The organism is Streptomyces sp. NPDC091287, assembly GCF_044768525.1.
In the GTDB taxonomy this organism is placed as follows: Bacteria; Actinomycetota; Actinomycetes; order Streptomycetales; family Streptomycetaceae; genus Streptomyces.
The window spans coordinates 386,482-444,152 of the sequence record NZ_JBIVUV010000001.1 but is presented as its reverse complement, the minus strand read 5'-3'; the positions used below and the strand labels follow the sequence as shown (position 1 = coordinate 444,152).

Here is a 57,671-nt window from a genome sequence, read left to right as displayed (position 1 = left end):
CGACTCGGCCGCGCACGAGGCTCTCCAGAGGCTGAGTGCGCTGCCTCCGGGCCGGAAGCGGGACAAGCTGCGCGGTGATCTGGTCTGGGCGTGGCTGCCGATGGCTCACCGGACAGCGTCACGGTTCCGCGACCGGGGGGAGGCGATGGGCGACCTTCGGCAAGTGGCCGCCATGGGCCTCGTCAAGGCGGTGGACCGCTACGACCCGCTCCGCGGCAAGGCGTTCGAGACGTACGCGGTTCCGACCATCACGGGCGAGCTGAAGCGGCACTTCCGCGATCACACCTGGGATGTCCACGTACCGCGCCGCGTCCAGGATCTGCGCAACCGGGTCAGGACGGTCCGGCGTGATCTGAGCCAGACCGCGGGTGGGCGCGCGCCGACCAGCGCCCAGATCGCCTCCGCCACCGGGCTCAGTGAGGAGGACGTGCTGCTGGGCATGGAGGCGCTGAAGAGCTACAGCGCCCTCTCCCTGGACGCCGAACCGGCAGGCGTGGAAGGCGGCAGCCCGCTGTCCGAACGACTGGGGTCCACCGATCGGGCCCTGGACGTCGCCGTCGACCGGGAAGCCGTGAAGCCGGGCCTGCGCAAGCTGCCGGAGCGGGAGCGCGCGATCCTCTACCTCCGCTTCTTCCGCGACATGACGCAGGTGACCATCGCCGCACGCCTCGGCATCTCCCAGATGCACGTCTCACGCCTGCTCAGCCAGTCCTGCGAGCGGCTGCGCGACGACGCCCTCCAGGGAGCGGCATGACCGCCCCCACGCTGCTTGCACGCCGGCCGGGCGACCGGCGGCCGGTTGTCCCCCTCAAGCCCACCGCGCTGGTAAGCAGGCCATGAGGACGACGCTCGCCCGCGTGACACCGCGCCTGCACCGGCCCGACACGTACCAGGTGACGCAGTCCCTGAAGGCGGCCGCCGCGGCCATCATCGCCTGGGCGCTGACCGGCTGGTGGCTGACGGCGCCGATGGCGCTGATGGCTCCCTGGGCGGCTGTGGCACTGGTGCTGGGGACCGTCTACCGGTCCGTGCGCACCGCGACCCAGCTCCTCCTGATGATCACGGCCGGAACCCTGCTCGCCGCCGGCGCCGCCGCCCTCACGGGAAACACGATGGCCGCCATGGTCATCGCCCTCCCCCTCACCGTGTTGCTCGGCAACTTGGCGCCCGTCGGCGGCCAGGGCCTGTACGCGCCGACCACCGCCCTCTTCGTGCTGGCCTACGGTTCGTACTCGTTGCCGGCCGTCGGGCACCGGCTGCTGGAGACAGCCGTGGGAGCCGCCGTGGGCATCGCGGTGAACGCCGTGATCCTGCCGCCCGTGCACTCGCTCCACGTCAGCAGGCTGGCGTGTGCGCTGCCGCGCGACTGCGCCGAGCTGCTGCACGACATGGGCGACGGCATGCGGGACTACGACGCCCAGCGGGCGGAGTCTTGGCACCGGAGCGCGCACGACCTGCTGGCCGCGCTGTCCGAGCTCCACGTGGCCCGGGGGTGGGACTCCGAGAGCTTCCGGCTCAACCCCGGCCACCGCCTGCGCCGCCGGACGCCCGCTCCACCCACGGCGTGGGACATCGTCTGGGCCCGGGTCACGAATCGGCTGCTCGCCCTCACCCTGACGCTGTGGGAGGCCGCCTCCGAGCAGCGTGGCCTGCCCCTGCCGCCGCGCCGCGCCCTGGCCGATGTCGGCCGGCTCCTGTCGGCCGCGGCGGAGGTCTGCTCTGCCGACGAACCCATCATGGCGCACGGCGCGGACGAGGAGCGGTGCGGCCGGAGGAACGACGCTCTGGCAGCTGCCCACCGAGCCCTAGCAGACCTGAAGGAACACCTGCACGGTCAGAGCCCCGAGGTCGGGGCCGCGCTCGGCAGCCTGACGGCCGGCTGCCAGGCGCTGCTCGACGACCTCGCACCCGACGGAGCGGACGCGGACGTTCTACCCGCCCGTGCACGACGAGGAGAGGGACCCTTCTGATGCCGTCGCCCCGCGGCACACGGTTGGACGACCTGCTCCGGCCCCGCGGCGGAACGGGGCGTGTCCTCGTCACCGGCTGGCTTGACCGGGCGGTCCTCACGTTTGGCTCCGGGCGACGGTGGTACCCGCCCGACGCCCGGAGCGGGAGCGGGCCCCGCCCCTCCCCGACACCGCCCATGGAGGAGACATGACCGACGACAGTGTCCCGGTCGCCCTGGTGACCGGGGCGGACTCCGGCATCGGCAGAGCGGTCGCCGTCCGGCTCGCGCGGCAGGGGATGGACGTGGGCATCACCTACCACCGCGATCGTCGGGGCGGCGAGGACACCGCCGCCGAAGTCCGCGCCGCCGGCCGGCGTGCCGCGATCGCGCGGCTGGATCTCACCGAGCCGCCGGTCGCCGCCGATGTGGTGGATGCCCTGGCGGACGAGCTGGGCCGGATCGACGTACTGGTCAACTGCGCGGGCACCGGAACATCCACCCGGTTCCTCGACCTGGACCACGCGACGGTGCGGCAGGTGATCGACGTGGACCTCATCGGCCCCTTCCTGTGCTCGCAACGTGCGGCCCGCCGCATGATCGCCCAGGGGGACGGCGGGCGCATCGTGAACATCACCTCGGTGCACGAGCACCAGCCTCGGGTCGGCGCCGCCCCCTACTGTGCCGCGAAGGGTGGGCTCGGCCTTTTGACGCAGGTGATGGCCCTGGAGCTCGCCGAGTACGGCATCACGGTGAACGCGGTGGCCCCCGGGGAGATCGCGACACCGATGACAGGCCAGGAGGACACCGAGGTGGAGGGCGTGGACCGGCCGGGGATCCCGCTGGGGCGTCCCGGCGACGCCCGGGAGGTCGCCGCCGTGGTCGCCTTCCTCGCTGGACCTGAGTCGTCCTACACCACCGGAGCCTCCTGGGCGGTGGACGGCGGAATGCTGCGCATGGGGCCTCAGGCAGGATCCCACCTGCGCTCCGACGACTGGCGCCGCCCCTGACGCGTCCGCTCCCACCAGCTCCCGCCCGCGCGCACCACGGAGGAACCATGGTCGACAGCACTCTCCCGCTCCTTCTCCAGGGTTACGCCTGGCTTCCCGACCGCAGGCGCCGCAGCGGCGGAGCCCCTGTACGGACACGCCTCCTGGGCAAGAAGGCCATTGCCCTGCACGGCCCGGCGGCGGTGCGGTTCTTCTACGACGAGAAGCACATCCGCCGCCACGACGCGCTGCCGCAACCGGTGATCGACACGCTTTTCGGCCGGGGCGCGGTCCACACGCTGGACGGCGAGCGCCACCGGGTGCGCAAGGCGCTGTTCACCGGCCTGCTCAAGGACCCGGCGGCGGTGCGGAACCTATCGGAACAGGTGGGCGGGGAGCTGGAACGGGCACGGGCGGAATGGTCGCGGAAGGACCGCGTCGTGCTCTTCGACGAGTTGGCGAAGGTGCTCACCCGCGCCGTGCACACCTGGGCCGGTGTCCCCCTGGACGAGGACGCGCTGACGCGCACGTCGCGCGACCTGATCGCCATGGTCGACGGCTTCGCCGCCGTCGGCCCCCGCCATCTCGCGGCACGACGGGCCCGCGGGCGCCAGGAGGAACGGCTGGCATCCCTGGTGGAGGCCGCTCGTGCTGACGCCGGTCCTGGCGGCGGACCCGGCCCCACGGTGTTCCGGACGATCGCGGCACACCGGAACGCGGACGGGTCGCCGCTCACGTCGCGCACCGCCGCGGTCGAATTGCTCAATGTGCTGCGGCCGACGGTGGCCATCACCTGGTTCGCCGTGTTCGCCGCGCATGCGCTGCACCGTCACCCCGAACACCGGGAGCCCCTGGCAGGCGAGGACGGCCCCGAGTTCGCGTGGGCGTTCGCCGAGGAGGTGCGCCGGTTCTACCCGTTCGCCCCCTTCGTGGGAGGCCTGGCCGCCGAGCGGCTGGAGTGGGCCGGACGGACGATCACCCCCGGCACGATGGTGCTGCTGGACCTGTACGGCCTGGATCACGACCCGGATCTGTGGCCCGAGCCCTACCGCTTCGACCCGTCGCGTTTCCTGGCGGGCCCTGCCCCGGCCGACGCGTTGGTCCCCCAGGGCGGTGGCCCGGTGGACGGCCACCGTTGCCCGGGCGAGGACGTGACCGTCGCCGTCCTCGCGACGGTCGCCCGTTTCCTGGCGCGGCTGCCGTACGTCGTCACCGAGCAGGAGCTTCGGATTCCGCTGCGAAGGATCCCGACGGCTCCCCGCAGCGGGTTCGTCATCAGCGATGTCGCGGCACCATCCGCCGAAGTCCTTACGGAAAGGGCGAGCCGCACCTGACCCGCACGGCGTGACCCCCTCCGTACGGCTGTATCAGCTCTGCGCGAGCATGCCCTTGCGGAGCTTGGTGGCCAGGAGGCGGTTGAGGAGCCGCGAGACATGCAGTTGGGAAAGCGACAGACGCTCACCTGTCTGAGCCTGGGTCATTTCCTGGCCGAAGCGCATGCGGGCGATCGGGTAAGTGACGGTCTCGGCGCCGGCCCCACGGTCCGGTCGCCCTGCGAGGTGGACGTGTGCTCCGGCGGCAGGACGCGCAGGGCCCGCCTGCTCCCGGCCTGCGGCGGATGCGAGGAACAGACGGCCCGTAGGAATTCGGGGGCAGTGGCTTCAGTCGGTGGAAAGCGCCTCGATGAGGTCTCCCACCTGGGGGTCGGGCAGGGCGCGGGCGACGTCCGCGGTGGCTACCATGCCGACCAGGGTGTGGCCGTCGATGACCGGCAGCCTGCGGACCTTGTGCGAGGTCATCGTGCGCAGTATCTCCTCGGCGGGGTCGTCGGCGCCGATGGTCACCGCCTCCCCCTGGGCCAGCTCGCCGGCCGTGCAGTCCGCCGGGTCCTTGCCCGCGCCGAGCACCTTGATCACGATGTCGCGGTCGGTCAGGACGCCCTTTAGCTTGTTGTCGGTGCCGCAGATCGGGATTGCGCCGACGCCGAGGTCCTTCATCTTCTTCGCGGCGTCCAGGATGTTCTCCTTCTCCCCGACGCACTCCGTGCCGCTGGTCATGATCTCGCGTGCGGTAGTCATGGTTCTCGTTCCCTTCCTGGGATCGTGCGGATCGCCCGTGGCGCGGCGGGTTCCCCACTGGAGAGGTTCCTAACGCCCGGTTCCTCCGTCCGGGCGTATGCGACACGCGGAGCGTTACGGGCGGGTGCCGCCGCGTCGACGGCTCGGCGGCCCTGTGGCCCTATGGCCCTATGGCCCTGCGGCCCTGCGGCCCTGCGGCCCTGCGGCCCGGAACGAAGCACGCTCGCCGCTGATCGCCATCATCACGGTCACTGTGATGGTGGCTGCGTTCTTCCTTGTCTACGCCCTGCTCCTGTGACCACCGCGGCGCCCGCTTCCACGGGAAGCTCCCACCGACAACGGCTTTTCAGCCCTCGACGCCGGTGGCGCGGTGCGGCGCGCCGACCGGCTTGGATTCCGGGGAACCACGCTGGCGCAGGTAGACCGACAGGATGGCCATGGAGGCCACCGCGAGAAGTTCGGACTGCCAGTTCTGGAGCGTTCGGCTCCAGAAGTCGGCCGACAGAATGTATCCGCTCCAGTCGACGGGCGGCTGAAGGTTCCGAAGCCGCTGTTCGTTGTAGGCCGCCGTGCCCGCGACGGACTGAGCCAGCCACGACAGGAGGAAAAGCGCTGCCATGACCAGGCCCAAAGAGCGCGAGAACAGTTTCTGGCGGATCCCCTCGGCCGCCGCCCAGCGGGGGGAGTCGTCACGGGCGTGGGCTCCGACCCGCTGCGTCTCGTCGTCCTCCGGTCCCGCCCTGTCCATCTCCTTCGACTCGGGGGAGCCGCGCTGGAGCAGCCAGACGGTGCCGAAGATGTAGAGGAAGAACTGCAGGTATTCCGACTGCCAGTTCTCGGTCACATCGACGGCGAAGTCGGACGACATCAGGTAAGCGGTCAGGGATACCGGTGCCAGGGAGTCGACGAGCAGCCCGTTGTTGAACTCGGTGTGGCCCACGAGGGCCTGTCCGGCGAGGGTCAGCAGGAAGGCCGCGGCGAAAGCCAGAGTGAGCGAGTTGTCCCGCAGGAATCTACGCACCGGACGCGGCCTTCCCTGTTGCATGTCCTCGTCGCCGAGGCGGCACTCCCCTCACCTGTGCATCAGACCTAGCGCGGTGAAATAGGCGAGCCCGCAGACGACGACGGTGAGACAGAGCACGAACAGCGCTTTCGTCACGGTCACCCGCCTTCGACGACACAGGTGTACGGCCGCCCCGGGTCCGGCGTACAGCCGGCGGCCACGACCTTCCACCCGTCGGGGAAGCGTGACAGGAACAGCGTGTCACCGTCGAAAACGGTACGGCCCTGGTTCCCGTACACATCAACGCCGCGGACCGGGCCGGCCACCGGCAGCTCTTCGCCCGCGATGACCGTGACGCACGGCTTTCCTTCGGCGGATTCGAGCGTGTCGCGGGTCGCGGGGGCCAGCAACGCGCACGTCGCCGCCGCATCCTTGGTGCGCAGCCCTTCTCGGAAGGCCACGGACGCGTCCCGCACCTCGGCCGTGCGGGCGCCCGCCCCGCCGCACCCCGTCAGCAGGAGCGTCGCCGCGAGCAGTGGAGCCAGTAGCGGAGCCGGAAATGCTCCCGGGGAGCATTGATACGCCATCGTGTCTCCGTCCACCGACCGGCCCTCCGGGGACATCATGGGTGTGTGAGGCCGCCCGCCACCCTCCCGACACGCCTCGGCGCGGAATCCCGGGCCGACTCCTGGCAGCAGCGCGGCCGACGGCCCCCGGCTCGGGGCCGGGGGCCGTCGACGGGCACTGCGGGCGGCGGGTCATCAGGAGGCCGCCGTCAACTCCTCGGGGAACACGCGGGACGGCGCTGCTCGAGCAGCGCCGTCCCGCCGTGCGTGTTGGCGTCGCTCACGGGTGATCCGGCCGCTCCTCGGGCGGGACCCCGCCACCGGGGCCTCCGCCCTTGCCGCCCTTGTCCGTTCCGTGCGCGTGCGCTCCGCCACCGCGGGGCGTTCCAGGCTCTCGCGCCTTCCTTTCGGAGCTGTCCTGCGGCGTTGCCCCACCCTTGTCGCTGCGCCGCTGTTCCGGTTGCTGCGGGTTCGACATCGCGATCGCTCTCTCCGCGTAGATCGGTGTGCCACCCGAGTCCCCGAGTGGCTTCCGGTCAAACATGTCGCTGCCCTGATCGAGGAGGACACACGCGACTTCCCCGACCGCGTCCGGCCCCGCTACCGCGTTTGGCCGCTGACGACGGTGGTACCCGGCGACAGCAGGGCCACTCGACGCGCACCACGTCGCGCGCGCCACTCATGGTGAGCTACCGCGCAGACGCCTCCGCGGAGCCGCGACCGATCTGGGGAGATGACGTCATGACCGACCCCCGCCCCTTCTCCGGGCAGGACGAGTCCTACTGGATGGATACGACGGATGCTCCGCCCTACCCGCGCCTGACCGAGGACATCTCCGTGGACGTCGCCGTGGTGGGCGGCGGCATCGCCGGTCTGAGCACGGCGTGGGAGCTGGCCCGGGCAGGCCGGAGGGTCGCGGTGCTGGAGGCGGACCGCATCGCGTCCGGCGTCACCGGCTACACCACGGCCAAGGTGTCGGCGCTGCACTCGCTCGTGTACGACCGGCTGCGGCGGGCCCATGGCGCCGAGGCCGCCCGGCTGTACGCCGGCTCGCAACTGGACGCGGTGGAGCGGCTGGCGGCGATCGTCGACGAGGTGGGCATCGCCTGTGATCTGGAGCGGGTGAGCGCCTACTCCTACGCGGCCGGGCCCGCCTCCCGCGCGGCCGTCGAGGCTGAAGCCCGTGCCGCTGCCGAAGCGGGTCTCGAGGTCTCGTACGTCACCGAGACGGAGCTGCCCTTCCCGGTCGGCGGCGCGGTCCGCCTGGACGGACAGGCGCAGTTCCACCCGCGCGCCTACCTCCTGGCTCTGGCCGAGGACCTGCTGGGCCTCGGGGGCCTCGTCTTCGAACGGACCCGGGTCACCGGACTTTCGGAAGGGCAGCCGTGTCGTCTGACCACTGAGGACCAGTGGGTGGTGGCGGCCCGGGACGTGGTGGTCGCCACCCATTACCCGGTCTTCGACCGTGCGATGCTCTTCGCGAGGCTGTCGCCCCGGCGGGAGTTGGTGGTCGCCGCGCCGGTGGCCACCAACCGGGCCCCGAAGGGGACGCACATCACCGAAGACGAGGGAAAGCGGTCGGTGCGTTCAGCGCCGCTCGACGAGAGCCGTCGTCTGTTGATCGTCACCGGGGAGAGCTTCACGCCGGGAACGGGCGATCCGCGGGAGGGCTTCCGCCGTCTCGACTCCTGGATGCACGAACGCTTTCCGGTGGGCACCACCACATATCGGTGGGCGGCACAGGACAACGACCCCAGCGATACGGTGCCGCTCATCGGTCCCCTCCATATCGGGGCTCGTCATACCTACGTGGCGACCGGCTTCGGTGGCTGGGGAATGACAGGCGGCGTCCTGGCGGGCCGGCTGCTGACCTCTCTGATCACCGAGTCCGAAGCTCGGCCGACCTGGGCGGAGCTGTACGATCCGCGACGTATCGCGGGTGTACTGCGAGAGGGCGCGGCACTGCTGAAGCAACAAGCCGATGTGGCCAAGCACTTCGCCGGCGACCGGCTGCGGGTGACCCACGTCGACTCGGTGGGTGACATCGCGCCGGGCACGGGCGCTGTCGTGCGGGTGAAGGGGCGGCGCTGCGCCGTTTACCGGCAACAGGACGGCACGGTGCGGGCCGTCTCCGCCCGATGCACCCACCTCGGCTGCCTGGTGTCCTTCAACGACGCGGAAGCCACCTGGGAGTGTCCGTGTCATGGATCCCGGTTCGGCACCGACGGCACCGTGCTCCAAGGGCCGGCGACACGCCCCCTGGAAAGGCTGGAGGTCCCCGGCGAGGCGGAGTGAGCCCAGTCGGGGGCGCCGGCTAGGACCGTGGTCCTGGTCGACGACGGCCTCGCCACTGGGCTCACCGCACATGTCGCCCTGCGTCACGTGCGCCGTCAGGCTCCGGGCCGACTGACTCTCGCCGTACCCGTCGGCGCTCCCGGCAGCCGAGACCGCCTGAGCAGTGATGCGGACGATGTCCTCTGCCTGCATCAGCCGCCGGGCCTTCGATCCGTGGGTGAGTGGTACGACGACTTCGACCAGGTGACGGACGGGAAAGTCCTCGCCCTCCTGCGCGGCCGCAGAGAGCCTCGGCCGTCCTCGGCGCCTTCACTCCAGTGAACGCGAACAGCTCGGCGGGCGTGCCCCTTTCTCCCTGGCGCGGCCTATGGGGCTCGTACGGGAAACGCGGGTGGGCGTCCGCCAGGTATGTCTCTGAGGCAAGGGGACGGAGAAAGGGCACGTCCATGCCCGCTGAATCCGGTTCGAAGCGTGAACGCCAGCACGAACACATCGAGGAAAGCCAAGAATGAAGAAGGGTCGTCGATCTCCGGCCCCCCGGGCGCGACGACGGCCGGTGGGCCGCGCGTGACGGCTCGTCCCGTGGCTGCCTCGTCGACGACGGCGCGCTCCTGCGCCGCGGAAGCGAGGGGTCGCACTCTCGACTGACGCACAGGTGCCCCCTGCCGGCGGGGCCTGCCGGAAGGGGCCCGTTGCCCGGCCCGTGCGCCCGGGTTCCACTCGTATGCTGCCTGCCGATCAGGGAACTTCTGGCAGATTTTCGTGTCTTATCTGACTTTTATGACGATTCATGGCATGTCTTAGGCGATCAGGTGATCAGTACGACAATCATCTCGGCTTGAAGGAGCCTCCATGCGCATCTCCAGTTCCGTCCGCTCCCGCAGCGCCCGCACGGGCGCGAAGGTGGCCGTCGCAGTCGCGGTCGCCGGCGCCACCCTGGCCGGAGCACCCGCCGCCTACGCCCTCCCCGGCGACAGCGGTGACATCGACATCCGCTCGGTCAAGTGGCACTCGCGCAGTGACCGCGACGGGGTCGAGGTCTGCAAGTTCGTGCTGGCTGCGAGCAACTTCGAGTCGTTCCCCTCGGTCCCCTGGACGATCACCGAGCAGCCCCCGACCGTGCCGCCGGGCACCACCCTGATGGACAGGCTTCCGCTCATCAACGGCAGTGCGCGCAGCGAGGCGTACCTGCTCCCGGAGGGCACGTACCAGCTCGTGTGGGTTGTCCCGGCGGGCCCGAAGCAGAAGAGCTTCAAGGTCGAGTGCCCCGACCGCGGTCACGGCGGCGGCAAGCCCCACAAGCCGCAGAGGCCGATCGGCGGTGTCCCCGCGGGCGGCGGCGGCGTCCCGGACATGGAGCCCATCAGCTCCGAGAGCGACTCGAACGCCGGAGCGGTCGCCGCGCTGGCTGCCGGGGCCGCCGGAGCCGCGGGCCTGGTCATGATGCGCCGGTCCGCACGTCGCCGTGCCCGTGGCGAGGCGTAACGCCCGCTGCCGACGGCGACGACGAGGACCGACGCGCGCGTGCCGTCTCACCATGACGCTGTGCGTGACGTTCTCTCTGGTGGCCGGCATCGTCTGGGTGTCCTCGGGCTCCTCCGAGGACACCCGGACGGTCGCCGCCGCCCGCGGCAGCGACGCCGCGGGCGGCGGGAGGGAGCCGTTCCGGCGGGCACCGCACAAACCGGAGAAGCACGTGCCCGCCTCGCACGCTCCCCTGGTGCCCTCCCGACCGCTGAAGGTCGCCATTCCCGCCATCTTCATCGAGGCGGCGGTCACCGGACTCGGCCTCGACGCGAAGGGCCGGCTGGAAGCCCCGCCGTTGAGCAAGCCGAAGCTGACGGGCTGGTACGAGAAGGGGCCGTCACCCGGTGAGAACGGCACGGCCCTGCTCGTGGGCCACCGGGACACCAGGACCGGCCCCGCCATCTTCCTCAACCTCAACGCACTGCGCCGGGGCGACAAGGTCAACGTGGCGCGTGCGGACCGCAAGACCGCGGTGTTCACGGTGGACGCGGTGAAGACGTACACGAAGGACAAGTTCCCCGACGACAAGGTGTACGGGGAGACCGGGCGGCCCGAACTTCGGCTGCTGACCTGCGGCGGGCGTTTTGACGAGAAGGCTGGTTACTCGGCGAACGTGGTGGTCTTCGCACATCTCACCTCATTGAAGAAGGCGGCCTGAGTGCCGCTCAGGGTCGGCCGGTACCTCGGGGACAAGGTGCCGGCCGCCCTCACGACCGCGGCACGACCGCGGCGGGGGCAATCGCCGCTTCGACCACGCTCAGGTTGTCGCGTCGGCCGGACCCGAAGGACAGCGCTTCCTGCCCGGGACCCTCCCCCGGTGCTGCGCAGTCGAGCCCTGCTCTGGCGATCGATCGCACACCAGCTTTGCAACGATAAAATAGAAAGCGCTTACCGCACTGTTGCCTTTTCCGCGGGGGCTGTCCTTCACTGTGAACGGCAGCCCGTCAGCCACCGGACCGCCGGCTGCCTCGGCCCTCAAGGAGGAAGGCCTATGCAGCCCTTGGCCGCACTCGTCTCAGCCCTGTTCCTCGTATCCCTCGTCCCGGGCCAGGCCGCCGCCCAGCCTCCCGACATACCGCCCCAGGAGCCGGGCGTGACCATGCGGGTGTTCGACGTGCAGATGCCGCTGGACGACTTCTGCGAGCTCAAGCCCGGACAGACGGCCAACGTCGACGAGTTGAAGCCGACGATCGACTGGACCACCGCCGAGGACTTCGGGCTGAGCGGCAAGTTCGTCACCGAGGTCACCGCCTACCTCGATGTCGATTCGCCCGGAGGCCACGACTTCCGGATCACCAGCGACGACGGATCCCGGCTGATCATCGACGGCACGGAGGTCATCGACAACGGGGGCGTACACGGTGCCCGGGCCAAGGAAGGCTCGATCGAACTGACCGAGGGCCACCATCCGCTGCGCATCGACCACTGGGACGGCGAGTACGACCAGCGCCTTCTGCTGGAGTGGCGGCCGCCCGGAGCGGACGGTTTCTCCGTCGTACCCACCTCGGTGCTGAGCACGGACGCCGACGTCACCCGGGTCACCTCCCCGGGCCGCAAGCTGTGCGAGGGCGTCGACGAGTCACCGGGCGACGGCCTGCCGCTGGCCGGTGTCCACCCCGACTACACGCTGACCGATCTGCGCCCCGACGGTTTCGAACCGCAGGTCACCGGCATGGGCTGGCTGCCGGACGGCCGATTGGCCGTCAGCACCTGGGGCGGCAGCAGGGAGAGCGAGCTGGGGCAGGTGTACCTGCTCGACAACGTCACCGGCGCCACCGACCCGTCGAAGGTGACCAAGAAGCTGGTCGCCGAGAACCTGCTGGAGCCGATGGGCCTCGCGTACGTCGACGGCACCCTCTACGTGTCCGAGAAGGACGGCCTGACCGCGCTGGTGGACAAGGACGGTGACGAGGTCACCGACGAATACCGCAAGATCGCGACCTGGCCGTTCGGCGGGAATTACCACGAGTTCGCGTTCGGGTTGCTGTACGAGAAGGGGCACTTCTACGTCAGCACGGGCATCGCCATGGTCCCCGGGGGCGCGACCCAGGACCCGCAGAACGTGCCCAACCGCGGGAGCACCCTGAAGGTCAACAAGGACACGGGCAAGGTGTCCTACGTGGCCGGGGGCTGCGCACGCCGAACGGTCTCGGCCGGGGTCCGGAGGGCGAGATCTTCGCCACCGACAACCAGGGTGCGTACGTGCCGACGTCTAAGCTGGTGCGGATCAAGCAGGGCGCCTTCTACAACCACCACACGAACCCGGACGGCCTGTACGACAGCCAACCGGTGACCGAGCCCGTGCTCTGGCTGCCGCACGGTGAGATCTCCAACTCGCCGAGCAACCCCCTCCTCCTGCCCGACGGGCCCTTCGCCGGGCAGATGGTGTTCGGTGACGTGACCTACGGCGGCCTTCAGCGGGCGTTCCTGGAGAAGGTCGGCGGCGAGTACCAGGGCGCGGTGTTCCGGATGACGCAGGGCCTGGAGGCCGGGGTCAACCGGATCAGCCTCGGCCCGGACGGGGCGGTCTACACCGGCGGCATCGGCGATTCGGGGAACTGGGGCCAGGAGGGCAAGTTCAAGTTCGGCCTGCAGAAGCTCTCACTCAGCGGCGACGACGCCTTCGACATGCGCGCCATGCGGGCGACGGACGGCGGTTTCGAGATCGAGTACACGCAGCCGTTGTCCGAGGAGACCGCCGAGGACCTGTCGGCCAAGTACGAAGCCCAGCAATGGCGTTATGTGGCGACCCCCAGGTACGGCGGCCCGAAGGTCGACGAGGAGAGCCTCGACGTCACTTCGGCGACGCTTTCCGAGGACCGCACGACCGTGACGCTGAAGATGGACGGACTGCGCCCCGGCAGGGTGGTGCACGTGCAGTCCCCTCGCCCGTTCGCCGCGGAGAACGGGGCGGAGCTGTGGAGCACCGAGGCCTGGTACAGCCTCAACACGCTGCCCGACGGTTCCGCGCCGCCGCCGGTGTACGAGGCGGAGTCCGCCTCGCTGGACGGCGGCACCAAGTTCAACGACAACCACTCCGGGTACTCCGGCGCGGGTTTCATCGACAACAACTGGGAGCCGGGCTCCAGCACCACCTTCGCCGTACGCGCCGACAAGAAGGGGAAGCACGACCTCGCGCTGCGGTACGCGAACGGCCAGAACTCCGACCCGGAGCCCACCCCCAGGTCGATGACCCTGTACGTCAACGGCGAGCGCCACAAGCAGATCTGGCTGGACTCCACCGTCGCCTGGAACAAGTGGGCGTCCCACATCGAATCGGTGCCCCTGCGGAAGGGCGCGAACACGATCACGTACGCCTACGAGCCCGAGGACGACGGTCATGTGAACCTCGACAACCTCACCGTCACCCCGACGAAGCGCACCACCCTCTTCGACGGCACGGACCTCGACGCCTGGGAGGCGAACGACGGCAGTCCGGCGAAGTGGCCGGTGGCGGACGGCTCCATGGAGTCCCTCGGCGGAGACATCCGTACGAAGGAGAAGTTCGGCGACTTCCGGATGCACGCCGAGTGGTACCAGCCCCACTACCCGCCGGACGTCACCGGACAGGCCCGGGGCAACAGCGGGGTCTACATCCAGGAGCGTTACGAGCTCCAGGTCCTGGAGTCCTTCGGGGTCGACGTACCCGCCGACAACGACGCCGGTTCGATCTATCTGCGCAAGGCCCCCGACGTCAACGCGGCTACCCCGCCCGGCACGTGGCAGCGCTACGACATCGAGTTCCGGGCGGCTCGCTTCGACAGCGACGGCAAGAAGGTCCAGGACGCGCGGGTGAGCCTCCGGTGGAACGGCAAACCGGTGCACGACGACGTGGCCATCGCCGGCCCCACCGGGGCGGGCCGGCCGGAGGGCCCCGCACCGGGCCATATCCGGTTGCAGGACCATGGAGATCCCGGTGAGAACCCGAGGTTCCGCAACATCTGGATCGAACGGCTCTGACATCGGGCCGGCGGCCAACACCTCTGGTTCAGAGGGTGAGAAGGCTTCGCAGTGTGAGGCTGATGCCCACGGTGAGGACGGCGAGCGCGGTGATGACGGTCCCGTAGCGGGTCCAGCGGCGCAGGGAGGGCAGGTGGCGTTCGCTCGGTGCGGCGAGTCTGCTGCCGCTTCCGGAGAGCAGGAGGCCGACGGCGGCGAGTGGCTGGTCGCTCCCGTCCCCCGGGTAGTGGCGCAGGACATCGCTCGGGCTGTCCGCGGGAACGGAGGATGCGGCCGGCCCTACGCGGTCGCCCGGGACGGCGGTGATCTCCTTCCAGCCGGCCCTTCGCGCGTCCGCCCCCGAGGTGAAGGTGATGTCGGCGGGCCCGGAGAGATCGGCTTCGGCCCGCAGGGCGCAGGTCAGCCGGGCCACGGGGACGCCGGCGGTCCCCTTCCCGTAGGTCAGGGTGGAGCGGGTCACGTGCCAGGCGATGCGCCTGCCGGCCACGGAGACGCGGGTGCGGTCGGCGAGTCGGGTGCATCGATCGGCTGCCCTGTCCGCCGCTTCGGCCGGTGCGATCGTGTCGTCGTGGTCGGTGTCCGTCGCTTCTTCGTCCTGCGCGGTGGGGATCTCCGCGCTGTCGACGACCGCGGTGTCGTCGATCCGGTCGTGCGACAGGCGCAGTCCGTCGTAGTGGTTGACGCTGAAATTGCCCAGCGGGTGGGCTTGGGCCGTCGGTACCGCGGTGAGGCCGGACAGCACGAGCAGGGGCGCCGCGACGACCGCCGCACGGCAGGGAAACTTCATCGACTACCCATCTGCGTCGGGTCGGTACAGGGGGAGGTACGGGTTCAGGGCATGGGCCTCGCTCAGGCGGCGGGCCCCCTCGGGCAGAGCGAGGGACTGCTCGATCGTGCCCCGGTGGTAGCGGAACAGAGCGTTCTTCCAACCGGTGGTGGCCGCCCGGCGTGCATAGGTGAGGGCTTCGGTATCGCGGCCCGCGCGGTGCAGGGACCAGGCCAGCGCGTCGGCGACGATGACGCTTCGGACGTGCTTCCACTCCCTGCGCGCGAGCTCCACCGCGACCTCCGGGTCGCCGTGGTCGGCCGCGTAGAGGATGAGGTGCGGGTCGACGGGCCCGTCGTCCGCACGGGCCATCCGTAGCTGCGCCGACAGGACTGCCCGCTCGCTTCCCCGGTGGGAGTTTCCGCTCGCGCGCCGAAGGTCCAGGCTCTCCAGCAGGAACTGGGGCAGCGGCATCCGTTCGACGAGCCGCGTGTACCGCTCAAGTGCCTTGTCCGGGTGGCCGCGTGCGGCGGCCACCCGGGCGAGTCCGGCCTGCCCGTAGGGGTGGGTCGGCACGGCGCCCAGGGCTCGTCCGTAGTGTCGTGCCGCCCGGTCGATCTCGCCCCGGGACCAGGCCAGGTCGCCCAGGCGGGCCTCGGCGAAGGCTCGTTCGTCCTGCGTGACCGCGCTGTCCACGGCTCGCTGGAGTGCGATGGCGGCGTCCTCGGGTCGCCCGCCGGTCTCCAGGTCGTAGGCGGCTCTGCTGTAGGCGGCCGTGGCCGGGGCGATGTCGAGCATCCGCTGTACGGCGTGGCGCGCCTGCGGATAGTTTCCGAGCTGGATCTCGGCGTCCGCCAGTACGGCATATCCGTCCGGCCGGTCGGGTGCCATCCGGGTGGCGCGCAGCCCGTGCAGGCGCCCCTCGCCGAAGTCGTGCCGGGCGTTGGCGAGCAGTCCCCGGCCCGTCACGGCCCGATAGTTGTCCGTGCCGTCGAGGGCGAGGGAGCGGCGCAGCGCCTTGTCGGCTCCATCGAGCAGGCCCGCGTCGAAGGTGGTGCGGGCCCGTTCGATCTCGGCGTGCGCCAGGTCGGCCCAGGCCGTCGGGTCGTCGGGGTGGGTCTCCGTCCTCTTGCGGATGGTGTCGACGGAGCCGGCGCCCTCACTGGAGGCGCCCGCGGGCGCGGCGGTGGCCGACGGCCGGGAGGTGTCGGGACCGAGGAGGAGGAGTCCCGCCACGCACCCGGCCACGGCCGCCGCCGCGCCCGCGGCGGTGATCAGACGCCTCACGGGCCCGCGTGGGGCAGATTGAGGTACGGGAACGTGGCCTGCGCGTCGGCGGGTTGCAGACTGAGGACCGGCCGCGGGAGCAGGTCAGCGGCGGACGGCCCGGCGGGCTCGCCCTCCAGCATGCGGATCAGCGGCCCGTCGATGTTGTCGTTGAGCCGCCGCCCGTTCGGGAAGCCCTGGAGGTCGCCGTCGAGGACTCCTTGGCTCTTCGGCCCGGCGGTGACGGGAGTGCTGAGGTTCAGGCGCAACTGCTCGGCGAGCACGATGCGTTCGGGGTCCGCGTCGGCGTTCATCGTGTGGGTGTTGAGGTCGAAGCCGAACGTGGATCCGTTGTCCTTGCCGATGCCCTTCATGAACAGGGCCTGGATGTCACGGCGCGGGGTGGCCGGCGCCGTGCGGCCCTGGGCCCTCTCGATCCGGTGCGGCGGTACGGGGTCGAGGGTGGCGGCCAGGAAGTCGCTTTCCAGGTGGTCGTCCTTCGGAAGACGCGCCTGGAAGCGGTCTTCGGGCCCGCCGGGCCGGGCCAGGCCGACGGTGGAGCCGAACAGGGCGAACGCGATGTGCGGGGTGCCCTGCCGGGATACCTGCCGGAAGGTGGGGGCCTGCTTCGAAAGGCTGCGTTCCAGGTCCGCGCCCTGCCGGGAGACGGACGCCCACACGCCGACGACCGGGTTGCGTTCGGGGTCGCCCTTCAGGGCGATCTCCTTCTTGGGGACTTGCAGGATCAGGCTGTTCACGTTCAGCGCCGAGAGCGGCTGGGCGTCGGGCAGCCATCCGGGCACGGGCCCGCTGGTGCCGACCGTGTACAGGCCGAAGACCTGGGTGTCCGCCTTGAACGCCTCCGCCGCCTGGGTGGCCACGGTCCGCCCTCCGCCGGGGAGTTGGCGGGTCGCCTGCTTCCGCAGCTTGCCGTAGTCGGGCATCAGGGTGCGACCGGTGTGGGTGGGTGAGGCGATCGCGTCCTTCAGGAGCGTCCGGCCGGCGCCGCCCGCCTCGATCTTTTCCAGGGTGTACTTCTGCCGTACCCCGAGCGACCGGTCGTCCAGCGAGTTCACCGGCAGCGGCCCGACCTTCGGTCCCACCCCGAAGGGCCGGCGGTCCTCGTCCCGGAAGGTCCAGCGGTAGGTGGTGTCGGATGCTCCGTCGCCGTCGGCGTCCGTGTGGATCTCGTACCGGGCGCCGGTCGCGAACGGGAAGTCCACCAGCGCGTTGGCCGCGGTGCCGGGGACCTGGAAAGGGCGCACGTTCGCGATGAGCGTGACCATGTCCGCGTCGTCCGGGCTGGTGAAGGCGTACACGTCGGTCAGGTCCGCCGGGGAGTCCAGCACGGCCGAGGGGGCGTCGATGTGGCCGCCCGCCCGGCCGACGCCCATGAACTGTCCGGCCAGGGCGGCTGCCGTGAGCGCGGCCGTGGTGGCGGCGAGGAGAGCGAATCGTGGACGGGCCGGTGAGCCGGTTGCGGACGTTCTGGGGGTTCCGGGCACGCGTGTCTCCAGGGCTGTGGTGGGAGGGGAGTCGCAACAGCCAACGGCGCGAATGATCTTGGAGTGACTGCTCCGCGTCGCGCATCACTCGCCGCGTGGAACTTTCCCACCGGATGGACTAAAGACCGGCCCGCATGGTCGAAAAACCATGCATGGGTAGGCATACTCATCGCGAAGTCGATCTTCGACCGGCTTGTCGTCCCGACGCCGAACTCTGTCCCGTTCCCGCGTTCGTGGACCCTCCCGGAAGAGCATCTGACGCCTTCCCCCACCCCCCTCACAGACTGGACCCCTCCATGGGTATGCACGCGATCCGCCGTCTCATCGCCGTGGCCGCCGTGGCCGCGCTCTCCGTCCCGCTCGGCCTGACGTCATCCGGAGCTGCCGCCCAGCAGCCGGCCGGCGCCGTCAAGTCGGCAGCCGCCGCGCCGCTGCCGGGCGCCTACATCTCCCCGTGGGGCTCCGCCCAGGTGGCGATCGGTGACGAGACCCTCGCCTGGATGGAGCGCGAGGGCATCACCCTGGAGGCCATCAGCCCGTTCGTGATGGACGCCGACGGCCGGGGTTTCAGCATGCCCATCGGTTCGACGGCCGGTGACGGGCTCGACTCCAAGGGACGCATCTTCTACCCCGGTGGACTCAGGATCCAGCACCAGGAGTCCGGCAAGAGCATCACGCTGCAGTCCACGTTCATCCGCGTCATGCCGACACCCGCCTACTCCGCGGGCGTGTCGATCGACGGCGAGAAGCTCCGCGAGGAAGTGGTGATCGCCGAGTCCACCTACGTCGAGGTCATGGCCGGCGCCCGCCCGAGCCCCACCGGCTTCCGCATCAAGAAGGCGCCGTTCTACGTCACTCAGGAGGCCGCTGACCTCTTCGCGGCGGCCACCGGAGCGACGGCTCCGCGCGCCGGCAGCCTCTTCGGCACGCTCACGCCCAACTTCGACTACGTCCCGGGCGCGGCGACGCCGCCGGCGCTCCCGACCTTCCCGTAAACCGTAGCGCCCCCTCGTAGCCTCGACCGGCGTCGCGGGTCACTGAACCGGCCGACGCCGGTCGACGCCGGCCGAGCAGCCGCTCAGACGGCGTGGACGATGAGCCTGTTCTGTTCGCCGTCGAAGGCCTCGCCCAGGGCTCGGGCGTCAGGGTCGTTCGCAGCGAAGATCCCTGTCCGGTCGACGTGGACGGACAGGGTGCTGTGACGGTCGATCACGTCGGAGATGCCGCGGCCGTGGATGGTGTCCGCCCAGGCGTCGAGGTTTCGGCCGAACCAGTCGGGCAGGCCGCAGGGCCCGGTCACCGCATCCCAGAAGTCATCGAGCGTCTCGATCCGGCGGCCTCGCAGGTCGATCACCAGCTCACTTTCCGTCATTTCGGCATCCTATCCGGACCGCGCTCGCCGCTGACCCGTACCAGGGAGCCCGCCCGGCGGCAGCGCCGTTCGGGTTCCCTGTACGCCGATGACCAGCGCCGAAAGAAGTTCAGCGGAGCGAGCCGTGTCCCCGGCGCTCGCATGCGGTTGCAGAAGCGTGACTACTCTGCGCAACCTTCGCCATGTGGCGGCCGCCGCCCTGTTCCTGACCGTCCTCGCGGCCCCGGCCGCCTCTTCCGCCGCTCCCCTCCAGACCCCGGCACATCTCTCGGTGCGGTCGGCGGACGTCATCGAGCCTGCTCTGCCGGTCGAGGAGTTCCCCGGGCAGGTCCAGGAAGCCTGCGAGATCTGGAAGGACCTGACGTGGCCGCAGTCCTCCCGGCCCACCGACTACCCCGTCGCGGACACCCTTCTGGTCATCCGCGGCAGCAACGTCTACCGCAACCGCTCCGGGGACCTGCCCCTGGAGGGCCGCTACCGCGAGTACGACGTCAACCCCCGCAACCAGGGGGAGCACCGCGACGCCGAACGTGTCGTCCGTGACCAGGAAACCCACACCGTCTGGTACACCGGCGACCACTACAACAACTTCCAGGAGATCTCCTCCGGCTGCGAGTGACGAGGGCTACGGGCACGGAGTCGGGTTCCCGCCGCACGCATGGAGCCGCCGGGACCCGGCCGGCCCGGTGATGAGTGTACGAAATCGCAAGGGTCCCAACTCCCGCCCTGGTTAACGGTTTTCATGACTCCCGCAGGCACGCCGCCGTACCGTCGGCTCATGCGAAGAGGACGGGTCCTGCGACCACACGCAAGGCAGTGCCCCGTACCGGCCCTGTACGAACTGCGGTCTGAGCGGTACGAACCCGGATTCAGCGTCAGCATCTACTTCCTGCCCCGGCGGACCGACAAGGCCGAACTGCTCGCCGCACTACTCACCGCGGCCCGCGACCGCGGCCCGCGCACTGCCCATGCCCCGGCGTCTACCCTCTCCCGCTCCCAGGCTCCGGTCGCCACCGCCGCGCAGGACACCTCCAGCAAGCACGGCCCGGGGGTGACCGTTCTCAGCGACGACCGGTACGACACGGCGCCGCCATCGCCCGGGCCGGACTGGAGCGTCGGGCCGGACGGAAAGCTCGCCCCCGTCACCAAGCCGCCCGCTTCGTCGAGTCGACCGCTCACACCGACAGACACATCCCTGGAGTACGGCCAGGCGTTGGTCTACGGCACAAACGGCCGCTTCCTCGTCGAGGTGCTCAAAGTCGCCGAGAACAGGCCGTCGGACCCGGCCCCGGCACCGGGCGAGCAGCCGAGCGGCCCATCGGCCACCAAGGCGTGGGGCGGTCCTGGCACCGGGCGTGACCCGTTCCCGCACCGTCCGCACCCAGCGGCTGCCGGTCCCGCACCGTCCGCACCCAGCGGCTGCCGGTCCCGCACCGTCCGCGCCCAGCGGCTGCCGGTCCCGGCCGCATCCGTCACGGAACCCATTCCTCCACCGCATGGCGCACATGCCATCCAGTCGCTGGTGGAACGCACCACCTCGCCCTACCGTCGATCGGGGCGGCCGTGCACCGGCCGCCCCGATCACTGCGGGGACCTGATTCCCCATGCCGAACGAGGGGGAGTTCCGTGTTACGAGGACGTAGGCGCCCAGGCGGCCGACGAGTACGCAGAGGTAGCGACCGCGACTTCCCGGGCCTGTCTGTTCGCCGGCCTGATCACCGCGACGCCGCGCCGAGTCGCCCCGGACGCGTCCTCGAGCCGCTGCTGCTCACAGTCGTCACCGCCGTGCTGCTCACCGCCTGCGCGGGAGCCGACTCCGACCCGGCCGCGGGCGGCACGACGCCGTCCGCACGACCGACCCCGACAGCGACTTCGTCTCCGAGTTCGACCCGCCCGCCGTCCCCGACCGCCTCGCCGACACCGAGCACGGCCGCCGAGATCACCGAAGCCGTCACCCACTGGTACGAGTACGGAGGCGAGACGGCGATGGTCAGCTTGATCGAGGAAGCCGAGAAGGCCCAGTCCGGTCGCCCCAGCGAGAAAGAGGCGTTCGAGCTCGTGATCCTGGACTTCAGCGGTCTTGAGGGGGCGCTCAGCACAGCGCGTCTGTTCGGTTCGATCCCCGACCCCAAGACCCAGAGAACCTGGTCGGCCGCCATCGACCGCCTCGACGACGGCGCGCGTGAGGTCCTGGCGGCGGCACCGGAAGGCAGAACGTTCCAGTCGCCCGTGGAGGCCGGACAGGCATTTCGGGGGTGGAACACATTTGACGAGGGGCTCAAGAGTCTCAAGAAGACCGGATCCAGACTCGACCGCACCTTCGGCTTGAAGCCGCCGTCGGACCCGTGGGGCAAAGGGTAGTCCCCTGGTCGACTCCGCGTGGAAGTCGCCCGTCCTCCCGCCGGTGCAGGGTCGAGCGGTGCCGGTGGCCGGGTCCGTGCAGCGCGTCGGCCGGGCGTCGATCGGTGGCTGGAGAAATGGCGCACGGAGCGGAGCCGAGCCACGGTCGCCGTGCTGTCAGCCGGCCTCCCCCACGGCCGTCCTCACCAGCTCCCGTACCTGGCGCACTATGTCCGCCCGGTTGCGCTCGAAGTCCGGGTCGGTGACCGTGCCCGTGCGCGGGTCCGTGTTCTCCGCGCCGAACTGCAGCACCGGGGTGTGGAGATGACCGCCCGGCAGGTCGGGCAGCCCCAGCCGGTCGCGCAGGAGGGTGGCCCGGTAGGCGATCTCGTTGGAGAGGTAGTCGCCGCCGCCTCCGGCCCGTGACGCCGAGCCGGGCGTGGGCCCGTCCGGCCTGGTCACCGGTTGGGTGCCGCCCGCCGGGATCTCGGTCACCTCGGTGTTGTCGTACACCGGGAAGCGGCCCGAGTCCGCTTCGGTGAGCTGCCGGTACGGGAGCGTGGTCGTCGTCCACTGCGGCTGCGAGCCGGGGTCGTCGACGGGGACGGTCCCAATGCTCGCCGCGTTCTCGTTGTCGGGGAAGCCGCCGCGCCAGGCGCCGTTGGTGCGCTCCACGTCGAAGCGGCCCTGGCGGCCCTGGCTGACGGTGGTGAACAGGTCCAGGCGGGGCAGCTGCCGGGCGAGGACCCGCTCGACGGCTCCCTCCGCGAAGTCCGCCCACCGCACCGGGAAGACGACCGTCTCGATCCGGGCCGGCCCCTCCGCGGTCCGTACCAGGGTGCCGTCCAGGGCGAGCGCGCTCGCGCCCGAGGGGTTGCCGATCCGGACGTCCCTGTCCAGGGTGAACGGGTCGAAGCCGGTGACGAGGACACGCTTCACCCGGTGGGCCGGGAAGCGGATGTCGTCCTGACCGCGCGAGGAGGTCTCCAGGGCGGTGTGCAAGGCCTTGCGCTGCCCGTCGCTCAGCCCGAACCGGGGTTCCCACGACCGGAGTTCACGGCTGAGCGCGAGTCGGGCCCAGTACAGCGGGCGGTCATCGCCCCGGCTCAGGTCGCCCGTGGCCGGTCCTCGGCCCTGGGCGCGGTCCACGGCGCGCCGCCACAGCGCCGACGCGTGGCGGGTGACCGTTCGCTCGGCCTGCGCGTAGCCGCTGGAGCCCCGCAGGGCACGCTCGAAGCGCGGGGCGAACGAGTCGAATCCGCTGCGCCGCAGGATCTCCTGCGGTGCGGTCCGATCAAGGCGCTGCTCCTCGACGGTCGTCGCCACGGGGGTCGGGGCGGTCTCCGCCGGGGACGCGGCGGCGGGCGGGGTGGGGCCCGCGAGGACGAGCAGGAGCGCCACGCCGCCGAGGCCGAGCCGGGTGGTCGCGGAGAATGGGTGCGTCACGTGGGTCCTTTCGGGTCAACGGCTCGTCGCAGTATCGCGGCACGGCCGGGGCGAAGCCATGGGGCAAGAACCGTGCAAGCACGTGGAGAAGGGGACGGAGTACGCAGAACACACCCGACGTGCCGGCGGGGGCCCCGGCGGGCGCGCGGGGCTCGTTTCGGCCTCCTCCGCGCGCGCCGTCCCCTCCCTGCCGGGCCGGTGCCGGAGATACCCGCTGGGCCCCGACCGGCCTGTACGCTGCGATCATGCAGCCGTCCGCCCCCTCCTCCCCGTCGGGTTCCGCGCGGCCGGGTCCGGTCGCGGACCCCGCCCGGCGCGGGCTCCTGACGGAGCGCATCGCCCGTGAGCTGGAGCACGACATCCGCTCCGGCGAGATCGCCGTCGGGACCAAGCTCCCCTCCGAACGGGAACTCGCCGCCCAGTTCGGCGCCAGCAGGAACGTCGTGCGCGAGGTGCTGCGGCGGCTGGAGGCCCAGCATCTGATCGAAGTGGCCCCGGGACGCGGCTCCTTCGTCCGGGAGCAGTCGTCGGGGCAGGCCCGGGGGTACGACGCGCTGTACCGGGCGGGCCGGCCCACCGTCCGGCAGCTCATCGAGGCGCGGATCCCGCTGGAGGTCGAGATGGTCCGGCTGGCGACCGAGCGGGCCACGGACGAGGACATCGCGGCGATGCGAGCCGCCCGGGACGCCCTGGAGTCGGCGACGGACGTCGTGGTCAAGGCCCAGGCGGACATGGACTTCCACGAGGCCGTCGCCGTAGCCAGCAAGAACCCCGTGCTGAGGATCATGCTGTCGTCGATCGGCGGGATGATGTTCGAGATGATGCTCCGCTCGAACTCCGATCCGTCGATCGGCGAACCCGGGGTACCGCACCACCCGGAGATCTTCGAGGCGGTCGAGGCGCGGGACGTGGAGCTGGCCTGCGCGCGGATGCGGGAGCATCTGATGCTGGGCCTGCGGACGTACGGGGCCGATCTCGACGTCCAGGTCGACACGATGGCGCGCAACCACATCGAGACGCTGCTCGATCAGGCCGAGGGCCGCCGGACGCCTCCGGGGCGGTAGCCGACGCGCGGACATGCCGGGCGGAACTCATCCGTCCGGTCCGTGGAATCTTCGCTTCAGGGTCTGGTCGGGGAGGTTTCCCTGCTGTTACGGTCCCGCGTATACCAACTGGTCCTACCAGTTGGACCAGGTCGGACCAGCCGGGTTTCCCGGGGGCCGACAGGCAACACGTACCGCAGAGAAACGAGGACGAGGATGTCCACGAGCAGCCAGCCCCTGAGCCGGCGCGCCTTCGGCAGGCTCGCCGCAGGGGCCGCGGCGGCGGCCGGGGCGGGAGCGCTGAGCGCCTGTTCGGGCGGGAGCGGCAAGCCCTCGGCCGACGCGCCGTTGCGGATCATGGCGATCAACCACGTCTGGTCCCAGGCGGTCAAGCGCCGCACCGCGGAGTTCGAGGAGCGGATCGGGCGGCGGGTCTCGATGACGCTGCTCACCGCCGACCAGCTCGCCAGCAGCTACAACGTCAAGCTCAACGCGTCGGGCACCGACGTGGACGTGATGATGGTCCGCGCGCTCCAGGAGCAGTTGCTCTTCGGCCACAACGGCTGGCTCGCCGACCTCAGCGACCGGGTCGCGGACGACGCGCGGTTCGCCTGGGACGACTTCCAGGAGGCGCCGCGCGAGGCGTCGACGACCGCCGGGAGGGTGCTGAGCGTACCGGTGGTGACCGAACGCCCCGCCCTCTACTACCGCAAGGACCTGGTGGAGGACCTGGGCGGGCCGCCGCGCACCCTGGAGGCGCTGATGGAGGCCGCGCGGGAGCTGACCCGTCGGGACAAGGGCTTCTACGGTTACGTCGGCCGGGGGCAGCGCAGCGGCGCGGTGTCCCAGTGGTCGAGCTTCCTCTACTCGCACGGCGGTGACTTCGTCGTGGACGGGAAGTCCGGGATCGGCAGCGCCGAGGCCGTCGCCGCCTACGAGTACTACGGCCGTCTGCTGGCCGGCTCCGGACCGCCCGGGGCGACCAACATGAGCCTCGAACAGGCGATGCCGATCTTCGCGCAGGGCAAGGCCGCCTTCTTCATCGACGCCGACGCGATCTACAGCAGCTTCCTCGACCCGAAGGTCTCCCGGGTGCGCGAGAGCGTCGGCTTCGCCCCCTTCCCCGCCGGGGCGGCCGGCGCCAGGCCGCACAACATCCCCTCCTGGAGCCTCGGCATCAACACGTTCTCCCGACTGCGGGACGAAGCCTGGGAGTTCATCCGGTGGGCGGCCGGGCCCGAGATGTCGGCCGCGCTCCAGTCGGAGGGCATACCCGGTGCCCGCTCCTCGGTGTGGTCCGACCCGAAGACGCTGGCCGCCTTCCCGCCGGAGCTGGCCGAGGCCATGCGGCTCAACGCGGAGCGTGGCGTGGGGTACGACCGGCCCCGGGTCCTCCAGGTCGGCAGGGCCCGGGACATCGTCGGCCGCCCGCTGGTCGCGGGCATCCTCGGCGAGTCCGTGCGGCCCGTGGTGCGCGACGCGGACGCGGAGTTCGCCGAGTTCCTCGTACGCGACAACCGCCACAAGGAGTCCTGATGCCCGCCACCGACGCCACCAAGGCCGTCCGGGTCGCAGAGACCACCCGGGGCTCCACCGCCCGTACGCCCAGCCCGACGCCACCCGGCACCGGGCGGCGGCAGCGGACCTTCGAGCAGGCCAACCGGCGGCTCAAGTGGGCGATGCTCACCCCGGCGGTGCTCTTCGTCGGCCTGATGATCGTCTTCCCGCTGGTCTTCACGCTGAATCTCAGCCTCACCGACGCCTTCGGGGCGGTGAACGCCGACAGCGCCCACATCGGTCTGCGCAACTTCACCGACGCGCTCGGCGACACCCGCCGGTTCTGGCCCGCCGCCCGCCGCACGCTGGTGTTCACCGTGGGCGCGGTGGTGCTGGAGACGGTGCTCGGGCTCGCCCTGGCGATGCTGATGCGCAAGCCGTTCCGGGGTATGCGCTGGGTCCGTACCGTCCTCATCGTTCCGCTGCTCGCCACGCCCGTCGCGATCGGCATCCTGTGGCTGCTGATCCTCGATCCCACCAACGGCATCGCCAACCATCTGCTGGAAGCGGCCGGCGTACCCCGGCAGGAGTTCCTCGGCTCGGTCGGGCAGTCGCTGCCGACGCTGATGCTCATCGACGTGTGGCAGTGGACCCCGATGATGACGCTGCTGCTGCTCGCCGGGCTGACCACGCTGCCCGAGGAGCCGGAGGAGGCCGCCCTGGTCGACGGCGCGAACGCCTGGCAGCGCTTCCGGTACGTCGTCCTGCCGATGCTCGGGCCCACGCTCGCCACCGCGCTGGTGCTGCGCGCCGTCGACGCGCTGAAGACGTTCGACATCCTCTACGCCACCAAGGGGGCGGGCGGCGGCTCGGACTTCGAGGTGGAGACCCTCAACGTCTACGCCTACGGGCTCACCTTCGACTACCAGGAGTACGGCCTGGCCGCCGCCGTCCTGGTCCTGTTCACGCTGTTCATCATCGGTGTCGTGGTGCTGCTGCGCCGCCGGGGCGGAAGGAAGAACTCATGAGTGCCACCCTCTCCCCCGCCCGGCCCCGGCGCGGACGGCCCTACGGTTCGTGGCTCCGCTCCATCGCCATCACGATCGTGACGCTCGTCTTCGCGCTGCCGCTCGTGTGGATGTTCGCCGCGGCCTTCAAGACCAACGTCCAGGTCACGGACCCCTCGGTCGGGCTGTGGTTCACCCCGACGCTGGACAATTTCCGCGCGGTCGTCGAGGCCGGACAGATCGTGCGGTCGATGGGCAACTCCCTGCTGGTGGGGGTGGTTTCGACGGTGCTCTCCGCCGTGATCGCCGTACCGGCCGCCTGGGCGGTGGGCCGGTTCTCCATGCACCGCACCGGCTCCGTGATCCTCGTCGCACGCATCGTCCCGGCGATCTCGCTGCTGGTGCCCTGGTACTACCTGTTCGCGCGGATGGGAATCGTCGGCTCCTACACGGTGCTGATCCTCAGCCACATGTTCGTCTCGGTGCCGCTGATCATGTGGATCATGATCAGCTTCTTCGCGGGGCTGCCGGTCGAGCTGGAGGAGGCCGCCCGCACCGACGGGCTGAGCGCGTTCGGCGCGTTCTGGCGTATCTCGCTGCCGCTCGCGGCCCCCGGAACGGCGACCGCGTCGTTGCTGGCCTTCGTCTTCAGCTGGAACAACTTCATGTTCGCGCTGGTCTTCTCCGACGACCGGACGCAGACCGTGCCGGTCACCCTGTTCAACTTCATCTCCTACGCGAGCACGGACTGGGGCGGTCTGATGGCCGCCGCCTCCCTCATCACCGTGCCGGTCGTCCTCGCCGCCGTCCTCGGCCAGAAGTACCTGGTGGCCGGGCTGACGTCCGGCGCCACCAAGGGCTGAACCCCTCACTCCCCCACCTGCGGAAAGAGCACACACGCATGAAGATCGTCGACGCGAAGGTCGTCGTCACGAGCCCCGGCCGCAACTTCGTCACCCTGAAGCTGACGACCGACGAAGGGCTCACCGGCCTCGGCGACGCCACCCTCAACGGGCGGGAGCTGGCCGTCGTCAGCTATCTCGCCGACCATGTCGCCCCCCTGCTGATCGGGCTCGACCCGCACCGCGTCGAGGACACCTGGCAGTCGCTGTACCGGGGCGCGTACTGGCGGCGCGGCCCGGTGACGATGGCCGCCATCGCCGCCGTGGACGTGGCGCTGTGGGACATCAAGGCGAAGGCCGCCGGGCTGCCGCTGTACCAGCTCCTGGGCGGTGCGAGCCGGGAGCGCATCGGAACGTACGGCCATGCCAACGGCCGGGACATACCCGAACTGCTCGACTCCGTACGGGCCCGGCTCGCCGAGGGCTACCCCGCCGTCCGCATCCAGTCCGGCATCCCCGGCCTCAAGGCGGTGTACGGGGTCTCCGACACCGACGACACCGGCGCGCCGGTCCTCCACCAGCAGGCCCGCCCCCTGGTGGAGGACTGGGACACCGCGGCGTATCTGCGCCATGTGCCGGCCGTCTTCGAGGCGGTGCGCGCGGAGTTCGGCGCCGAACTGCCGCTGCTGCACGACGCCCACCACCGGCTCACCCCGATCCAGGCCGCCCGGCTCGGCAAGGACCTGGAGCCCTACCGGCCGTTCTGGCTGGAGGACTGCACCCCGGCCGAGAACCAGGAGGCGCTGCGACTGGTGCGCCGGTCCACCACCACGCCGCTGGCCGTCGGCGAGGTGTTCAACACGGTGTACGACTACCAGGCCCTGATCACCGAGCAGTTGATCGACTACGTGCGCTCGGCTGTGACCCACTTCGGCGGGGTCACCCCGCTGCGCAAGCTCTTCGACTTCGCCGCGCAGTACCAGATCAGGAGCGCGATCCACGGCCCCGAGGACATCTCCCCGGTCGGGATGGCGGCCGCCGTCCATCTGGACCTCGCCGTGCACAACTTCGGCATCCAGGAGTACTCGGGCCACACCCCGCTCACCGACGCGGTGTTCCGGCACGCCTACACCTTCACCGACGGGCACCTGCACCCGGGCGAGGCGCCCGGCATCGGCGTGGAGCTCGACGAGGAGCTGGCCGCCGCCCACCCGTACGAGGCCGCGTATCTGCCGGTCAACCGGCTCCACGACGGGACCGTCCACGACTGGTGAGCCACCGGTGCGGGGCCCGGTGAGCGCCTGGCCCCGCGCGCACGGGCCTGTTACCCACAAGGCCGAAAGAAGTCTTGCGCAATCCCTTGACCCCTGCGGAACGGAGGTTCACAGTACTCACTAATGCGCATTAGTAATACGCATTAGTGATCCGGAGGAACACCGTGGAAGAACCCAGGAAGCGGTCCAGGCCGGGCCGGGCGCCCGCCCCCGCGGGCCGTACGGCCCGGCCGCGCCAGGCCGAGGTCGCCCGGCTCGCCGGGGTCTCGCAGGCCACCGTCTCGCTGGTGCTGGGGGCCCGGAAGCAGGGCGCGACGATCTCCGAGGAGACCCGGCAGAAAGTCCTCGACGCGGTTCGGGCGCTGGGCTATGTGCCGGATCCGGCCGCCAGCCGCCTCGCCGCCGCCCGGAACAACCTGCTCGGGGTCTTCAGCTTCACGTCCACGTTTCCCACCGACGTACAGCACTCGTACTACCCCTTCCTGGTCGGCGTCGAGCAGGAAGCGGCGGCCCGGGGCTACGACCTGGTGCTCTTCACCGGCTCCAGCACGGGCGGCGCGGGGGCCGCCGGGCCGAACGCGCTCAACCGGGTGCGGCTCGCCGACGGCTGTCTGTTCCTGGGACGCCACGCCCCTGCCGACGAACTGCTGCGGCTGGTCGCCGACGGCTTCCCCGTCGTCCACCTGGGCCGGCGGGACGAGCTGGAGGGGCTGGCCTGGGTCGGCGCCGACTACATCAGCGCGAGCCAGGAGGTCGTCGCGCACCTCGCCTCGCTCGGCCACCGGCGCATCGTGCTCGTCCGGGAGGACGACGAGGCTCCCGCCTCCACCGACCGTGAGCACGGCTTCCTCAAGGGTCTGGAGGAGGCGGGGCTGCCCGGCGGTCCCGCCGCCGTCTTCCGCTCCGCCGACCCCGAGCGCGATCTGACCGCCGAGCGGCTGCGCGGCTGGCTCGACGACGGCGTGACCGCGTTCGTCGCGGAGGAGACCGACACCGGTGACGCCTGGCGCGCCCTGCACGGCGCCGCGCACTTCGTCGGCATCGACTGCCCCCGCGACGCCACGCTCGCTCTGCTCGGCAGCCCCCCGCCGGATCTCGCGGACGGGCCCGTGCCCACCGGCTTCGACATCCCCCGGCCCCAACTCGGCGCGGCCGCCGTGCGGATGCTCGCCGCGCTGGTGGCCGGGGAGGAGGCGACGGAACCCCTGGTGGCCTGCGCCTTCCGGCCCGGCTCGACGGCCGGCCCGGCCCCCGTACAGCTCTGAACATCTCGGACCCGGCCCCGGAGAAGGCCGAGAGACGCTCCAACGCACCAAGCACACCCAGCACTTCAAGGAGAACCGTGATATCCGAACCCGACATCCTCATCGTGGGCGCCGGACTCGGCGGCGTGGCCGCCGCTCTCGCCGCCTGCCGGGCGGGGCGCACCGTCGTCCTCACCGAGGAGACGGACTGGATCGGCGGCCAGCTCACCTCGCAGGCGGTCCCGCCGGACGAGCACCCGTGGGTCGAGGAGTTCGGCACCACCGCCTCGTACCGCACCCTGCGCGACTCCATCCGGGACTACTACCGCCAGTGGTACCCGATGCGTTCCGAGGCCCTGGCCCTGCGCAACCTCAACCCGGGCGCCGGGCGCGTCAGCAAGCTGTGCCACGAACCCCGCGTCGCCCTGACCGTGATGGAGGCCATGCTCGCGCCGCACCGCTCCTCGGGGCGGCTGACGCTCCTCACCGAGCACCGGCCGGTGGCGGCCGAGGCGGGCGACGACGACACCGTACGATCCGTCACACTGGCCGACGCGAGCGGCAACAGCCTGACGATCAGCGCCCGTTACGTCATCGACGCCACCGAGACCGGTGAACTGCTCGAACTCGCGGGGGTGGAGCATGTGATCGGCGCCGAGGCGCGGAGCGAGTTCGACGAACCGCACGCGCCCGAGGAGGCGCAGCCCCTCAACCAGCAGGGCATCACGGTGTGTTTCGCGCTCTCGCACCACGAGGGCGAGGACCACACCATCGAGCGCCCCGCCGACTACGACTTCTGGCGCTCCTACCGGCCGGACTTCTGGCCGGGGCCGCTGCTCGGCTTCCTCGCCCCCGACCCGCGCAGCCTGGAGGCCGTCCCGCGGACCTTCGTGCCCAACCCGGAGCTGGATCCGCTGGACGTCAACGCCGACCAGTCGGCCGACGCGGGCGACAAGGAACTGTTCGGCTTCCGCCGGATCCTGGCCCGCAAACTGCACCGGCCCGGCGCGTTCGACTCCGACATCACCCTGGTCAACTGGCCTTTGAACGACTACTGGTTGAAGCCGCTGATCGGTGGGGGCGCGGAGACGTCGGCCGCCGCGCTCGCCGAGGCCCGCCAGCTGTCGCTCTCCGTCCTGTACTGGCTCCAGACCGAGGCCCCCCGGGCGGACGGCGGCACGGGATTCCCGGGTCTGCGGCTGCGCGGGGACGTCACCGGCACGGCGGACGGGCTGGCCAAGGCCCCCTACGTACGGGAGTCGCGGCGGATCAAGGCCGTCACCACGGTCACCGAGCACGACGTCTCGATCGACATCGTCGGTCCCTACGGCGGCACCCGCTACCGGGACTCGGTGGGCGTTGGCAACTACCGCATCGATCTGCACCCCTCGACCGGCGGTGACAACTACGTCGACATCGGTTCGGTGCCGTTCGAGATCCCGCTCGGCGCGCTCATCCCGCGCCGCGTCCGCAACCTGCTGCCCGCGGGCAAGAACATCGGCACGACGCACATCACCAACGGCTGCTACCGGCTCCACCCGGTGGAGTGGAACATCGGCGAGGTCGCCGGAGCGCTGGCCGCTCACTGTGTCGCCGAGGGCGTCGCACCGCACCGGGTCCAGGCCGAGGACAAGCGGTTCGAGGCGTTCGCCGCGCTGCTGGAGCGCGACGGCGTGCAGCGCCACTGGCCGGACGTACGCGGCTACTGACCCCGTCCGCGCACGACGGACGGCGCGGACGACGCACCACCCGCTTCACCGCAGTACGCGACACACACCCGCTTCACCGCACGGCCCCCAGGGGTGAGCGCGGAGCGCCGGGCGGGCGCAGCTCCACCTGTACCCGCCCGGCCCCAGGCCCCGGCCGTCTCACGACGTCCGGACCTGCCGCCCTCGCCCTGCCACCCGCACAAGGAGGTGCCCAGCCATGAACACCCACCGCATCCGCGTCGGCATCGACGTGGGCGGAACCTTCACCGACGCCGTGGCCGTAGACGCCACGACCCTGAGCCTGCTGGGGCAGGTGAAGGTTCCCACCAGCCACCATCACGAGGACGGCGTCGCCCACGGCATCGTCGAAGCTCTCGACCGTCTGCTGGAGCAGACCGGCCACACGCCCGAGGACGTGACGTTCCTCGCCCACGGCACCACCCAGGCTACCAACGCCCTGCTGGAGGGCGACGTCGCCACCGTCGGTCTGATCGGCATCGGTGCGGGCCCGAGCGCCACGCTGACCCGCCGGCTGGCCGCGTTCCGCAAGCTGGAGCTGACGCCCGGCAAGCGGCTGCCGCTCGTCTACGGGCATGTGGCCGACCCGGACGACGCGCCCGCCGTGCGCGCCGCACTCGACGCGGTCGTGCGGGAGGGCGCCGAAGTCGTCGTCGCCAGCCAGCCGTTCAGCGTCGACCGCCCCGAGGGGGAGGACGCGGTCGTGGCCGCCGCCGAGGAGCGGGGGCTGCCGACGACCGCCGCGCACGACATCACGTCGCTGTACGGGCTCCACAAACGGACCCGGACCGCCGTGGTGAACGCCGCGATCCTGCCGCGCATGCTCGCCACCGCCGATCTGGTCGACTCCTCCATCACCAAGGCGGGCGTGAGCGCGCCGCTGATGGTGATGCGGTGCGACGGCGGGGTGATGTCGCTGGACGAGATGCGGCGCAGACCGCTGCTGACGGTGCTGTCCGGACCGGCGGCTGGCGTCGCCGGCGCGCTGATGCAGGAGCGCATCAGCGAGGGCCTGTTCCTGGAGACCGGCGGCACGTCCACGGACATCAGCGTCGTGCGGCGGGGCAAGGTCGCCGTCCGGCACGCCACCATGCTCGGCCGGACGTCGTACCTCTCGGCGCTGGACGTGCGGACCGTGGGGGTCGGCGGCGGATCGATGGTCCGCGTCGACGGCGGCAGGGTCGTCGGCGTCGGTCCGCGCAGCGCGCACATCGCGGGGCTGCCGTACGCCTGTTTCGCGACCGAGGAGGACCTGCGCGACGCGAAGGTCACCACGATCCGTCCGATGGCGGACGACCCCGCCGACTACGCGGTGCTCGATGCCGCCGGGGGCCGCTTCGCGATCACCATGACCTGTGCGGCGAACGCGCTGGGCCGGGTGCCGGAGGGGGACTTCGCCCGCTGCGACCCGGCCGTGGCGAGGGCCGCGATCGCCCCGCTGGCCGCCGCGCTCGGCACGGATGTCGCCTCGGCCGCGACGAAGTTCCTGGACGCCGGCACCGAGCAGGTGAAGTCCGTGGTCGAGGAGATGATGCGCGACTACCGGCTGGACAAGGACACCGCGCTGCTCGTCGGCGGGGGCGGCGGCGCGGCCTCCGTGACCCCGCATCTGGCGGCCATGACCGGCCAGGAGGGCAGGATCGCCCAGCACAACGAGGTGATCAGCCCGATCGGCGTGGCCCTGGCCCTCATCCGGGAGCAGGTCGAGAGGATCATCCCGGGCGCCGCCCAGGAGCAGATCCTCGCCGTGCGCGCTGAGGCGGAGGCCGCCGTCATCGCCCAGGGGGCCGCCGCCGACGGGGTGGAGGTGGAGGTCACGGTCGACCCGCAGACCAGCACCGTACGGGCCGTGGCGACCGGCGCCACCGAACTGCGCACCCAGGACCGCGCCCACCGGGCCGACGAGGCGGACCGGCTGCGCGCCGCCGCCGAGAGCCTCCGGGCCGATCCGGCTTCGGTGCGGGTGCTCGCGGGCACCCCCGCCCACACCGTGTACGGCACCGAGGTGCACCGGCGTTTCCGGGCGGACCGGCACCCGGTGCGGGTCGTGGACGCGGACGGTGTCGTACGGCTGCACGCGCCGGACGCCCGGGTCGAGACGACCACCGTGGGGCAGGCGCCCGAGGTCCTCGCGGGGCTGGTGAAGGAGTCCACGTCGTACGGTGACGGCGGCGTCCGTGCCCCCGCGCTGCGGCTGCTGCTCGGGTCCCGGATCGCGGACCTGTCCGGGGTGATCGACCCGGATCCGCTGCTGGCGCTGGCCCGCAGCGAACTGCGCGCCCGCGCCGCGGACGAACCGGTCGTCGCGGTCGTGGAGGTGCGCTCATGACGACCGCCCTGCTCGACCGGGCCGCACGCACGGCCATTTCGGCGCTGGAGGCCGACGACGACATCGAGTTCGGCGCCCGGCTGCTCGCGAACACGCCCACGCACGAGGGGCGCGACCCGGAGCTGCTGCGCCACTGGGCCCGTACCGCCGACGCGTTCGGCGCGGCGCTGCCGCCGGTCCCGGCGACGGCCCGGATCGTGGAGAGCGGCGGAGGCCTCGCGAAGGGGCTCCTGGCCCGCTACACCTCCCGGCCGGTGCCCACCGTCGAGCTGTTCACCGACACCCTGGCCCTCGCCGACGAGCTGATCGACCTGCTCCGCTGGCGGGACCGCTACCCGGCCGGGTCGGTCCGGGCGGCGGCGATCGCGCACGAGGCGGTGCACGAGCGGCTCCACCACGGTCCGGCGAAGAAGGCGCTCAAGCACGCCCTGGGCCACGTCGTGCTGCGCGCCGGCCGGCACACCCTGTACGGCCATGTCGCGGGCGCCGACGAGATCGCCGCCCATGCCCACGCCCGCACGGTCTGCGGTCTGGGCCGCAGTCCGCTCCTGCTGACGGCCGCCCTGGCCACCGCGGCGGAACCGCGGCACGGGTCCGCAGCCGGATCCCCGCACGGAAGAGAGAAGTAACGCCATGGGCGTCGTCATCCTTCTTGTCATGGCGGCCGGTGTCGCCGCCATGCTCACCCGCAGGCTGCCCACGGCCTTCGCGCTCGTCATCCTGGCCGTCGTCATCGCCTTCGTCGCGGGTGCCCCGCTGACCGGTGAGAACAGTGTGCTGGACACGGTAGTCCAGGAGGGCGCGCCGGCTCTCGGCGCCACGATGATCGCGATCCTGCTGGGCTCCTGGCTGGGCAGGCTCCTGGACGAGACCGGCATCGCGGGCACCCTGGTCCGCAAGATCGTCGAGTTCGGCGGGGACCGGCCGGTGGTGGTCGCCCTCGGCGTCCTCGGCGTCTCCACCCTGGTCGGCACGGTCACCGGCTCGGCCCCCGCGGCGATGCTCGCCGGGATCATCGGCATCCCCGCCATGATCGCCGTCGGCATCCCCAAGGTCACGGCGGCCGGGACGATCCTGATGGGGATCGCCGCCGGCATGCCGTTCGAGCTGCCCATCTGGCAGTTCTTCTCCACCGCGCTGGAGCTGCCCGTCGAGACCGTGCGCGGCTTCATGTTCAAGCTGTTCCCGTTCGCGCTGGCCGCCGCGGTCCTCTTCGTCGTCGTCGAGACGCGCAGGCGCGGCGTCGAGCACGCCTGGTCGCTCAAGTCGGCCTCCGCCAAGCCCGTTTCGCGTCGCCAGCAGTTGGGCGACGCCCCGTGGTACGCGCTCCTCACCCCGGTCGTGCCGCTGGTCCTCGCCCTCGGCTTCGAGGTGGCGATCCTGCCGTCGATGCTGGCGGGCATCCTGTTCGCGCTCGTCACGACCACCCGGCCGCGCGAGATGAACAAGCGGCTGCTGCGGACGCTGTACGGCTCGTTCGAGGTCGCTGCCGCTCCGATCGTCCTGTTCATCGCCATCGGCATCCTGCTCGCCGCGGTGAAGCTGCCCGGTGCGGTGGAGTCGCTGGAGCCGCTGGTCAAGGCCGTCAGCCCGCAGAACCCGGTGCTGTTCGTCCTGGTCTTCACGCTGCTCGTGCCGCTCTGCCTGTACCGGGGGCCGCTGAACGTCTTCGGTCTCGGCGCGGGCATAGCGGGCGTCCTCATCGCCGCCGGCATCTACCCGGCCGTCGCCGTGCTGGGCCTGGCGACCTCCTACAACCAGGTGTTCGGGGTGTCGGACCCCACCAGCACGCAGACCGTGTGGAGCGCGCAGTACGCGGGGGTGACGCCGCAGCAGGTGATGCTGCGGACCCTGCCGTACGTCTGGGCCGTGGCGCTCGGCGGCTTCTGCGTCACCGCCGCCAGTTATCTGTGATCGCTCATCTCTTCGGGACGGAGAACGACATGACACAGCACGAGGACACTCCGGTCGCGGCCGCCGCGACCCACCCGAGCCGCCGCATCTTCCTGCGGGGCGCGCTGGCCGGCACGGCGGCGACGGCCGGACTGATCGCCACCGGCGCGGGGGCCGCCCCCGCCGCCGCGGCCCCCGGCGGATTCCCGGACTACCGCCATCTGGGGCCGCTGCTGACGCCTTCCCAGCTGAAGTACAACCCGACGGGTGAGATCATCTTCCCGTGCATCCGGGGCGTCTACGACAAGCTGGCGAACCCGCTGGGCCGCTACTACCTCTACTACGCCCCGCACGACGCGCCCGGTGGCATCTGCCTGGCCTACGGCGACTCGCTGGAGGGCCCGTTCACGGAGTACCCGGCTAACCCGCTGGTCTCCAACGACTGGCAGCCGCACTACAAGGTCAGCCATGTCTCCTCGCCGCACGTCCTGTGGAACGAGGACGTCAAGGAGCTGTGGCTCTACTTCCACGGCGAGAACCACACGACCCGGCTCGCCCGGTCCAAGGACGGCATCACCTTCACGTACGACAGGACCGTGCTCACCAAGGACATGCTTCCGGCGGGCACCAACGAGACGTCCTACGCGCGGGTGTTCCGGCACGACCTGCCCGCGCGCGGTGCGCGGTACGTGATGCTCTTCATGACCAACAATCAGTCCAACCATCGCGACATCGCCTGGGGCTGGTCGAAGGACGGCCGTGACTGGACCTTCGCCCAGCAGCCGCTCGTGCGCCACTCCGACGTCGGCGTGAACAACCTCAGCGGTCCGCATCTGCTGACCCGGAACGGCAGTACATACGTCGTCTACCACACCGGCAAGGAGAACGGCGGGAACATCCTCATCACCGAGGTCGGCAACGACTTCTCCCGCCGCGACCACCTCGGCGTCTTCTACGACTCGGGCAGCGCGGCGCCGGAGAACGGCCGCGCCGCCTCGCCGAGCTTCGGTACGGACCGGGGCGTACCGTACCTGGTCTACGAGGCGGGCGACCGGCTCGGGGGCTCGATCGCCGTCGCACGCGGCTGACGGTGGCCGGGGTGCGCCGGACGAACCGGCGCGCCCCGGCCGTTCCCCTTTCCGCCCGCCCCCGCCCTTCCTGCCGCAGTCCATCCCGAGGAAGGCTCCCCCGATGCCCCACGACCCCCGGCTGGACCCCGAGATGGCCGCGGCGCTCGCCGCCGAGCCGCTGCCGCCCACCGTCCTGCACCGTCTGGACCGCGAGGAGCTGGCCGCCCTGCGCGCCGCCCGCGCCGACACCGTCTTCCCGCCGCCTGCCGAGGGCGTCGTGGTGACCGACCACCGGCTGCCGGGCCCCGGCCCGGTCCGGGTCCGCTTCTACCGGCCCCGCGAGGCGCCTTCCGGCCCGCTTCCCTGCCTGGTGTGGATACACGGCGGCGGCATGGTGCTCGGCACACCCGAGATGGACGACGCCCGCGTCTCGGCCTGGGGCATTCCACGGGTTCGACGGGGCGCTCCCCCGTCTCTCCCTCCCGCGCCGGGCCGCCGGGGAGCAGGTCGCGGTGCTGCGACGGGCCCTCGGCGGCCCTACCAACTGACGCCGAGCCGCTGCGGGCTGCGGGAGGTCGTCCCGGTCCGCCACACGACCGCGTCGACGGGGGCGGTCAGGCGCAGCTCCGGGAAGCGGGCGGCCAGGCGGTGCAGGGCGAGCTGGAGCTCCGTGCGGGCCAGCCAGGCGCCGAGGCAGTAGTGGGGGCCGGCGCCGAAGGAGAGCGTGGGGGCCTCCAGCGGGGCGAACAGGTCGTGGAGGGTGGCGGGCGGGAAGACCTCCGGGTCGCGGTTGGCCATGCCGCAGTCGGCGAGCACGATCGCGCCCGCCGGGATCGTCACTCCTCCGACCTCGACGTCCTCGGCGGCGTGGCGGGTGCTGCCCCGGTCGTCGCCCAGCGGGACGAGGTGGACGAGACGGTCCACCAGGCGCCCCGCGGCCTCCTCGTCGGCGCCGAGGCGGGGCCAGGTCTCACGGCGTTCACCCAGCAGGTAGATCAGCGCGTTGCCGAGCATGGTCATCGTGCTGTCGTGCCCGCCGACGACCAGCCCGCACACCAGGGTGACCAACTGGGCCTCGGGAAGACCCCCTTCCTCGTCGGCCGCCGCGACCAGACCGCTGATCAGGTCCTCGCCCGGGGTCCGGCGCCGCTCCGCGAGGAGGTGCGCGCCGAACGCGCTGAACTCCTTGAGGACCGCTGCCACCTGTTCGCCGTCGTGGGTGCCGTCGGAGAAGGCGTGTTCGCTCCAGTGCCGCATCCGGTCCCACGCGGACTCGTCGAGCCCCATGAGGCGGCTGATCACCGCCGCCGGCAGCGGGAGGGCGAACTCCGCGACGAAGTCGGCCGGTTGGGGCCGGGTCTCCAGCCGGTCGAGGAGCTCCTCCACTATCGCGGCGATCCAGGGTCGCCAGCGGGCGACGGCCCTCGGGGTGAACGCGCGCCGCAGGGTGCGGCGTAGCCGGAGATGGTCGGGGCCGTCCTGGTTGAACATCAGGTCGGGGTCGTTCACGAGGTCGGGTACGCCGGAGAGGGCGGGCGCGTCGGGGGCGTACAGCTGGGCCCGGCCGAACCGCGGGTCGGAGAGCACCTGACGGACGTCCTCGTACCGGCTGACCTGCCAGGCGGGGCCGCCGCCCGGCAGCTCGGCGGGACGGGGCGGCCCGGGTGCCTCGAAGAACAGGCGGTGCATCGGCTCCGGGGCCGGGTGCGTGGGGTCGGTGGTGGTCAACGTGCCTCCTGGGCAGCACCGTTGGGTCGAGTGGCGGGGAGGGCGGTGTTCAGAGTTCGACGAGTACCTTGCCGCGGTTGGCCGCCCGGTCGCCGTAGAGGCTGCCGTAGGCGGCGGGGATCGCGTCGAAGCCGTGGTGCAGGGTGTGGTCGCAGACGACCTCGCCGCGCCGGACGCGGCCGCCCAGGTCGGTGTGGAGGTCCTGCCAGTTCTGTTCGGTGAACCATTCCAGGGAGAAGATGCCGCGGACGGTGGCGCGCGGGAACATCAGGTAGGGCAGGAGCCGGGGGCCGGTGGCCTCGTTGCCGACCTGGGTCGCCCACTGCCAGCACACCGCCACCTGGCTCCCGATGTTGAGCAGGGGGAACACGGCGTCGGTGACCGCGCCGCCGAGGTTGTCGAAGTAGCGGTCGACGCCGTCGGGAGCGGCCCGGACGAGTGCGTCGCGGACGGTGTCCGCGCCGTCCCCGTGCCGGTAGACGATCACGGCGTCGAACCCGAGCCCGGTGAGGTAGCCCGCCTTCTCCGGGGACGAGGTGGTGCCGATGACCCGGGCCCCGGCGCGCGCGGCAAGCTGCCCTACGAGGGTGCCCACCGAGCCGGAGGCCCCGCTGATGACGAGGGTCTCGCCGGGGCTGATCGTCATGTACTTGGTCAGGGTCCCCCAGGCGGTCATGCCGGGGCCGCCCATCACGCTGAGGGCGGTCGGCAGCGGCAGGGCGTCGTCGTACCACCGGGGGTCGAGCCTGCGGTAGGCGGGGAAGACCATGGGGAACGTGCCGGTCTGCCAGAGTTCGGGCACACCGGTGCTGATCACATGGGTGCGCCAGCCGCCGAAGCCCTGGACGAGGTCGCCGACGCGGTGGGCGGCGCGCGGCCCCGCCTCCATCACCTCCATGATCGAGTCGGCGCCCATGTGCCGGCCGATCGGGGTGTCGAGGGCGATGCCCTGGAGGTAGGGGTCGACGGAGACGTACAGGGTGCGCAGGAGCATCTCGTCGGGGGCGAGGGTCACGTCGACGTTCTCGACGACCTTCTCGTAGACCCGGTCCACGTCGGGGACTCCTTCGACGTGTTCGCGGACCACCCATTTCGCGATCTTCATGGTTTCCTCTCGGTCGGTGCGGCGGGGCGGACGGGCACGGGGATGACCCGGTGGGTCGGTGGTGGTGCGGTGAGGTCGAGCGACGCGGTGAAGGGCCGGTCGTCGTCGCGGCAGACGAACTGCATGACGTGGCGTCCGGCGGCGGCGGCCCGGATGAGCCCGCCGGTGGTGGCCCAGACACCGGACTGGTAGAAGTCGCGCAGTCCGGGGAGCCCTGGGCCGTGCTTCTTGATCAGCTCTTCGAGGGTCTCGCCGCTCTCCACGAAGGGCTGCCAGCCGAGGACGGTCCCGTCGTAGTTGCCGGTGTAGCGGACCTGGGTGAGGGGACTGGAGACGTCACGGACGACGATCGCGTCCCGCAGGCCGGGGTAGCGCTGTTCCAGGAAGCCGACGAGCGTTTCGCGGGCCCGCCGTTTCGCCGCGTAGTAGCCGCGCCCGTGCCGTACGGGCAGGGTGTGCAGTTCCTGGCCGCCGCGGCTGCGGGTGATCTGTTCGGGGCCCTCGTCCAGGGCGCGCCAGGGAGCGATGTCGCAGAAGTAGGTGGCGTAGACGACGGTGGTGCCGTCCGGGGAGAGTTCGGGGTAATGGCGGCTGCGGAACTGGACGTTGATGCTGGGGTGGCGGATGCCGGTCAGTTCGGCGGCCGTCGCCCCGTCGAGGAGGTAGGTGGTGCAGGGGTCGCCCTCGGGGAAGGGGCGGGAGAGGCCGAGGAAGAGGGTGAAGTAGCCGGGGAAGACCATGCCGGGTTCGTGGATGGTCTCGGTGTAGAGCTTGCGGTAGTCCTCGCCCAGGTACTTGCCCTGAAGGAACTTCATGGTCGTGGTGTAGCCGTCGCAGGCCGACACGACGATGTCGGCGCGCAGTTCCCGACCGTCGCTGAGGCGGACGCCCACCGCCCGGTCGTCCTCGACGATCACCGTCTCGACCTTGGTGTTGTAGGAGACCTCGCCGCCGAGCCGGCGGTAGCGGGCCTCGATCGACTCGGCGAGGCCGAGGGAGCCGCCTTCGGGGACTCCGGCGGAGAGGTTGGCGTGCGAGGCGAGCTGGAAGTGGAAGGGGAGGACGGGGAAGGCCGGGTGCTTCTCGTACAGGATGAAGTTGAAGGCCTCCCGCAGGAGAGGGTCCTTGAACTTCTTGGAGAAGTCGCTCATCAGGACGGTGATCGTGGTGCGGACGGAGTTGAAGTACGGCAGGAACGAGGCGAGCATCCGCCAGCGCTCCCGGCGTCCCATCAGTCCGACGGGCTTGAGGAAGGGGTAGACCGCGAGCGCCTTGCGGAAGCTGCGCAGTTGCGCGCAGAACTTCCGCACGAGCCGGGCGTCGGCGGGCGAGATGTCGATGAGGTGGGCTTCGAGCCGGTCGGGGTCGGAGTAGAAGTGGACGGCCCGGCCGTCCGTGCCGCGCACGATGTTGAAGACGTCGAAGTGACGGATCTCCTTGCCCTGGAGGGCGCCGAGCTCCAGCCAGATCTGGTGCATCTCGTTGCCGGGGCCGCTGCCGAGGAGCCAGCTGACGCAGGCGTCCAGGGTGAAGCCGCCGCGCTCCCAGGCGGTGCAGCAGCCGCCGGGGATCTCGTGCATCTCCAGGATGCGGGTGCGGTAGCCGTTCATCTGGGCGTAGCAGCCGGTGGAGAGCCCGCCGAGACCGGCCCCGATGATGATCATCGTCTCCCGGGGCCGGCGGGTGCCGCCGGCCCGGGGTCCGTTCGTGTCGCCGCTCACGATCCCTCGCTCTCCCGTGCGGACCACCGGTCGAGCTGGGGCAGGTGTCCCAGCTTCCCGGGGTGCCAGGGTTCGGCGCCCTTGGACTCCCAGGCCCGGAATTCCAGGCCCAGGTCGCGGCAGAGGTACTGGACGGCGAAGCGGCCGGTGGAGGCGGCGCGGATCAGGCCGCCCATGCCGACCCACTGTCCGGCCATGGAGAAGTTGCTCAGTCCCGGCAGCCGCATCCGGTCCTTGCCGACGAGGCGTGCCGCGACGTCGTCGGCGTCGGAGAACGCCTTCCAGGCGAGGATGGAGCCGCCGAGGTTGCCGGTGTAGCGGTGGGTGGTGGCGGGCGTGGCGACCTCGACGATGTCGATGCGCTCCGCGATACCGGGGGTGCGGCGTTCGAGGAAGTCGCGGACGAAGTGGGCCACTTCGCGCTTGCGCCGGCGGTACTCCTTGCGGTCCCTGGTGCGCAGGTCCTTCCAGTGGGCGTAGTCGCTGAAGTAGGTGCAGTGCAGGACGGAGTGGCCCGGCGGTGCGAAGCCGCCGGAGTAGCGGGAGCGTGCCTGCACGACGAGGCTGTCCTGGAGGGCTCCGGGGAGGTGGACCGCGTCCTCCGGTCCGAGGAGGTGTGTGGTGCTGTGCGCCTCCTCGGGCTCCAGGTCGCCGCGCAGGCCGACGAAGGCGGAGACGACGGCGGGGAAGAGGGTGCCGGGGCGGTGGAGGAGGTCGGTGTAGAGCTTGTCGATCCTGGGGCCGGTGTACCGGCCGCCCAGGAGTCCGTAGACGGTGGTGTGGCCGTCGCAGGCGGAGACCACGTGTTCGGCGAAGTACCTTTTGCCGTTGCGGAGTTCGATGCCGATCGCCCGGTTGTCCTCGACCAGGATCCGCTCGGTGCGGGCCCGGTAGGTGACCGTTCCGCCCAGGCTTTGGTAGCGCTCCTCGACGGAGCGGGCGAGGCCGAGCGAACCGCCCTGGGGGAAGCCCGCGTTGCCGTGGTGGGCGGCCGCCATGTTGAAGAGGTACGGCAGCATCGGGAAGCCCTCGGGGTCCTGGAAGAAGATGTTGCGGAACGCCTTGCGCAGCAGCGGGTCCTGGAACCGGTCGGCGAACACGTGCATCGGGGTGGCGGCGGTCCGCCAGAACAGCCGGAAGGCGGGGAGCACCGTGCGCAGGGTCTGGGCCCTCTCCCGTACGGTCCTGAGCGCGGGCGCGGTCAGGAACGGGTACAGCTCGATGTCGATGAAGCGCCGCAGGTCCCGGGTGAAGGCCCGGATGAGCGGGGCGTCGGCGGGTGAGACCTCCAGGAGGTGGGCCTCCAGCCGGTCGGGGTCGTTGTAGAACGTCACCGACCGGCCCGAGGCGTCCTCGACCTTGTTGAACAGTTCGAAGTTGGTGACCGTCTTGCCGTCGAGCGCGCCGAGTTCGCTCCACACCCGGTGGGCCTCGTTGCCCGGGGCGGTGCCGATGAGCCATTCGATGCAGTAGTCGAAGAGGTACCCGTCGCGCGACCAGGCGGTGCAGCAGCCGCCGGGCAGCACGTGCTTCTCGAAGATGCGGGTCCTGGCTCCGCTCATCTGCGCGTAGACGCCGGTGGAGAGGCCGGCCACGCCGGCGCCGATGACGATGACGCGGGGCGGGGTGCCCGGGGCGCGTTCCCTGCTGGTCCAGTCGGTGGGGTCGTCATCCGCCATGGGTCGCGTCTCCCCTCAGGACGGAGCGCACCAGCTCGGCGTTGCGGGGCAGGTGTTTGGCGTCGAGCATGTCGGCGTGGATGCCGGAGCCGCGCAGTACGGCGGTGGCGCCGGTGGAGCTGCCGTGCCAGGTGCCGTGCTCCCCGGCGGCGTAGAGGGCGGCCTTCTCCTCGTCGGTGATCACGCTGACCGTCGCGGCGACCGTGCCGGTGTTGGGGGTGCGACCGCAGAAGGCGAGGTATTCGGCCGCGTGGGCGAGGGTCTCGCGGGCGACGGCCTCGGAGCCGGTGTGCTTGCGTACGTGGTCGGCGAGTTCGCTCTCGAAGGCGGCGATGCCCGAGGCGTCCGGTTCGTAGGCGGCGAGGATGCGGCGGGAGTCGAGGATGACGACGTGGGCGACGTCCCGGCCGCGCCGCTCCAGCTCCTTGGCCGTCTCGAAGGCGAGGTTGCCGCCGAGGGAGTAGCCCAGGAGCAGATAGGGGCCGTCGGGCCGGGCTGCCTCGATCAGGTCGGCGTACCGGCTGACCTTGTCGTCGCCGGGGAGGTAGTTGAAGCCGGTGACGGAGTAGTCGGGGAGCTGTGCGGCCAGCCCCCGGTAGACGAGTCCGTGGCCGCCGGCGGGCGGGAAGCAGAAGAGGGCGGGGGCCTGTCCGGCGTTGAAGGTGAGGCTGGGCAGTTCGTCGGCGGTGGTGCCGAGCAGGACGTCCTCCACGGTGGCGGCCATGCCGTGCAACGTGGTGACCTGGTAGAGCCTGCTGACGGGGACGCCGACGCCGAACTCGGTGCGCAGGTGGTGGAGGAGTTCGATGAGCTTGATCGAGCTGCCGCCGAGTTCGAAGAAGTCGTCCTCCAGACCGATCTGTTCGCGGCCGAGCAGGGTCCTCCAGTGGCGGGCGACGCTGACCTCGTACAGCGTCACGGGCTCCTCGTGCGGCCGGTCCCCCGCCTCGGCCCGGGGCGCGGGCAGGGCGGCCGTGTCGACCTTGCCGTTGGCCGTCAGCGGCAGGGCGGGCAGTTCGGTGAAGTGGGACGGGATCATGTACGAGGGCAGCGAGCGCGCCAGGTGGCGGCGCAGGGCCCGGGCGTCCAGGGCCGCGCCGGGCGCGGGGACGCAGTAGGCGCAGAGTGTCGCCTCTCCCCCGGTGTCGGTGCGTACGGTGACGACGGCCCGGGCGAGCGGGGGCCACTGGGCGAGCTGCGTCTCGATCTCGCCGATCTCGATGCGGTGGCCGCGCAGTTTGACCTGTCCGTCGGTGCGGCCGAGCAGGTGGACCCGGCCGTGCGCGTCCCAGCGGGCGATGTCGCCGGTGCGGTAGAGGCGTTCGGGCCGGGCGCCCGCGGTGCGGCCGAGCGTCCGGGTGACGAAGCGTTCCTCGGTCTGTTCGGGGTCTCCGGCGTAGCCGAGGGCGACGCCGTCGCCGCCGATCCAGAGTTCGCCGGGCACGCCGGGCGGGACGGGTTCGCCGTGGGCGTCGAGGACGTGGAGGGTGCTGTTGGGCAGGGGCCGGCCGATCGGGACCATCGCACCGGGTTCCAGGTCGTCGACGGGCCCCTCGAAGAACGCGCTGTCGATGGTGGCCTCGGTGAGACCGTAGGAGTTGACGAGGCGGGTGCCGGGCCCGCAGAGCCCGGCCAGCCGGCGGTACTCCCCCACGCTCCAGGCGTCCGAGCCGACCACCAGCAGTCGCAGGAAGTCCAGCCGCAGCCCTTCCCGCGTGCAGTGGTCCATCAGGCCGCGGACGACGGCGGGGACGAACTCCGCGCAGTCGACGCGTTCCTGACGCATCGTGCGGTAGAGACGGGTGGTGTCGAAGAGGAGGTCGCGGTCGGCCAGGACGAGGGTGCCGCCCGAGCACAGGGCGCGCACCAGGTCGCCGGTGAACACGTCGAAGGACGGTTCGGCCATCTGGAGGTGCGTCCGGACGTCGGTGTCCAGCCGGTACTCCTGGCGCCACGCGGCGTGGGCGGAGGCGAGGTTGCGGTGGCTGACGCGGACGGCCTTGGGCCGGCCGGTGGATCCGGAGGTGGTGATGACGTACGCGGGCGAGTCGGGGCCGGCCTCGGCAGCCGATCCTTCCGGGTGCGGTTCGGTGTGTCCGAGGGCGGCGAGGGTGAGCGTCGGGACGGTCAGGGCTCCGGTCTGCTCCGGCGTGGCGTCGTCCGCGACGAGGACGAGTGCCGCGCCGGTGGTCGTCACGAGGTGGGCGAGCCGGTCGGCGGGCTGGTCGGGGCGGAGCGGGAGGTAGGCGGCGCCGGCCCTGAGGACGCCGAGCAGGGCGACGATCAGCTCGGGCGACTTGTCGAGGCAGAGCACGACCACCGAGCCCTCGCCGACGCCGAGCGCCCGCAGACGGGCGGCGGAGTCGGCGGCCCGCCGGTCCAGCTCGGCGTAGGTCAGCCGGTGCGACCCGCCGTGTGCGGTGGGCATGGTGACGGCGACGGCCGCGGGGTGTTCGGCGGCGACGCGGCCGATCAGTGTCTGGACCGGGATGAACGGCTCCGCCCCGGGTCCGGCGGATGGCAGGGCCGGGCGGCTCCACTCCCCGACGAGCCGCTCACGCTCCCGGTCGCCGAGCATCTCCAGCCGTGAGGCGGGCTGTTCGCCCGGCACACGGGTCATCCGGTCGAGGAGCCGGGTGTAGTGGGCGGCCATGCGGCGCATGGTCTCGGGGAGGAAGAGGTCGGTGTTGTACTTGAACACGCAGTGGAAGCGGCCCTCGGCCTCGTCCTCGTAGGCGGACAGCGTTATGTCGAACTGCCCCTCCTCCTCCGGGAGTTCGATGTACTCCAGACGGTAGCCGTACTGCTCGGTGGCCACCTTGTGGGTGAGGAGGATGAACATCGCCTGGAAGACGGCGGAGCGGCTGGGGTCGTGCTGGAGGCCCAGCTCCTCGACGAGGAGGACGAAGGGGTACTCCTGGTTGTCCAGGCCGCCGAGCACGGTCCGGCGGACCTGTTGCAGCAGTTCGGCGACGGTCGGGTCCTCGGACAGGTCGGCGTGCAGGGGCAGCGGGTTGACGAAGTAGCCGTAGACGGAGGCGAAGTCCTGCCGGGTGCGGCCGGTGACCGGGCTGCCGACGACGATGTGGTCCTGCCCGGAGTAGCGGTGCAGCAGGAGGTAGTACGCGCTCAGCAGCACCATGAACGGGGTGACGCCGTGGGCGCGGGCCAGGGCGTGGACACGGGCGCTGAGGGCGTCGTCCAGGACGAAGAACTCGGAGGCCCCGTTGTGGGTCTGGACCGCCGGGCGCGGTTTGTCGACGGGCAGGTCGAGGAGCGGGACCTCGGCCGGCAGGTGGGAGCGCCAGTAGTCGAGCATGCCCGCCGCGCCGGGCCCGGCCAGGAAGGCGTTCTGCTGGTTGAGGAAGTCGAGGTAGCGGGCCTCGATCGGTGGGAGCTGGGGCTCCTGGTTGCGGCGCAACGCCTCGTAGACGGCGAGGAGTTCCTCGATGAAGGTGAAGGTGGAGATGGCGTCGGAGACGATGTGGTGGACGGCCTTCATGATGATCCAGCGGTCCGGGCCCCGCTTGAAGAGCCGGAAGCGGACCAGTGGGTCCTGGGCCAGGTCGTAGGGCTTGCGGTATTCCTGGACGATCGTCGCGTGGATGGACTCCCAGTCCTCTCCCTGGACGTCGAAGAGGGCGAGGTCCATCGCGGCGTCCTCGGATACCCGCTGCACGGCCTGCCCGTCCACCAGGAGGAAGTTGGTGCGGAGCGCGGGGTGCCGGGCGATGAGCCGTCGGACGGCCTCGAACATCAGGTCCGGTTCGAGCGTGACGGTCACCTCGACGGCCCCGCCGATGTTGTACGCGTAACCGTCGGGGTTGAGGTGCTTGAGGAACCAGAGCGCTTTCTGGTTCTGCGTCAGTGGGTACTGCCCCTCGTCGCTGTGGAGTTCCACCGCTCCCGGGGCCCCGTCGGGGGCGTCGGCCGAGGCCAGGGCGGTGAGGCCGTCGTGGAGCTGGGCGGCGAGTTCCCCGGCCGGGGTGCCGCTGAGCAGGGCGACCACGGGGAGGGCGACTCCGAGCTCGGCGTGGATCCGGGCCCGCAGCTCCATGGCGAGGAGCGAGTCGAGGCCGAGTTCGCCGAGTCCGGTGGCGGGGTCGATGCGGTCCGTGCCGGTGCGCAGCACGGTGGCCGAGAGCGCGGCGAACCGCTCGGCGACCAGGGCGCGGCGGGTCTCTTCGTCGGCTGCGCGGAAGGTGTCGAGGAATCCGTTGCCCGAGGCGGCGTCGGCCGGCGGGGCGGCGGCCGCGGCGAGGTCGGCGACCAGCGGCGGCGGGGACGGGTACCAGGCGAGGAAGACGGGCCAGTCGACGACGGTGGCGACGACCAGTTGGGCGTGGTCCTGGCCGATGACGCGTTCCAGGACGGCCATGCCGGCGTCCGGGGACAGCGAGCTCATGCCACGGCTGTGCAGATAGTGGTCGACCAGTCCGAGTTCCTCGATCATTCCGGTGGCCCAGGGGCCCCAGTCCAGGCTGAGCGCGGGCAGTTGGTGGGCGCGGCGGTGGTGGGCGAGGGCGTCCAGGAAGGCGTTGCCCGCGGCGTAGTTGGTCTGGCCTGCCGTGGTCAGCAGTGAGGCGATCGAGGCGAAGAGCACGAAGTGTTCGAGGGGCTCGTCCCGCAGGTGCCGGTGCAGGAGGTGGGCGCCGACGGTCTTGGGGTCGTGGACGGCGTCGAAGGCGGCCCGGTCCAGATCGGCGACGAGCGTGTCACGGACCTGTCCCGCGAGGTGGAACACCCCGCGTACGGGGGGCGCCCCGCTGTGCCGGTGGGCGTCGAGCCAGCCGGCCAGGGCGTCCTCGTCGGTGATGTCGAGGGTCGCGAGGACGGGCTGCGCGCCGAGCGCCTCCAGCTCACGGAGCAGGGCGACGGCCCGCCCCTCGGCGGTGGCGGGGTCGGTGCCGGCCCATTTCTCCCGGGCCGGGACGGGGGTGCGCCCGACCAGGATGATCCGGCGGGCACCGCGGCGTACGAGGGTGCGGCACAGCAGCCGGCCGAGCGCGCCGAACGCGCCGGTGACGAGATAGCTTCCATCCGCCCGCAGGCGCAGCGGCAGCGGCCGGGTCAGGCCCTCGGCGGGGCGGAGGCGGCTGGTGCGGCGGCCGCCGTCGCGCAGGGCGATCTCCTCCTCGTCGTCGCTGAGGACTTCGCCGAGAAGCGCTTCGGCCTCGGCCCGGTCGCCGTCGGGGCCCGGCTGCCGCCGGGGGTCGAGGTCGATGAGTTTGCCGGGGTGTTCGATCAGTTCCTGGTGCCGCAGCACGCGGCCGATGCCCCAGGCGGGTGCCCCGAGAGGTTCGGGCCCCTCGCCGGGCAGGGCCGGTTGGGCGCCGCGGGTGACGATGTGCAGACGGCCTTCGGAGCCCCGGGCGGACAGGAGCCGGGCGAGGGCGATCAGTGAGTACGCTCCCGCGCCGGTGTGGTCGTGGAGGGAGGTCCGGTCGCACGCGGCGAGGGCGGGCGCGTCGAGATTCCACAGGTGCAGGACGGCCCCCCGGAAGGGGCCCCCGTCGCGGTCCAGGTCGGCGAGGAGCCGGCGCAGATCGGTGTCGGACGCGGGGTCGACGGTGAACGTGGCGCCGTCGCCGGACGCGGTGTAGGCCGCACCCCGGCGCACCAGGCGGCAGCGTTCGCCCCGGGCGGCGGCCAGGGCGGCGAAAGCGTCCGCGACGCCCCCCATATCGGCGAGGACCAGCCAGTCGTGGTCCCGTGCGGCTGCCGTTGGTACCGGCCGGCGATCGGCGGCGCTTCCCGTCGGCCCGCCGCGCACGTCACCGTCGCGCACGTCACCGTCGCGCACGTCACCGTCGTCCTGGGGCAGGGCGCGGGCGCCCTCGGCGGGCAGCGGCGGGCAGTCGGTCCACACGGGTTCGGCGAGCCAGGAGTCGATCGTGGTCCGGGCGACGGCGGTGGCCGCCTTCTCCACGTCGGCGGCACGGAAGCCGAGGACCCGGCCGAGCGGCGCTCCGTCGTCCGCGTACAGGGCGATGTTGCCGAGGGTGGTGTCGGCGTCGCCGGGGAGCAGGGTGGCGTGGGCCCAGAACGGCTGGTCGCCGATGGGTTCGAGGGCGACCTCGTCCAGGGAGAGCGGCAGCCTGATCCCGGTGACCGGTGCGGGGTCTTCGGAGGTCAGCGGGATCAGCGGAGTCAGGAGAGTCTGGAAGCAGGCGTCGAGGAGGACGGGGTGGAGGTGGTGGCCTGCGGCGTCGTCGCCGATCGCCCGGGGCGGGCGGATCCGGGCGAGGACCTCTCCGGCGCCGATCCAGACCTCCTCGATGGCCTGGAAGGCGGGGCCGTAGTGGTAGCCGAGGGCAGCCAGCGCGGTGTAGCAGTCGGGGCCTTCGAGGCGCCGGTGGGACCTGGCGCGGAGCGCGGGGGCATCGAGCGGCGGGGCGGTGCGGCGGCGTTGCCCGGTGCGGACGATCCCGCTCGCGTGCACGGCCCGTTCCCCGTCGTCCCCGGTCGGGGAGGCGATGGTGAAGGCGGCGTTCTCCAGGGAGAGCGACACCTCCACGGTCCGGTCCTCGCCGTCGGGCAGGAAGAGGGCCTTGCGCAGCTCGATGTCGGCGAGGACGGCGGTGGTGCCGCCGGTGAGCCGCAGGACGGCCTGGGCGGCCATTTCCAGATACCCGGCGGCGGGGAAGACGACGGTGTCCTGGATGCGGTGGTCGGCGAGGTACGGCAGGTCCTCGGTGTCCAGGCGGGCCTGCCAGGTGGGCTCCGTACGGTCGGTGCGGCGGCCCAGGAGTCGGTGGTCCCGGTGGCCGAGCCGGACCTGGGCGACCGGCCGGGGTTCGGTCCAGTGACGGTCGCGCCGGAAGGGGTGGCGGGGCAGGGTGACCGGCCGGCCGGCCGGCTGGAGGACGCTCCAGTCGATGGGGACGCCCAGGTTGTGGAGCGAGCCGAGGGAGGCGGCGAAGCGCTCGCTCTCGTTCTCCCGGCGGCGGATCGAGGGCAGGGTGAGTCCGCTCGTCCCGCCCGTGTCGAGGCATTCGCGGATAGCGTGGCCGAGGACCGGGTGCGGGCCGATCTCCAGGAACACCTGGTGGCCGTCGTCCGCGATGCGGTCGACCGCGGAGCGGAAGCGCACCCGCTCGCGGACGTTCTTCCACCAGTACGCGGCGTCCAGTTCCTCGCCCCGGGCCATTCCCTCGACACCCGTCAGGTACAGCGGAACCTGGGCCGTGCGCGGCTCCAACGGAGCCAGTTCGGCCAGCAGTTCGTCCTTGATCCGCTCCATGACGACGCTGTGGTAGGGCACTTCGACGGTGAGGAACTTCGCGAACTGCTGCTCGGCCCGCAACTCCTCGGCCAGCAGGGTCAGCGCGGCCTCGTCCCCGGCCAGGGTGATCGCGGTGGGGCTGTTGACGGCGGCGATGGAGACCCGGTCGCTGTAGGGGCGCACCCGGCGCTCCGCCTCGTCCTCGGAGAGGCTGACAGCGAGCATGGCGCCGGTGCCGGCCAGGGTCTGCTGGAGGCGGCTGCGATGCACGACGATCCTGGCCGCGTCCCGCAGGGAGTAGACGCCCGCCGCATGGAAGGCGGCGATCTCACCGGTGCTGTGGCCGACCACGGCGTCAGGGCGCACTCCGTGGGACCGCCACAGGGCCGCCAGGGCGACCTGCACGGCGAAGTTCGCGGGCTGGGCGAGCCAGGTCTCCGCCATCCGGGAGACGGACTCGTCGGCGGTCATCTCCTCGATGAGGGACCAGTCGGCGAACTCCCGCAGCGCCCGGTCGCACGCGGCGACGGCGTCGCGGAAGACCGGCTCCTCCTCCAACAGTTGGCGGCCCATGCCCCACCACTGGGGGCCCATACCGGTGAAGACCCACACCAGCCGCCGGTCGGCGGCGTCCCGGGCGCGGCCGTGGACGACCCGGGGATGGGCCTCGCCGCGCGCGTGGGCGGCGAGGGCCTCGTCGAGGGAGGCGCGCGAGGTGTAGGCGACGGACAGCCGCTCGGGGAGGTGCTGGCGGCGGTGGGCCAGGGTGTGGCCGAGGTCGTCGAGGGCCACGGCCGGGCCGTTGTCGCCCGCCAGCTCGCCCCGGATCCCGGCCGCCATCTCCGTCAGGGCGTCGGGGTTGCGGGCGCTGAGGGGCAGGATGCTCCAGCGTCGCCCGGCGGGCGCGGCGGGGCGGATGTCCGACAGGGTCCCGGGGGCCTCCTCCAGGACGACATGGGCGTTGGTGCCGCCGAATCCGAAGGAGTTGACCCCGGCGCGGGCGGGCCCTTCGTGTTCGGGCCAGGCGGTGGGCCGGGTGGGGATCTCGTAGGGGAGGGCCGCCGGGTCGATGGCGGGGTTGAGGTTCTCCAGGTTGATGTGGGGTGGGATCGTGCGGTGCTTGATGCTCAGGACGGTCTTGATCAGCCCGGCGATCCCGGCGGCGGATTCGGTGTGGCCGATGTTCGTCTTGACCGAGCCGACGTATGCGCGGGCGCCCGGGGCGCGTCCGACGGCCAGCGCGCGGGCCAGGGCGTTCGCCTCGATCGGGTCGCCGACCGGGGTCGAGGTGCCGTGCGCCTCCATGTACTGGAGGTCGCCGGGGGTGATGCCCGCCTCGGCACAGACCCTGCGGATGAGGTCGACCTGAGCGTCGGCGTTGGGCACGGTGATGCCGTTGGTGTGCCCGTCCTGATTGACGCCGCTGCCGACGATCACGGCGTGGATCCGGTCCCCGTCCCGTACGGCGTCGTCCAGCCGCTTCAGCGCGACCAGGCCGACGCCTTCGGCCCGTACGTAGCCGTCGGCGGCGGCGTCGAACGTACGGGAGCGGCCCTCGGGCGACAGGAACCCGCCCTTCGTCTCCGCGACGGTGTACTGCGGGGCCATGTGCAGCAGGGTGCCGCCGGCCAGCGCGAGGTCGCTCTCCCCGTTGTTCAGCGCCTGGCAGGCCAGGTGGACGGCGACCAGGGAGGAGCTGCACGCGGTGTCGATGGAGAGGCTGGGGCCGCGGAAGTCGAAGCAGTACGAGATGCGGTTCGACACCATCGTCATCATGGTCCCGGTCGCGGTGTGGGCGGCCAGCGAGGTGAAGCCCAGGTCGGCGAATTGCAGGATCTTGTAGTCCAGGGTGAACGCGCCGACGTAGACGGCTACGTTGCCGCCGGCGAGGTCGGCGGCACGCTGGCCACCGTCCTCCAGGGCCTCCCACGCCACTTCGAGCAGCTTTCGCTGCTGCGGGTCCATGTGGTCGGCCTCGCGGGGGCTGATGCCGAAGAACGCGGGGTCGAACTCGTCGAAGCCGTCGATGTATCCGCCGCGGCCGCCGACGAGGCGTCCGGGTTTGTCGCGGAACCGGCTGGCGAGCGTGCTGACGTCGTACCGGTCGGGTGGTGTGGGCGTGATGCAGTCCTTGCCCTCCACCAGATTGCGCCAGTACGTGCGGTGGTCCGAGGCGCCGCCGGGCAGGCGGCAGCCCATCCCGATGATCGCCACCTTGTTCCGTAACGCCCGGTTGTTCGCGTCGGCCATGTCGAACTCCTCAAGTCGTGGTGGAGCAAGTCGTGGTGGAGCAAGTCGTGATGGAGTAGGTCGTGGTGCAGCGTCGGAGGGTCGCGCTCACTCCGGCCCGGGGCCCGGTGCCGGTCGGCGTCGCCAGGGGTGTGTGAGGGCGGCGAGGATCTCGCCTGTGCCGGGAAAGGACGTGGGGTCGTGCAGGCCGACGGCGGCGGGCTCGCGGCCGGGGTACCAGGTGAAGCTGCCGAAGAGGTGGTCCCAGCACGACAGGTCGGAGCCGTAGTGGCCGGCTTCGGACAGATCGGTGCTGTGGTGCAGCCGGTGCTGCTCGGGACTGGCCAGCAGATGGTTCAGCCGTCCGATGCGGACATCGATGTTGGCGTGCACGAAGTAGCCCTGGGCGGCGACGAAGAGTCCGACCACCAGCACCGCGGGGCGGGAGAATCCCACGAACGCCAGAGTCAGCTGGACGAGGCTCTGTGCCAGGACGATGTCCAGCACATGGTTGACTCCGTTGTTGGCGACGTTGACCTTCTCCGGCACGTGATGCACTCCGTGCAGCCGCCAGAGCAGGGCGTTCCGGTGGCCCATCCGGTGCACCAGATAGCTGACGAGAGAGCCGGCGAGGAGTGCGCCGGGGACCTCGACCCAGAGGTGGCGGGCCGATTCCGCCGGCGAGATCAGGCCGACGGCCAGCGCGACCAGGAGTTGCGCCAGTCCGCTTCCGGCCATGGTGAGCAGGAAGTAGATGCCGTACCAGCGCCATTCGGCCTTTCCGGGGTGCCAGTTCCGGTCATAAGGAATCAGCCGTTCCAGGAGAGCCAGATAGGCGATGGCCCCGATCACGAAAAGCGAACTGACCCAGGCCGGATCCCACTGCAGCCACAATGCGGCCACACCCACGGATACGACCGCGAGGAGGAGAACCGGGTACGCAGCGGCGCGAAGAAGCCGAGCAGACGAATTACCGGCCCGCCCCTTCCGGTCGACCGAATAGCCGGCCGAATAGATTCCGCCATCGGCGGAGTGCTCGCGCTCGTCCATCCGTGACCCTCCACAAGTGACAGTGACGGGGAGAGAGACCATCGCATCGCATCAGCACAGGCCAGAGCACCCCTGGGACGTGACAGGAAACCCCGGGCGGCGACCTCGGCCCCCGCACTGGCGACTTTCAGACAGCCAACCCCGATGAAATTCGGCCGCGGCGTGAACTGATGCCCCCGACCCCATCAGCCCAGATCATCTATTTCCCGTTCCCACCGCTTTAATCGCGACCGACTCGCAGAAATCATCCGACGCATTTATCCATGACGGGAATGCGAGAAGGCTCGCACAACCGAGGTGAGTTCATTTGTGCGAGCAATTCTTTCGTAGGATCATCGCCGTGCTTAAGGACGGCGCATCCTGGTGCGCCGGGAGATGCCGCTCCACGCTCGGGCGCGCATTCCGGCGGGGAGCGGTGCGCCCGCGCGAAACCAGCTCCCTGAAAAGCGCCCCCGACACGAGGCCACGAGCGGGCTCCGAGCGGGGCTCCGAGCGGGGCCCCGTCGGAGGGCCCCACCTCCCTTACCGGGGGCTCCCGCTCCTTCCACCGGAGGACACCGCCCTGCGATGATCACAGCGAGATCCGGCAGCACATCAGCGAACGAATCGAGGAGCCCCCTTGTCGTACGACGTCGGCGCGGTGCGCGCACAGTTCCCCGCCCTGCGGTCCGGCACGGCGCACTTCGACGGGCCGGGCGGCACCCAGACCCCGGCCTCCGTCATCGCCGCGATCGGCGAGGCGATGAGCGGGCCCCTGTCGATCCGGGGCGCCGCACTGCCCGGGGAGGTGAACGCGGAGGAGATCGTCCGTGGGTTCCGGCAGGCGATGGCGGACCTGCTGGGCGCGGACCCGGGCGGGATCGTGTTCGGCCGCAGCGCCACTCAGCTCACGTACGACTTCTCGCGCACCCTGTCCAGGACCTGGAGCCCCGGGGACGAGGTGGTGGTCAGCCGGCTGGACCACGACGCCAACATCCGCCCATGGGTGCACGCGGCCGAGCGGGCGGGGGCGGTGGTGCGGTGGGCCGACTTCGATCCGTCGACCGGCGAGCTTCCCACCGAGGCGATCGGCGCACAGATCACCGGGCGGACCCGGCTGGTCGCGGTGACCGGCGCCTCCAACCTCATCGGCACCCGGCCCGACATCCCGGCCATCGCCGAACTGGTCCACCGGGCCGGTGCGCTGCTGTACGTGGACGGGGTCCATCTGACGGCACACCACGCGGTGGATGTGGAGCGGCTCGGGGCGGACTTCTTCGTCTGCTCCCCGTACAAGTTCTTCGGGCCCCATCACGGGGTGCTCGCCGCCCGGCCCGAACTGCTCGGCACTCTCCGTCCGGACAAGCTGGCGCCCTCCACCGACGCCGTGCCGGAGCGCTTCGAACTCGGCACCCTCCCCTACGAGTCGATGGCGGGGACCCGCGCGGCGGTGGACTTCCTCGCGGGCCTGGGTGCCGGCGCTGATGCGGCGGGCGGGCGTCGGGCGCGGTTGCGGTCGGCGTACGCGGCGATCGACGCCCACGAGACGGAGCTGCGGGAGAGCATCGAGAAGGCGGTGGGCGAACTGGGCGGGGCGACGGTCCACTCCCGTGCCGCCGAACGCACCCCCACCCTGCTGCTCACCTTCGACGGCCGGGACGCGGCGGACGCCTACCGTTCCCTCGCCCGCTCCGGGGTGCACGCGCCCGCCGGTTCCTTCTACGCCCTGGAGGCCTCCCGCCACCTGGGGCTCGGCGACAGCGGCGGCCTGCGCGTCGGACTCTGCGCTTACAACGACACGGACGACGTGGAGCGCCTTCTGGCGGGACTGTCGGACTGGCTGCGGTGACGGCGGTGACGGCGGCCGCCGTCACCGCGCACCGAGTGCGGCCAGTGCGTCCACCGCGTCGGCGAGCCCGGACGGGTGCCGGGTTCCCGGGGGCTGCCGCCCGGCCCAGCCGGGTCCGGCGGTGAAGACGACAGGCCGCCTGCGCGCGCCCCGTACGCCCCACTCGATCGCCGCCACCCGGGCCGCGAGCGAACGGCTCGCCGTGCCGTGCGACTGAGCCCAGAGCACCACCGCGTCGGGTCCGGTGCGTCGGATCGCCTCCTCCAGCGCCTCGACGGGTAGGGCGGCGCCGAACATACGGACCGGCAGTCCGTGCCGGGTGAGCGTGGCGGCGAGTGCCTCCAGGGCCAGCGTGTGGGTCTCACCGGGTACGCAGGCCAGCAGGGAGAGGCCGGCACCGGGGGCGGGGGGCCCGGCGGCACGGACACCGCGCAGCGCGCCGGAGACGTGCCAGGACAGCAGGTGCTCGACCTCGATGTACCGCTCCCCCGAGGTCTCCCACTTGCGGCCCACCGCGTGGAGCGTCGGCACCATCACCTCGTCCCAGGCGGCCGGCAGTCCGTAGCGGTCGAGGACCTTCGTGAGCAGTTCCTCCATGGCCGGCGCGTCCAGCCGGAGCGCCGCCCGGGCAAGGCCTCGGCACTCGCGGCGGGCGCTGCCGAACGGAAGTGCCCCGGGGGCCCGGGACGGGTGCCCGCGCCGTGGCGCGGCCGTGGCGCGGGACGCTCCGGCCAGGACGGCACGAGCGGCCTCGGCCGGCGGCAGGCCCGCGCTCGTCAGGCGGCACATGTGCCGCAGGGCGGCGATGTCGGCCCCGGTCCAGCGACGGTGTCGGCCGTCCTCCCGTGCGGCCGGGCCGATGCCGTAGCGGCGGTCCCACGAGCGCAGCGTCGTCGGCGCGACCCCGAGGAGGCGGGCCACCGCGCCGGTGGTCAGCCCTCCGTCGGCCGGCGCCCGCGGGGGCCGGCCACCGGTGCGGTAGCCCTCAGGGCCCATCGCCGAGTCCGCCACGGAGTCCATCACAGGGTCCATCACGGGGTCCATGAAACCCACCATACGATGCAAAAACGATGCATGTTGCCCCGTCCGTCACCGTGCGGTTCGCTGGAGGCATCGGGGTTCTGTGCGATGCCCCCACCCGTCACGGCACCTCGCCCCGCCCGCAGCGGTACGGACAGGAGACGGCCATGAACCTGAGCAACGAACTCCCCGTCGATCACCGGCTGGCGACGGTGTACCGGGTCGGCGCGGGCCTCTGCGGGGCCATCCTGCTGGCCTTCGGCATCCTCGGCTTCACGAGTCGGCTGAGCTTCTTCGACACCAGCGGCGATCACATCGCCGGACTGTCGACCAACGGTCTGCTGAGCCTGATCTCGGTGGTCGTCGGCGGGCTGCTGATCGCCGGGGCCGCGGTGGGCGGAAACGTCGCGTCCACCCTGAACATGACAATCGGCACGCTCTTCCTGCTGAGCGGCTTCGGCCACCTCTTCATCCTGGACCGGGCCGCGAACATCCTGGACTTCGGAATGCCGAACGTCGTCTTCAGCTTCGTGATGGGGCTGCTGATCCTCACGTTCGGCATGTACGGACGGGTGACGGGCGGCCTGCCGCACGACAATCCGTACTGGCTCCGCCGCCACCCGGAGCAGGCGGACCGCGAGGCCGCCGCCGCCCGCAGGAGGGCGGCGGCGGGCGGACAGCTCGGACGGCGAGGCGCTCAGACCTTGCGGTAGCGGGCGTTGACCCAGGAGAACACGCCGAAGGCGACCAGTCCGAGGGCGATGACCACCAGGAGCCACGGGCCGACGGGGGTCTCGGTGAAGGAGCGCAGGGTGTCGTCCATGCCCTTGGACTCGTCCGGCTGATGCTTGATCGCGGCGCCCACCGCGAATCCGCCCGCCGTCGCGAACACGATGCCACGCGCCGTACCGCCGAAGACTCCGGTGAAGTCGACCGCCTGGCGGACGCGCTTGGACATCTCGGACAGCTTCAGGTGCTTGTGGTACTTCCGCAGGAGCGCCCGGACCGCGATCCAGACACCGGCGCAGGCCACCCCCACACCCACGATCCCGACGATCCACTGGCCTCCGGGCCAGCCGAGCGCCTTGGCGGTGACGTC

The 57,671-nt window shown here is 71.5% G+C and carries 40 protein-coding genes and 2 pseudogenes (2 of these 42 only partly in view); 25 read left to right on the top strand and 17 right to left on the bottom strand.

Going from position 1 to position 57,671, the window contains the following annotated elements; genetic code table 11:
• The 4 genes from ACIQRW_RS01835 to ACIQRW_RS01820 all read left to right on the top strand — a co-directional run.
• A protein-coding gene (locus tag ACIQRW_RS01835; protein WP_403752935.1) for a SigB/SigF/SigG family RNA polymerase sigma factor crosses the window boundary here: on the top strand, positions 1-754 show its 3' portion. It extends 41 nt beyond the left edge of the window; 754 of the gene's 795 nt are visible here — the last part of the coding sequence; its start codon lies off the left edge, out of view; the stop codon is at positions 752-754.
• Between the two features lie 103 nt (positions 755-857).
• The gene (locus ACIQRW_RS01830) at positions 858-1,970 is read left to right on the top strand and encodes an FUSC family protein (protein WP_403752932.1); all 1,113 of its coding nucleotides are present in this window, start codon (positions 858-860) and stop codon (positions 1,968-1,970) included.
• 187 nt (positions 1,971-2,157) lie between these two features.
• On the top strand, positions 2,158-2,958 hold the full coding sequence (locus ACIQRW_RS01825) for an SDR family oxidoreductase (RefSeq protein WP_403752929.1): 801 nt from the start codon (positions 2,158-2,160) through the stop codon (positions 2,956-2,958).
• Positions 2,959-3,005: 47 nt separating this feature from the next.
• Positions 3,006-4,271 (top strand): cytochrome P450, encoded by a 1,266-nt coding sequence (locus tag ACIQRW_RS01820; protein ID WP_403752926.1) that lies wholly within the window; start codon positions 3,006-3,008, stop codon positions 4,269-4,271.
• Positions 4,272-4,304: 33 nt separating this feature from the next.
• Here ACIQRW_RS01820 and ACIQRW_RS01815 read toward each other — a convergent pair.
• From ACIQRW_RS01815 to ACIQRW_RS01800, 4 genes and pseudogenes are all read right to left on the bottom strand, one after another.
• Positions 4,305-4,445 (bottom strand): annotated as a pseudogene (locus tag ACIQRW_RS01815) (sigma factor-like helix-turn-helix DNA-binding protein); the annotation flags it as partial.
• Positions 4,446-4,598: 153 nt separating this feature from the next.
• Positions 4,599-5,015 (bottom strand): CBS domain-containing protein, encoded by a 417-nt coding sequence (locus ACIQRW_RS01810; protein WP_403752923.1) that lies wholly within the window; start codon positions 5,013-5,015, stop codon positions 4,599-4,601.
• A gap of 346 nt (positions 5,016-5,361) precedes the next feature.
• The gene (locus ACIQRW_RS01805) at positions 5,362-6,060 is read right to left on the bottom strand and encodes a DUF6766 family protein (RefSeq protein WP_403752920.1); all 699 of its coding nucleotides are present in this window, start codon (positions 6,058-6,060) and stop codon (positions 5,362-5,364) included.
• Positions 6,061-6,176: 116 nt separating this feature from the next.
• Entirely contained in the window at positions 6,177-6,605 is a 429-nt protein-coding gene (locus ACIQRW_RS01800) for a hypothetical protein (RefSeq protein ID WP_403752917.1), read from the bottom strand.
• Positions 6,606-7,325: 720 nt separating this feature from the next.
• Here ACIQRW_RS01800 and ACIQRW_RS01795 point away from each other — a divergent pair.
• The 5 genes and pseudogenes from ACIQRW_RS01795 (at position 7,326) to ACIQRW_RS01775 (ending at position 14,366) form a co-directional block, all read left to right on the top strand.
• Entirely contained in the window at positions 7,326-8,879 is a 1,554-nt protein-coding gene (locus ACIQRW_RS01795) for an FAD-dependent oxidoreductase (RefSeq protein WP_403752914.1), read from the top strand.
• A 27-nt stretch (positions 8,880-8,906) separates the two neighbouring features.
• Positions 8,907-9,200 (top strand): hypothetical protein, encoded by a 294-nt coding sequence (locus tag ACIQRW_RS01790; RefSeq protein ID WP_403752911.1) that lies wholly within the window; start codon positions 8,907-8,909, stop codon positions 9,198-9,200.
• A 531-nt stretch (positions 9,201-9,731) separates the two neighbouring features.
• On the top strand, positions 9,732-10,364 hold the full coding sequence (locus ACIQRW_RS01785) for a hypothetical protein (protein ID WP_403752908.1): 633 nt from the start codon (positions 9,732-9,734) through the stop codon (positions 10,362-10,364).
• A gap of 52 nt (positions 10,365-10,416) precedes the next feature.
• The gene (locus ACIQRW_RS01780; protein WP_403752905.1) at positions 10,417-11,064 is read left to right on the top strand and encodes a class F sortase; all 648 of its coding nucleotides are present in this window, start codon (positions 10,417-10,419) and stop codon (positions 11,062-11,064) included.
• 333 nt (positions 11,065-11,397) lie between these two features.
• A pseudogene (locus ACIQRW_RS01775) lies at positions 11,398-14,366 on the top strand (family 16 glycoside hydrolase).
• Between the two features lie 28 nt (positions 14,367-14,394).
• Here the strand turns inward: ACIQRW_RS01775 and ACIQRW_RS01770 are convergent.
• Genes ACIQRW_RS01770 through ACIQRW_RS01760 form a run of 3 tightly spaced genes read right to left on the bottom strand, consistent with a single transcriptional unit; the run spans position 14,395 to position 17,903 of the window.
• A complete protein-coding gene (locus ACIQRW_RS01770; RefSeq protein ID WP_403752902.1) occupies positions 14,395-15,153 on the bottom strand; it encodes a hypothetical protein in 759 nt (252 codons plus the stop codon).
• 3 nt (positions 15,154-15,156) lie between these two features.
• Entirely contained in the window at positions 15,157-16,419 is a 1,263-nt protein-coding gene (locus tag ACIQRW_RS01765; protein ID WP_403752899.1) for a tetratricopeptide repeat protein, read from the bottom strand.
• Positions 16,416-17,903, bottom strand: coding sequence for a DUF4331 domain-containing protein (locus ACIQRW_RS01760; RefSeq protein WP_403752896.1), 1,488 nt, complete (start codon positions 17,901-17,903; stop codon positions 16,416-16,418). Before ACIQRW_RS01760 ends, ACIQRW_RS01765 begins: the two co-directional genes overlap by 4 nt.
• A gap of 296 nt (positions 17,904-18,199) precedes the next feature.
• On the opposite strand from ACIQRW_RS01760, the gene ACIQRW_RS01755 reads away from it, so the two are divergent.
• Positions 18,200-18,898: a hypothetical protein gene (locus ACIQRW_RS01755; RefSeq protein WP_403752893.1), complete on the top strand. Its 699-nt coding sequence runs from the start codon at positions 18,200-18,202 to the stop codon at positions 18,896-18,898.
• Positions 18,899-18,981: 83 nt separating this feature from the next.
• Here ACIQRW_RS01755 and ACIQRW_RS01750 read toward each other — a convergent pair whose 3' ends face one another.
• Complete coding sequence (locus ACIQRW_RS01750; protein WP_403752890.1) at positions 18,982-19,275, bottom strand: barstar family protein; 294 nt, start codon at positions 19,273-19,275, stop codon at positions 18,982-18,984.
• 157 nt (positions 19,276-19,432) lie between these two features.
• Between ACIQRW_RS01750 and ACIQRW_RS01745 the strand changes: the two genes are divergently transcribed.
• Positions 19,433-19,894 carry a ribonuclease domain-containing protein gene (locus ACIQRW_RS01745; protein ID WP_403752887.1) on the top strand — a complete coding sequence of 154 codons (462 nt, stop codon included), beginning with the start codon at positions 19,433-19,435 and terminating at the stop codon, positions 19,892-19,894.
• Between the two features lie 1,166 nt (positions 19,895-21,060).
• On the top strand, positions 21,061-21,636 hold the full coding sequence (locus ACIQRW_RS01740) for a hypothetical protein (protein ID WP_403752884.1): 576 nt from the start codon (positions 21,061-21,063) through the stop codon (positions 21,634-21,636).
• 156 nt (positions 21,637-21,792) lie between these two features.
• Here the strand turns inward: ACIQRW_RS01740 and ACIQRW_RS01735 are convergent, their stop codons facing one another.
• Positions 21,793-23,061 (bottom strand): pyroglutamyl peptidase, encoded by a 1,269-nt coding sequence (locus ACIQRW_RS01735; protein ID WP_403752881.1) that lies wholly within the window; start codon positions 23,059-23,061, stop codon positions 21,793-21,795.
• A 245-nt stretch (positions 23,062-23,306) separates the two neighbouring features.
• Here ACIQRW_RS01735 and ACIQRW_RS01730 point away from each other — a divergent pair, with 245 nt between their 5' ends.
• From ACIQRW_RS01730 to ACIQRW_RS01680, 11 genes are all read left to right on the top strand, one after another.
• Positions 23,307-24,125 (top strand): FadR/GntR family transcriptional regulator, encoded by an 819-nt coding sequence (locus tag ACIQRW_RS01730; RefSeq protein ID WP_403752878.1) that lies wholly within the window; start codon positions 23,307-23,309, stop codon positions 24,123-24,125.
• A 195-nt stretch (positions 24,126-24,320) separates the two neighbouring features.
• On the top strand, positions 24,321-25,640 hold the full coding sequence (locus ACIQRW_RS01725; protein WP_403752875.1) for an ABC transporter substrate-binding protein: 1,320 nt from the start codon (positions 24,321-24,323) through the stop codon (positions 25,638-25,640).
• Positions 25,640-26,629, top strand: a complete 990-nt coding sequence (locus tag ACIQRW_RS01720) for a carbohydrate ABC transporter permease (RefSeq protein ID WP_403752872.1) — start codon at positions 25,640-25,642, stop codon at positions 26,627-26,629. Before ACIQRW_RS01725 ends, ACIQRW_RS01720 begins: the two co-directional genes overlap by 1 nt.
• Positions 26,626-27,471, top strand: a complete 846-nt coding sequence (locus tag ACIQRW_RS01715; protein ID WP_403752869.1) for a carbohydrate ABC transporter permease — start codon at positions 26,626-26,628, stop codon at positions 27,469-27,471. Before ACIQRW_RS01720 ends, ACIQRW_RS01715 begins: the two co-directional genes overlap by 4 nt.
• Before the next feature lie 38 nt (positions 27,472-27,509).
• Positions 27,510-28,724, top strand: coding sequence for a D-mannonate dehydratase ManD (gene manD, locus ACIQRW_RS01710; RefSeq protein ID WP_403752866.1), 1,215 nt, complete (start codon positions 27,510-27,512; stop codon positions 28,722-28,724).
• A 164-nt stretch (positions 28,725-28,888) separates the two neighbouring features.
• Entirely contained in the window at positions 28,889-29,989 is a 1,101-nt protein-coding gene (locus ACIQRW_RS01705; protein ID WP_403752863.1) for a LacI family DNA-binding transcriptional regulator, read from the top strand.
• A gap of 77 nt (positions 29,990-30,066) precedes the next feature.
• The gene (locus ACIQRW_RS01700) at positions 30,067-31,677 is read left to right on the top strand and encodes an FAD-dependent oxidoreductase (protein ID WP_403752860.1); all 1,611 of its coding nucleotides are present in this window, start codon (positions 30,067-30,069) and stop codon (positions 31,675-31,677) included.
• 217 nt (positions 31,678-31,894) lie between these two features.
• Positions 31,895-34,024, top strand: coding sequence for a hydantoinase/oxoprolinase family protein (locus tag ACIQRW_RS01695; protein ID WP_403752857.1), 2,130 nt, complete (start codon positions 31,895-31,897; stop codon positions 34,022-34,024).
• Complete coding sequence (locus ACIQRW_RS01690) at positions 34,021-34,653, top strand: hypothetical protein (protein WP_403752854.1); 633 nt, start codon at positions 34,021-34,023, stop codon at positions 34,651-34,653. Before ACIQRW_RS01695 ends, ACIQRW_RS01690 begins: the two co-directional genes overlap by 4 nt.
• Positions 34,654-34,657: 4 nt before the next feature.
• Complete coding sequence (locus tag ACIQRW_RS01685; protein WP_403752851.1) at positions 34,658-35,938, top strand: TRAP transporter large permease subunit; 1,281 nt, start codon at positions 34,658-34,660, stop codon at positions 35,936-35,938.
• A gap of 29 nt (positions 35,939-35,967) precedes the next feature.
• A complete protein-coding gene (locus ACIQRW_RS01680) occupies positions 35,968-37,005 on the top strand; it encodes a hypothetical protein (RefSeq protein WP_403752848.1) in 1,038 nt (345 codons plus the stop codon).
• Between the two features lie 519 nt (positions 37,006-37,524).
• Here ACIQRW_RS01680 and ACIQRW_RS01675 read toward each other — a convergent pair.
• From ACIQRW_RS01675 to ACIQRW_RS01650, 6 genes are all read right to left on the bottom strand, one after another.
• Complete coding sequence (locus ACIQRW_RS01675; RefSeq protein WP_403752845.1) at positions 37,525-38,715, bottom strand: cytochrome P450; 1,191 nt, start codon at positions 38,713-38,715, stop codon at positions 37,525-37,527.
• Between the two features lie 49 nt (positions 38,716-38,764).
• Complete coding sequence (locus ACIQRW_RS01670; RefSeq protein WP_403752842.1) at positions 38,765-39,820, bottom strand: MDR family NADP-dependent oxidoreductase; 1,056 nt, start codon at positions 39,818-39,820, stop codon at positions 38,765-38,767.
• Positions 39,817-41,541, bottom strand: a complete 1,725-nt coding sequence (locus ACIQRW_RS01665; RefSeq protein ID WP_403752839.1) for a phytoene desaturase family protein — start codon at positions 41,539-41,541, stop codon at positions 39,817-39,819. The genes ACIQRW_RS01670 and ACIQRW_RS01665 overlap by 4 nt, the downstream gene beginning before the upstream one ends.
• On the bottom strand, positions 41,538-43,220 hold the full coding sequence (locus ACIQRW_RS01660) for a phytoene desaturase family protein (protein WP_403752837.1): 1,683 nt from the start codon (positions 43,218-43,220) through the stop codon (positions 41,538-41,540). The genes ACIQRW_RS01665 and ACIQRW_RS01660 overlap by 4 nt, the downstream gene beginning before the upstream one ends.
• The gene (locus ACIQRW_RS01655; RefSeq protein WP_403752834.1) at positions 43,210-52,695 is read right to left on the bottom strand and encodes an amino acid adenylation domain-containing protein; all 9,486 of its coding nucleotides are present in this window, start codon (positions 52,693-52,695) and stop codon (positions 43,210-43,212) included. Before ACIQRW_RS01655 ends, ACIQRW_RS01660 begins: the two co-directional genes overlap by 11 nt.
• An 87-nt stretch (positions 52,696-52,782) precedes the next feature.
• Positions 52,783-53,724 carry a sterol desaturase family protein gene (locus ACIQRW_RS01650; protein ID WP_403752831.1) on the bottom strand — a complete coding sequence of 314 codons (942 nt, stop codon included), beginning with the start codon at positions 53,722-53,724 and terminating at the stop codon, positions 52,783-52,785.
• Between the two features lie 619 nt (positions 53,725-54,343).
• Between ACIQRW_RS01650 and ACIQRW_RS01645 the strand changes: the two genes are divergently transcribed.
• Entirely contained in the window at positions 54,344-55,552 is a 1,209-nt protein-coding gene (locus ACIQRW_RS01645) for a cysteine desulfurase-like protein (RefSeq protein WP_403752828.1), read from the top strand.
• A gap of 21 nt (positions 55,553-55,573) precedes the next feature.
• Here ACIQRW_RS01645 and ACIQRW_RS01640 read toward each other — a convergent pair whose 3' ends face one another.
• Positions 55,574-56,548, bottom strand: coding sequence for a MerR family transcriptional regulator (locus tag ACIQRW_RS01640; protein WP_403753465.1), 975 nt, complete (start codon positions 56,546-56,548; stop codon positions 55,574-55,576).
• Between the two features lie 191 nt (positions 56,549-56,739).
• On the opposite strand from ACIQRW_RS01640, the gene ACIQRW_RS01635 reads away from it, so the two are divergent.
• On the top strand, positions 56,740-57,285 hold the full coding sequence (locus ACIQRW_RS01635) for a DUF4383 domain-containing protein (protein ID WP_403752825.1): 546 nt from the start codon (positions 56,740-56,742) through the stop codon (positions 57,283-57,285).
• On the opposite strand, the gene ACIQRW_RS01630 is transcribed toward ACIQRW_RS01635, so the two are convergent.
• Positions 57,270-57,671 carry the 3' portion of a DUF1206 domain-containing protein gene (locus ACIQRW_RS01630; RefSeq protein ID WP_403752822.1) on the bottom strand. The gene runs 441 nt beyond the window's last position, so only the last 402 of its 843 coding nucleotides appear in the window; its start codon lies beyond the right edge, outside the window; the stop codon is at positions 57,270-57,272. The genes ACIQRW_RS01635 and ACIQRW_RS01630 overlap by 16 nt on opposite strands.

Coding starts and splice junctions, on each gene's coding strand:
- ACIQRW_RS01825 (WP_403752929.1), top strand. CDS start 2,158: ATGACCGACGACAGTGTCCCGGTCGCCCTGGTGACCGGGGCGGACTCC.
- ACIQRW_RS01820 (WP_403752926.1), top strand. CDS start 3,006: ATGGTCGACAGCACTCTCCCGCTCCTTCTCCAGGGTTACGCCTGGCTT.
- ACIQRW_RS01810 (WP_403752923.1), bottom strand. CDS start 5,015: ATGACTACCGCACGCGAGATCATGACCAGCGGCACGGAGTGCGTCGGG.
- ACIQRW_RS01805 (WP_403752920.1), bottom strand. CDS start 6,060: ATGCAACAGGGAAGGCCGCGTCCGGTGCGTAGATTCCTGCGGGACAAC.
- ACIQRW_RS01800 (WP_403752917.1), bottom strand. CDS start 6,605: ATGGCGTATCAATGCTCCCCGGGAGCATTTCCGGCTCCGCTACTGGCT.
- ACIQRW_RS01795 (WP_403752914.1), top strand. CDS start 7,326: ATGACCGACCCCCGCCCCTTCTCCGGGCAGGACGAGTCCTACTGGATG.
- ACIQRW_RS01785 (WP_403752908.1), top strand. CDS start 9,732: ATGCGCATCTCCAGTTCCGTCCGCTCCCGCAGCGCCCGCACGGGCGCG.
- ACIQRW_RS01780 (WP_403752905.1), top strand. CDS start 10,417: ATGACGCTGTGCGTGACGTTCTCTCTGGTGGCCGGCATCGTCTGGGTG.
- ACIQRW_RS01770 (WP_403752902.1), bottom strand. CDS start 15,153: ATGAAGTTTCCCTGCCGTGCGGCGGTCGTCGCGGCGCCCCTGCTCGTG.
- ACIQRW_RS01755 (WP_403752893.1), top strand. CDS start 18,200: ATGGGTATGCACGCGATCCGCCGTCTCATCGCCGTGGCCGCCGTGGCC.
- ACIQRW_RS01750 (WP_403752890.1), bottom strand. CDS start 19,275: ATGACGGAAAGTGAGCTGGTGATCGACCTGCGAGGCCGCCGGATCGAG.
- ACIQRW_RS01730 (WP_403752878.1), top strand. CDS start 23,307: ATGCAGCCGTCCGCCCCCTCCTCCCCGTCGGGTTCCGCGCGGCCGGGT.
- ACIQRW_RS01725 (WP_403752875.1), top strand. CDS start 24,321: ATGTCCACGAGCAGCCAGCCCCTGAGCCGGCGCGCCTTCGGCAGGCTC.
- ACIQRW_RS01720 (WP_403752872.1), top strand. CDS start 25,640: ATGCCCGCCACCGACGCCACCAAGGCCGTCCGGGTCGCAGAGACCACC.
- ACIQRW_RS01715 (WP_403752869.1), top strand. CDS start 26,626: ATGAGTGCCACCCTCTCCCCCGCCCGGCCCCGGCGCGGACGGCCCTAC.
- manD (WP_403752866.1), top strand. CDS start 27,510: ATGAAGATCGTCGACGCGAAGGTCGTCGTCACGAGCCCCGGCCGCAAC.
- ACIQRW_RS01695 (WP_403752857.1), top strand. CDS start 31,895: ATGAACACCCACCGCATCCGCGTCGGCATCGACGTGGGCGGAACCTTC.
- ACIQRW_RS01690 (WP_403752854.1), top strand. CDS start 34,021: ATGACGACCGCCCTGCTCGACCGGGCCGCACGCACGGCCATTTCGGCG.
- ACIQRW_RS01685 (WP_403752851.1), top strand. CDS start 34,658: ATGGGCGTCGTCATCCTTCTTGTCATGGCGGCCGGTGTCGCCGCCATG.
- ACIQRW_RS01680 (WP_403752848.1), top strand. CDS start 35,968: ATGACACAGCACGAGGACACTCCGGTCGCGGCCGCCGCGACCCACCCG.
- ACIQRW_RS01670 (WP_403752842.1), bottom strand. CDS start 39,820: ATGAAGATCGCGAAATGGGTGGTCCGCGAACACGTCGAAGGAGTCCCC.
- ACIQRW_RS01660 (WP_403752837.1), bottom strand. CDS start 43,220: ATGGCGGATGACGACCCCACCGACTGGACCAGCAGGGAACGCGCCCCG.
- ACIQRW_RS01655 (WP_403752834.1), bottom strand. CDS start 52,695: ATGGCCGACGCGAACAACCGGGCGTTACGGAACAAGGTGGCGATCATC.
- ACIQRW_RS01650 (WP_403752831.1), bottom strand. CDS start 53,724: ATGGACGAGCGCGAGCACTCCGCCGATGGCGGAATCTATTCGGCCGGC.
- ACIQRW_RS01640 (WP_403753465.1), bottom strand. CDS start 56,548: ATGGGCCCTGAGGGCTACCGCACCGGTGGCCGGCCCCCGCGGGCGCCG.
- ACIQRW_RS01635 (WP_403752825.1), top strand. CDS start 56,740: ATGAACCTGAGCAACGAACTCCCCGTCGATCACCGGCTGGCGACGGTG.